We start from the raw sequence: 56490 nt of genomic DNA, 5'->3' as shown, positions 1-56490 counted from the left end.
GAAGCCGCGCCGGCCCCGGCGAGCGCTGGCGCGGTCCCCGGGATCGGCACGGTCCCCGCCGGCACAGTCCCCGCCGCCAGCGCAGTCCCCGCCGGCACATTCCCCGCCGCCAGCGCAGTCCCCGCCGGCACAGTCCCCGCCGTCGACCTGGAGGCGCACCACACCACCGCCCCGCCGGTCCTGGACCCGAACGCGGTCGCCCCCGACTACCCGCCGGCGCAGGAGCTGTTGCCGCCGGCCCCGACGTCCCCGAACGTCGACACGATCCCCTTCGCTCCACTCTCCGGCGCACCCGTTCTCGGCGCGTCCGCGGTCGGCGTCGGCGGCAGTGGTGTGACCGTCACCACCGCCGCCGCGGGCAGCCCGGCCGTCGGCCGCCACGGTGCCGGCCAGCGCGCCTCCTCCGGACGCCGCGACGCCGCTGCGGCCGCGGGGATGGCGTTGCCCGTGCCTCCCGTCGCCGGGACCCACGCCGGCGGGAGCCGGCCCGCCGGTGCTCCCCCCGTCGCCCCGGAGGTCCAGCACCCGCCGCTCGGTCCCGTCGTCGCCGACCCACCCCGTGATCCCGCCAACTGGTACACGCCGCAGGTGGGCACGCTCGCCGCCCCCGAGGCGCTCTCGCCGTCCGCTGGGGTCGACCTCGCCACGCTCGGTGCGCCGGGCCCGCACGCCGACACCACTGCCTGGTCCGCGTCGGCGCCGACCACGCCGCCAGCGCCGACGGTCCCCGTCGTGCCCGCAGCGGGCCAACCGCGGTTCTCGGTGCCCGGCCTCGAGCACGTCGTCGTCGAGGGCGGAGAACCCGAGCCCGTCGGCCCGATCGGGTACCGCACCCCCGCACGCTTCGCACGACAGCAGGCCCGGGTCGTCCCGCCCGCCGCGACGGCTCCCCCGACGTTCGACGCCCTCATCGGCGCTCCGGCACCGACCACGGCCGTCCTCGGCGGCCCGTCTGCGGTCGTCGGTGCGGCGGCCGTCCCGCCGCTCGGCCCGGTCCTGCCGTCGGTCACCCCGACCGAGGCCCAGGCCGCGGTCAGCAGCGCTGAGGACCCCGCTCCCGACGACACCGCTCCGCCCGTCGAGCCGACTCCGGCCCGGGAACACCGGAACGCTCGCGGGCGCGGCACCACCGGTCGCCGGCCCTTCCACCCCCGCCGGACCGTCGAGGAGCCGCCGAAGCGTCGCTCGACCGCGGTCCCGCTCCCCGCGCCCGCCGAGGTCGGGACCGTCGCGACGGCCACGCCGGAGGGTGCGGCGAGCCTCCCGTCCGTCGCCCAGCCGGCCATGGCACGTGCCGGACTGTCTCTCGGACCGACCGCGGGTGCCGTCCTCGGCGCCGTGGCCGGCCTCGGGACGATCGGGCTCGCGGCGTGGTGGTTCACCGCTCCGGCGACCGTGCACGCCGTCGGTCTGGTCCTCGGCCTGCTCGCGGTCCTGGTCTCCGTCGTGACGATGCGGAACCCGCTGACCACGTGGCAGCGGCCGGTCGCCCTGCTGGGCGCGGTGCTCGGCACGGTCGGCACCCTCGTGCTGCTGTGGGCTGTGGCCTCGGCGCTCGGCGCACCGCTACCGGACATCACCGGCACCGGGACCGTCCCGGCGATCGCGCCCTGACCTCGGCCGTTCGTCAGACAGCGCGGACGACCCCGCGCGAGAGGATCGCGTTGGTCAGGGCCTCGATCGGCTCGCGCTGGACGGTCGGGTTGGCGATGAGGACGTAGTCGACCGCCGGCAGGTCGGGCAACGACAGCCGCTGCGACACCTTCACCAGGTCGGCGGGGATCAACGAGTGCGGGAACACCGCGACGCCGATCCCGGCACGGACGGCTGCCAGGACCCCGTTCACGTCGCGGGTGTTGCAGGTGATCCGCCAGGTGCGGCCCGCCGCCTCGAGCGCGTCGATCGCCATCTGCCGACTGATGCTCGGCGCCTGGTAGGCGATCAGCGGGACCGGGTCGTCGGTTTCGAGTGAAATGCCGTCCTGCGCCATCCAGACCATCTGGTCCGAGGCGACGCGGGTGCCCTCAGCGGACTCCCCCGCGGTCCGCTTGATGAACACGAGGTCGAGCTGGCCGGCGTGCACCCGCCGGAGCAGCGGTGCCGACTGGTTCACCGTCAGCTCGAGGTCCACCTGGGGATGCAGCTTCCGGAAGTCGCGGAGGATGCGCGGCAGCTGCGTGATCGCCAGGTCGTCGGCCGCACCGAAACGGAGGCGGCCACGGGCGGCGACGCCGGAGAAGTAGGCGTCGGCGGTGGCGTGCGCCGCGAGGATCGTGCGGGCGAACCCGGCCATCGCGTCCCCGTTGTCGGTCAGGCGGACGCCGCGGGTGTCCCGGGCGACGAGCGTCCGCCCCACGGTGGACTCGAGTCGGCGCACGTGCTGGGACACCGTCGGCTGGCTCACGCCGAGCTGCACGCCGGCCTGCGTGAAGCTGCCGGTCTCGGCGACGGCCAGGAAGGTCTGGAGCAGGACAGGGTCAAGCACAGGAGGCTCCTCATTCGACATCGCAATGGAGTGATGCCGATCATAGGAGGATCGAATGGAACGCCATCGATTAGTTTCGTCTGGGTACCGTTCCCACCCTCGACAGCCGGAGTCCCCCGCACCGTGCGATCGTCATCGACGACCATCCACCCACCCACCGAGCCGCTCCCGATCAGCACCGTCCGCCCACCGTGGCGCCGGTCCTTCATCGCCCTGTCCGTTCCGAACTTCCGGCTGTTCACCGCCACGAACCTCGTCGCGATGACCGCCGGGTGGATGCAGCGCATCGCCCAGGACTGGCTCGTGCTGCAGCTCACCGGGTCGGTCGCGCAGGTGGGCATCACGGTCGCGTGCCAGTTCGCGCCGATGCTGCTGTTCGGGCTCCTCGGCGGGGTGTTCGTCGACCGCTACTCGAAGCGCGCGCTGATGATGATCACGCAGGGCGCGTTCGCGGTGCTGTCCCTGCTGCTCGCGGTCCTGACCCTGGCCGGGGTGGTGCAGGCGTGGCACATCTGGGTGATCGCGTTCCTGGTCGGCATGGTCACGGTCATCGACAACCCGGCGCGCCAGGTGTTCGTCACCGAGATCGTCGGACACCAGCACCTGCGGAACGCCATCAGCGTCAACTCGTCGGTGTTCCAGCTCGGCGGCATGATCGGCCCGGCGCTGTCCGGGATCCTGCTCGTCGCCGTGGGAGCCGGGTGGTCGTTCGGCATCAACGCGGTGGCATGCGTCGCGGTGGTCGTGACGCTCGGGTTCCTCCGCGTGTCCGAACTGCACCGCACCCCGTCGGCTCCGCGGTCGAAGGGGCAGCTCGTCGAGGGGCTCCGCTACGCCGCCGCGAAGCCGACGATCATCGTGCCGGTGATCCTGGTGGCCTTCTTCTCGGTGTTCGCGTTGACGATGCCGGTGCTGCTCTCCGCCTTCGCGTCGAAGGTCTACGACGTCGGCGCCGGCGGCTACGGCCTGTTCAACTCCGCCGTCGCGGTCGGTGCGCTGACCGGCGCCGTCCTCTCCACCCGGCGCGCCGTGGTGCGGCTCCGCACGATCGTCGGCGGGGTGTTCTGGACCGGGGTGCTGCTCGTCGTCGCGGGGTCGACGCCGAGCATCGCGCCGTTCACCGTGCTGCTCGTCGTCGTCGGCTTGTCGCAGCTGCTCTTCCAGACGGCGTCGAACTCGCTGGTCCAGCTGTCCTCGAACGTCGCGATCCGCGGGCGCGTGATGTCGCTCTACGTCCTCGTGCTGCTCGGCGGCCAGGCCATCGGCGGCCCGCTGATGGGCCAGGTCGTCGACCACTTCGGCGCACACGTCGGGATGATGGTCGCCGGCGGCGTGCCGGCCGCGGCGGCGGCCGTCATCGCACTCGTCCTGGCGCGGCGTGGCGGGCTGCACCTCGAGGTGCGGATGCGCCACCACCTGCCGCTGCCGGCCATCGTCGGGAACCGGTGACGCGCCTCCCGTCCGTCGGGTCGTCAACGCCGAACACCGGTGTTCGTCCGTCGCATCGCGCTTCCGCGCGGCGTGACCGACGAACACCGGTGTTCCGCAGAGCCCGCGGGGCCGCCAGAGCCGGTCGGCTCAGTAGGCGACGCCGAACCGCGCCTGGTGGTGCTTCGGCTGCTCGATCTCGTCGACGACCGCGATCGCGTAGTCGGCGCCGGAGATGTCCGAGTTGCCCTCGGCGTCGGTGAGGAGCACGTCGTCCGACGTGCGGTACGCGCCCCGACGCTCGCCGGGGTTGTGGCCGCCGAAGGCCGCGGCGGGGCTGACGTAGAACCAGTCGACCGAGGTGTCGCCGGCGCGCAGGGCCTCGAGGATCTGGCCGTGGCTCTTCGCCTCGCCCGTGAACGCGTCCGGGAAGTCCGGGGTGTCGTACAGGGCCGGGCCGCCCTCGGCGACGAGCATCGATCCGGCACCGCCGACGATGCCGAGCCGTGCACCCGCGGCGGCGGCTGCGTCGACGAAGTGCTGGAACTGGTCCTTGAGCTCACTGCCGTCGGACTGGACCGCGTGCAGGGAGACGATGAGGACGTCCGCGCCCTTCGTCACGTCGGACACGAAGGCGGCGTCGAACGCGTCACCCTGCGCGAGAGTGAGGTGCTCGGCGGCATCGAGCTTGGAGGTGTCGCGCGCGACGGCGACGACCTCGTGGCCGCGGGAGAGGGCTTCACGGACGATGGCGGAGCCGGCGTAGCCGGTGCCTCCGAAGACGACGATGGTGGACATACGAGCTCCTTCGTGGTGGTGGTGCCGACGCGGTGACGCGCGTGCCACTCACTGTACGGGTGTTACTCTCTTTCGGTGAGTAGGCACCTCACGGTGCGTGCCCTGCCCGGGCGCGTCGTGCACCGTGCCCCACGGAAGGTCACCATGAGTGCGCTCGAGTACAGCCCCTACGCGGCGGACTGCCCCTCTCGACAGCTGCTCGACCGGATCGGGGACCGGTGGAGCGTCCTGACGATCGGCGCCCTGGCCGACGGCCCGCGTCGGTACTCCGCCATCGCCACCCGGGTGCAGGGCGTCTCGCAGAAGATGCTCACGCAGACCCTCCGCGCCCTCGAACGGGACGGCCTGGTGACCCGGACGGTGTTCCCCGAGATCCCGCCGCACGTGGAGTACGAACTGACCGACACCGGGCGTTCCCTCCGCACGGTGCTCGTGCCGCTCGAACAGTGGGCGATCGACCACATGGACGGCGTCACCGAAGCGCGCTCGGGGTACGACGCGCGGGCCTGAGCCCGTCGCTCCTGGAATCGCGTCGGCTCGCCGGTGGTTGCGTGGAGGCATGCGATCGATCGTCTACTCCCAGCCCGGCACGTCCTCCGTCCTCTCGCTTGCCGACCGACCGGTCCCCGAGCCCGGCGACGGTGAGGTCCGCGTCCGCGTGGTCGTCTCCGGGGTGAACCCCACCGACTGGAAGGCGCGGCAGGGCGGTACCTACGGCGACGGCCTGCCGTTCCCCGAGATCACCCCGAACCAGGACGGCGCGGGCATCGTCGACGCGGTCGGAACCGGCGTCGAAGGAGTCTCCGTCGGCGACCGCGTCTGGGTGTTCCTGGCCGCCGCCTCCCGCCCGACCGGCACCGCGCAGGAGTACACCGTCGTGCCGGCCACCCGCTTCGCACCCCTACCCGAGGGCGTCTCGTTCGACGTCGGCGCCTCGCTCGGGGTCCCGGCGATGACCGCCCACCGCGCCCTGACCGTGCACGAGGACGGCCCCACCCGACTCTCCCCCGGCGCCCTGTCCGGTCGCACCGTCCTCGTCGCCGGAGGCGCGGGTGCCGTCGGGCACGCCGCCATCCAGTTGGCGCGGTGGGCCGGAGCGACCGTGATCGCGACGACCAGCTCCGACGACAAGGCGGCCCTGGCCACCTCGGCCGGGGCGCACCACACCGTGAACTACCGCGACGACGACGCCGCCGACCAGATCCGCGCGATCGCCCCGGACGGCGTGCACATCGTCGTCGAGGTGTCGATCCCCGCGAACGCCGACCTCGACGCGGCCGTCCTGGCGAACCATGGCGTCGTCTCGATGTACGCCGACAACGGTGGGGACGCAGCATCCATCCCGGTGCGGCCGAACATGGGCATCAACGCCCGGTACCAGTTCCTGCTGCTCTACACGATCGGTGACGTGGCCCTCGCGGCCGCTGCCGAGGACGTCGCCGCAGCCCTCCGCGACGGCGTCCTGCCGGTCGGCGAGGAAGCGGGTCTGCCGCTGCTGCGTTTCCCGCTCGAGGAGACCGCTGCGGCGCACGACGCCGTGCAGGGCGACGCGGTGGGCAAGGTGCTCATCGACGTCCAGGCGGAGTAGCGCCGGCGCCGGCGCGGCGCCACGCTGCCACTGCGCCGTCGCACTGCGGCACCTGGTGCGCTTCGGCGCCGCACAACCGAGACCGGTTCGAACCACGGAGGTCCGTGGTTCGGACCGGTTTCCGTCGTGCCCGTCCGGTCCGCGCCGTGGTGCGGGCGAGGTCAGTCCCGCCGGCGCCTGCCGGTCGCCCGCGCCAGCTGCGCCCGCGCCGCGGCCGTCGCCCGCTGCAGGTTCGCCGCGACGACGCGCGGGTCGTCGTAGTCCTGGTCGTCGCCGCCGGCAGACCGCGGGGGCACCACCCGCGCGCGGCCGAACCGGGCCGCGCCGGACGGACTGAACGTCGTCATGGCGTCAGGGTACGTCGAGGGCCCGACAGCGGCTCGGCACCCGCCTCGGGCACCGGCGGGAAGGCCAGCACACAGGCCGTCGCCACGTACTCGGCGATGACGGCGACGTTCCGCACGTCGAGGTCGGTGAACGCACCCGGCGCGGGACTGTCGACCGTGAGCATGCCGAACGAGTAGTCCTCGGACCGGACGACGACCGCCACGTAGGACCGCCAGCGGGGTGCGAACTCGGGGTCGTCGTCCTCGGCGTCGACGTCGGACTCCCGGTCCGGGACGACCCGCGGCGGACCACCCTGCAGCACCCACTCCAGGTTCCGGTCGCCGTACGGGGTGCCGGCGCGGAAGGTACCCGCGGTGTCGCCCGCTCCGCCGTGCCCGATCGGTTCGAGGGCGTCGAGCGCCGTCGACAGCAGGTACACGTTCGCCCGGACGTCGGGCACGTGCGGCAGCAGGTAGAACGCCAGTGCGGCCGCGGCCCGGTCGGCGAACCCGCCGAGTTCGATGCGCCGGGTCACCGGGTCGTGCGTCGCGAACCGGGTCAGCCGGGTCGCGATCTGCCCGAACCCGTACTGCACCGCCACCTCGTACGCCGCGAGCGCCGCAGCACCCGTGTCCTCCGCCGAGGCCCGTGCACGCGCGCCGCGACGCGCCCGCAGCACCTGCCAGACGACGACGGCGACGAACACCACCAGCGCCGACACGACGAGCCACGCCCGCTCGACCGGGACACCGACGAGGTTGGGCACCTGGAACACCGCCGTCGGCAACGCCGCCGCCACGATCGGCAGCACCACGTCACCGGCGCGCCCGCGCCGTCCGTTCCCCTGTCCCACACGAGCACGGTAGGGCCGACCACCGACGGACGGGAGGCGCGGGGCGGGGGCGATCCGTGCCTCCCGTCCGGGTCGTGGTCGGCTCCGCCGAGCGGACGTGGTGCGCGTTCATCGCCGGACTTGGTATGCAGGAGGCATGACCGATGTTGCACAGCCCACGCCCACGCCCGGAACACGCGCCATCGTCCTCGGAGGCGGTGGGGTCGCCGGCATCGCCTGGGAGCTCGGCGTCCTGTCCGCGCTCGAGGACGCCGGGGTCGACCTCGGTGCCGCGGACCTGGTGGTCGGGACGAGTGCGGGGAGTGTCGTGGGGACGTTCCTCCGCGCCGGCGCGGTGCAGACGGCCTACGAGCAGCAGTCGAGCCCCCTGCCGACGACGTACGAGGAGCCGGCGGCCGTGGACGTGACCGCGGTCGAGCAGCGGTTCGCCGCCGCGATGCAGGACGCCACGTCCGAGCAGGACGCCCGTGCGCGGGTCGGTGCCGCGGCGCAGGAGGTCACCACCGGCCAGAGCGACGACGAGCGCGTCGCCACCTTCCGGCAGACGCTGCCCGGTGCCGAGTGGCCGGAGAAGCCCTACGCGGTGACCACGGTCGACGCGGTGGACGGGTCCTTCCGGGTGTTCCGGGCCGAGGACGGCGTGCCGCTGGAGCGTGCGGTCGCCGCGAGCTGCTCGGTGCCGATCGTCTGGTCACCCGTGCGCATCGACGGGCACCCGTACATCGACGGTGGGGTGCGGTCGGCGACGAACGCCGACGTGGCCGCCGGGTACGAGCGGGTCCTGGTGATCGCGTGCAGCCCGGAGGGGCCGTCACCGCTCGGACCGTGGCTCGACCGGTCCGTCGCAGCCCTCCGCGACGCCGGGTCGCAGGTGGAGGTCCTGGTCGCCGACGAGGCGTCGCAGCGGGCCTTCGGGACCAACTCGTTGGCGCTGTCGACGCAGCGGCCCTCCGCGGAGGCCGGGCGGGCCCAGGCGGAGCAGGTCGCGGAGCGGGTCGCGTCGTTCTGGGCGTGAGGCGGTGACGGGTCAGACGAACGCGGCCTGACCCGTCACGGCGCGACCGACGATGAGCGTGTTGACCTCACGCGTGCCCTCGTACGAGTAGATGGCCTCGGCGTCGGCGAAGAACCGGGCGACGCCCTTCTCGAGGACGATGCCGTTGCCGCCCTGCACCTCGCGGCACCAGCCGACCGTCTCGCGCATCCGGGCGGTGGCGAAGGCCTTCGCCATCGCGGAGTGCTCGTCCCCGCCCAGTCCCTGGTCCTGCAGGGCCGACGCCTGCGCGCAGAGGGCGATCGACGCGGTGATGTTGGCGAGGGACTTCACGAGCAGGTCCTGGATGAGCTGGTGCGAGGCGATCGGCTTGCCGAACTGCACACGCTCGCGGGCGTAGCGCAATGCCGCCTCGTAGGCACCGACCGAGATGCCGACGGCCTGCCACGCCACCTCGGTGCGGGTCAGGCGGAGCACCGTCGCTGTCGACCGGAACGAGTCGGCGTGCTGCAGTCGGCGGGCTTCGGGGACGCGGACGTCCTCGAGTGCGATGTCGGCGTTCTGCACCGAGCGGAGGGCGATCTTGTCCTCGATCTTCGTCGCGGTGAACCCCGGGGTGTCCGAGGTCACGAGGAAGCCCTTCACCTGACCGTCCGCGACGTCCTTCGCCCAGATCACGACGACGTCGGCGAACGTGGCGTTGCCGATCCACCGCTTCGCGCCGTTGAGCACCCAGGTGTCGCCCTCGCGACGGGCGGTGGTGCGCAGGCCGCGGGCGGAATCACTGCCGGACAGCGGCTCGGTCAGGCCGAAGGCGCCGACGATCTCGCCGGAGGCCATCCGGGGCAGCCATTCGCGCTGCTGCTCGTCGCTGCCCGCAACCGCGATGGAGTTCATGGCCAGGCCGGACTGCACCCCGATGAAGGTCGCGACGCCGGCGTCGACACGGCCGAGTTCGAGTGCCGCCCAGCCGCGGTAGACGGCGGAGTTCTCGAACTGGCGGACCAGCGGGACCCCGGGGCCGTACATGCCGAGCTCGGCGAGCGGTGCGATGACCTGCTTCGGGAACTCGGCGCGGGCCCAGTACTCGTCGGCGATGGGTGCGACGTCGCGCTCGAGGTACTCGCGGAGCTTCCCGAGGGAGGCGCGTTCCTGGTCGGTCAGCTGCTCCTGGAACCGGTAGAAGTCGGATTCCAGCAGGGGCGTCTGCGCAGCCGTCGTTGACATGACCCCAACGATGCATCATTCTCGAAAACGTTGCAAGACGGGTACGACGACTCTGGGGGAACCGTGAGCAGGCAGGCACTCGGCGCGCTCGGCTCGGCACTCGTCCCGAGCGCCCTCGCCGCCCGACTGGAGGCCCACCCCGACTCCCAGCGTGCGTTCCGTGCCGCGCGCCACAGCTTCATCGACGGCGGCCGCGTCGACATGGGGGCGCTCGCGTCGTCGCTCGGGGTCGACCGCACCTCGCTGTTCCGCTGGGTCGGGAACCGAGACCAGCTGCTCTCGGAGATCCTCTGGTCGCTCGCCGTCCCCACGCTCGACGCCGCCGGCCGTGCCGCAGCCGCGTCGGGAGCAGCGCGGATCGTCGACGTCCTCGACCGGTTCACGGCGGACCTGATCCGGGCGCCGTACTTCCGGGCGTTCCTGACCCGGGAGCCCGCTCGTGCGCTGCGCCTGCTCACGACGACGGACAGTGACGTCCAGCGGCGGTTCGTGGCGGTCGTCGCCTCCCTGATCGCCACGGAGCAGCACGCCGGCGCGTTCGACCCGGCGCCGCTCTCCCCCGAGGAACTCGGACGGCTGCTCGTGCGTGTCTCGGAGTCGTTCACCTACGCGGACCTGATCTCCGGCGAGACCCCGGACCCCGAGCGGGCACGCACGACGTTCGAGTACATCCTGCGTCCCACCCGGTGAGCGGGCGGAGCGACCGGACAGCCGACCGCCCGCTACCGGAAGCCGTTCTCCTCGAGGAGGTACCGCGGCAATCCGTGACCGGTGCAGCGGTCACGACGGCGGACGCCCCGGAGGACCTCACGCACGTGCTCGCCACACCCGGTCCAGGTGGACTTCCCGCACACCGGGCACTGCGCTGACTCACACATGCACCCGTTGTAGCGACACCGACCCCGGAGCGCTCCGAGGCCGGCGTCGATCGGCTACCCGCGCTGCCGTCGGCGACAGTAGTCGTCAGATGAGGTCGTCGGACAGGTGGTTCGGCGTGCCGAACGGTGCATCGTGCGCCGGGGACCTCAGCTGCGAGGCATACGGGGCCAGGTCTGAACGGCGAGCTCCGCAAGCTCGGCCTGCCGATCGTCAATCACGCTCTTTGTCCAGTCAGCCTTCTCGCTCGCAGCTTTGGTTATAACGAGCTTCGAATCGGACAGGACTGGCTTCTTTACGCTCCAGGACTTGTTGCCGATGCGACCGTTGGGGCCCTTCTGCAGAAGCGCCATATTCCCGAGACGGTGAACATAAGAACGTTGCTCATCCTCAGTGAATTGAGGCCAGTCGGCTTCTCTCGCGTTCTTCGGCAGGATGTGTTCGAGGTTCACTGCATCGACGTCTTCGTTGACTACCAGCTCCGGCTCGGAATCACCGCGCTCGTTCAACTCAAGAGCACGCAGGATATACCGAGCCAGAGAACCGCGCATCACGCGCCACCCGGCAAACGCCGACTTGAACTCGGAATCAATCGGAACGAGATTGCCCACTCGAGTCTGCAGGATGCCAGCCGTCTCAGTGATCTTCCCGCTTCGAATGTCCCTCGCAGCCTCACTGAAAGCCGACTCAGCAACGCCAGCACCAAGCGAACCAACAGCTAGCCCGCGGACTACCCACGAGACGAGCGTCGGCACAAAACGTTCGATTTCGGCTTTTTCGAACTTTGTCAGCACAGCGAGCATGAGCGGGCGGTACTGCTCGAGGTTGAGCTCAACTAGCACCTCTGCCGCACCAGAAACGGATGCAGCGTAATCACCCCAGTATTCACTATCGGACGATAGGATAGCAAAATAAAGCCGCGAGCTGTCCTTCAGATCCTGCGAGAAGCTGACAGCGGAGGCAGTTCCGTCAACTTCACCTTTGATCCGCTGATAGACGTCTCGTTCTCGCGTCGGCCCAACGCGCGAGCTCAAAAGGTGTCGAGCGAAATCAGTAAATCGCTGATTGCCCACCTTTTCGATATTCAGGTTCGTTAGGGTCGAGATCCAGTTATCTCGTACCTCATCCAGCCGCGCTCCTGACTGACTGAAGAGAAAATTCTTCAGAAGGTCAGCAATTGTCAGATCTGCGCCTCTGTCATTCAAGGTCTCAAAAATGAGGAACGCGTCGGCCTCTGAAGCAACCTCGATCGCAACTACCTGGACATCCTCCTCAAGCCAGCCGATCAGATCATTTAAGCGGTCGCGCCACCCAGTACCGGCCTGCTCAGCGAAACCATTTACCCGCTCTCGAAGGTAGGCAAATGCCAATTCGATCAATGCTTGACTTGAGTTTACTGATTTGACCGAAGCATCGCGCTGTACTATACGGCGCTCATAATAGTCTCGGTCGTCGGAGTTCAAGATGAGCTTGGGGCGATCCGCACGCGCTCTTCTATCGAACTTCCCTAGGAAGTCCTGCTGCGTGGAATCGCCAAATTCTTTTTCGTCACGCTCGTAAAACTCATCCCGAATAGCAGCGATCAGAAGCGAAGTGGTGGCAAGTCGCTGCTGGCCGTCAATGACAAGCTGCCGCCCTTCCTCGCCATCGCGAGCCAGGACTGTCGTACCAAGGAAATAGGAGTCACGATTGGTGAAGCTGGCCTGCAAGTCCGACCAGTACTCGACCACCTGGAGCTTCTCGCTACCTTGTTCGCTCGCCCCACCATCGGCCGAAGACTGCCACGAATACGACCGCTGATAAAACGGTACGGCGAGTGATCGAGTGCGTATCAGTTTAGCGATTCCAACGGCTTCGTACGCCAAAAACTTCTCGGACAAAGGTCCCCCTCGCGGTCGACAGTGTCCTCATCTTAGGAGAGGAACCACGACCCTCTGCACGTCGGCGTGATCACTCAGATCAGATCAACGGTTAGGGCACTCGGCGTGCCGAAGCGGTGGGCCGTGATGGACACCGCCTGCTCGCGGAGGAACGGCAGCATCTCGATGCGTCCGGCCTCGGTCACCGGCTCGGCGTACACGGCGAGGTCCGGTCGGCCGTTCGTTCCGACGGCGAGCGCAGCGGCGTCCCCGGCGATGAGTCGGACACGCGTGGACGGGCCGGCAGCGATCCGGGCGGCGAACGTCTCGTCCGACTCGGTCTGCCGCACGGACTCGACGAGCGGGAGCCCGCGGAGCGCGGTGGCCACCGCTTCCGGGAGCGCGGCGGCCGTGGAGACCTGGACGGAGGTGCCCGCACGGAGCGCCGCGGCGACGACCCGTACGAGGCCGTCGACGTCCGACTCACCCTCGGCAGGCGAGGCCAGGCGGACGTGGACGCCCGGGAACGGCAGGTACCGGAAGACGTTGCGCTCGGCGGAGAGTGCGGACACGTCGGCTGCGGTCCCGAATTCCGAGGTCCACGCGAGTTCGTCGGACGCGATCGCACGGTCGACGGACTCGGACGCCACACCCGTCGCCCGGACGAAGGCCGACACGTCCGACGACGGCGTCGAGCCAGCGCGGGCGACGGCGGGCTCCCACGAGCCGAGGCCGACCAGGTAGTTCACGCCGCCGGCCTTCGTGCCCGCGCCGACCGCCGACTTCTTCCACCCGCCGAACGGCTGGCGGCGGACGATGGCGCCGGTGATGCTCCGGTTGACGTAGAGGTTGCCCGCCTGGATGCGACGGAGCCACGTGCCGATCTCGCCCGGGTCGAGCGAGTGCAGGCCGGAGGTCAGGCCGTAGTCGACCTCGTTGACGATGTCGATCGCCTCGTCGAGGGTCTCGGCGGTCATGACCCCGAGGATCGGGCCGAAGTACTCGGTGCGGTGGTAGTCCGAGCCCCGCCGGACGCCCTGGCGGACACCCGGGCTCCAGAGCTTGCCAGAGTCATCGAGCTGCTTCGGCTCGACCGCCCACGACTCCCCCGCGCCGAGCGTCGTGAGACCGTCGAGCAGCTTGCCGGACGCGGGTTCGATGATCGGCCCCATCTGCGTCGTCGGGTCGCTCGGGTACCCGACGGTCAGCGACGACACCGCGTCGAGCAGCTGGTTGCGGAAGCGCTTGGACTTGGCGACCGACCCGACCATGACGACGAGCGACGCGGCCGAGCACTTCTGACCCGCGTGTCCGAAGGCCGAGGCGACGACGTCCTTGACGGCCAGGTCGAGGTCCGCCGAGGGCGTGACGATGACGGCGTTCTTCCCCGAGGTCTCGGCGAGCAGCGGCAGGTCCTGACGGAACGACCGGAACAGCTCGGCGGTCTCGTACGCACCCGTCAGGATCACCCGGTCGACGAGCGGCGACGCGATGAGGTCCTTCCCGAGCGAGGACTCTTCGACGTCGAGGAACGCCAGCACGTCGGCGGGGGCGCCGTGCGCGTCGAGGGCGGTCTCGATCACCGACGCCAGCACGGCACCGCTGCGGGCGGCCGGCGGTGCCGGCTTCAGGACGACCGCAGACCCGGCTGCCAGCGCAGCCAGCGTCGACCCGGCCGGGATCGCCACGGGGAAGTTCCACGGCGGGGTGACGAGCGTCAGCGCAGACGGGGTGAACGACGCGCCGTCGACGGAGTCGAGGGACGCCGCGAGTTCGCCGTAGAAGTGCGCGAAGTCGATCGCCTCGGACACCTCCGGGTCGGCCTGGTCGATGGTCTTGCCGGTCTCCGACGCCATCACCTCGATGAGGGCGGCGCGGTTCGCCTCCAGGGCGTCACCGACGGCGTGCAGGACGGCACCGCGGGCTGCGCCGGACCAGGTGCCCCAGGTGGTGCCGGCGGCACGGACGCGCCGCAGGGCGGACTCGAGGGTCGTGGCGGAGGTGATCCGGGCCTCCCGGACGGCCGAGACCCCGAGCGTCGACGAGGCGATGCGGGCGGTGATGCCGGCGCCCCACTCGCGGACCGATCCGACGGACGGGTCGCTGTCGGGCGTGTTCTCGAAGTGGCCGGGCGCCGGGCGGTCGACGGCGGCGTACCGGTCCGCGACACGGTGCGGCGCCGGCGCGTCGAGCCCGCCGGGCAGGGCGAGCGGTGCCAGCGAGTCACGGAAGCGGGCTTCCTCGCGGGCGAAGAGCGTCGGGGAGGACGCGAGCGAGAACACCGCGGACATGAAGTTGTCCTGCGACGCGCCCTCTTCGAGACGGCGGATCAGGTAGGCGATCGCGACGTCGAACTCCCCCGGGTGCACGACCGGCGTGTAGAGCAGGAGCGAGCCGACGGTCTTCTTCACCGCGGCGGCCTGCCCCTGGGCCATGCCGAGCAGCATCTCGAACTCGATGCCGTCGCGAACGCCACGCTCGCCGGCCAGGAGCCAGGCGTGCGCGACGTCGAACAGGTTGTGCCCGGCGACGCCGACCCGGACGTTCGCGATCCGCTCCGGCGTCAGCGCCCAGTCGAGGACGCGCTTGTAGTTCGTGTCCGAGTCCTGCTTGGTGTGCCAGGTGGCGAGCGGCCAGCCGTGCACGGACGCCTCGACCTGCTCCATCGGCAGGTTCGCGCCCTTGACGAGCCGGACCTTGATGTCGGCACCGCCGCGTGCCCGGCGGGCGGCCGACCACTCCTGCAGGTGCTCCATCGCGGCGAGCGCGTCGGGCAGGTAGGCCTGCAGCACGATCCCCGCTTCGAGGTCGGCGAACTGCGGCTCGTCGAGGAGCTTCGTGAAGACCGCGATGGTGAGGTCGAGGTCCTTGTACTCCTCCATGTCGAGGTTGATGAACTTCTTCGGCGATGCCGCTGCGGCCCGCTCGAACAGCGGGCGGAGCTGCTCGACGATGTCGTCGACGGCGTGGTCGAACGCCCACGGCGAGTGCGGGTGGACCGTCGAGGAGACCTTGATCGAGACGTAGTCGACGTCGTCACGGCTGAGGAGCGCGTGGGTGCCGGCGAGACGCCTGGCGGCTTCGCGTTCGCCGAGCACGGCTTCGCCGAGCAGGTTCACGTTGAGGCGGACGCCGTCCTGCTTGATCCCCGCGATCGCGGGGCCGAGCTTCGCGTCGGTCGCGTCGACGATGAGGTGGCCGACCATGTTCCGCAGCACCCGTCGGGCGATCGGCACGACGACGGTCGGGAGGCTCGGTGCCAGTCCGCCACCGAGGCGCACCAGTCCGCGGAGCGCGGCGGGCAGGAACCCGGGTGCGTCCGGCGCGATGGCGCGGAGCTTGCGGGCCGCGACGGCGAGGTCCTCGGGGCGGACGACGCCGTCCACGAACCCGACGGCGAAGGCGAGGCCCTTCGGGTCGGCGAGGACGCCGGCGAGCTGCTTCGCGGAGCCGTCGACGGGGTACGTCTCGGCCTCGGCGAGCCACTGTCGGACGAGCGCGACGGACGCGTCGGCGAGGTCGTCGTGGACGGTCGGGGCGGCAGCGTCGGAGCGCGGCTGGACGTCGGTCATGGGGACAGTGTGACGGGCGCTCTTTCGGTAGCGGAAGCAACCGTTCCTGATGCATTCCGTTCAGCTCAGCTACGCTTTCGACATGCTCGACGTCCGCCGCCTGGTGCTCCTCCGTGAGCTGTCGATCCGGGGCACGGTCGCAGCCGTCGCCGAGGCGATGAACTTCACCCCGTCGGCGGTGTCGCAGCAGCTCGCCGTGCTCGAGCGCGAGGCCGGCGTCCAGCTGCTCCGCCGTGCCGGGAGACGCCTGCAACTCACGCCGCAGGCCGAGGTGCTGGTCGCGGCAGCGGGCGAGGTGCTCGACACCCTGGAGCGTGCGCAGGCCTCGGTCGAGTCGACGTTGACGAGCGTGCAGGGGCGCATCCGGGTCGCGGTGTTCCAGTCGGCCGCGCTCGCGCTGATGCCGTCCGCGCTCCGCACGATGGCGCTCGAGCACCCCGACGTCCGGGTCGAGATGGTGCAGCGCGAACCGGAGACGGCGCTCAACGAGACCTGGGCCCGGGACTTCGACATGGTGATCGCCGAGCAGTACCCGGCGCACGCGGCACCGCGGTTCCCGGGGCTCGACCGGCGCGACCTGACGACGGACCCGGTGCGGTTGGCGCTGCCGCCGGTGGCGACGGCGCTCTGGCCGGTGGCCTCGCTCGAGGAGGCCGCGACGCTGCCGTGGGTGATGGAACCACGTGGTGCAGCCTCCCGGCACTTCGCCGAGCAGACCTGCCGACGTGCCGGCTTCGAACCCGACGTCCGGTACGAGACCGCCGACCTGCAGGCGCAGATCCGGCTCATCGAGTCCGGCAACGCGGTGGCGCTGATGCCGGACCTGGTCTGGGCCGGTCGGTCGACGAGCTGCCGACTGCTCGAGCTGCCGGAACCGGGGCGCCGGACGCTCTTCACGGCGCAGCGCATCGCGAGCGCCGAGTCCCCGGCGGTGTCGGCGTTCCGGACGGCGCTCGAGCGGGCGGCCGGCGCTCCCCGATCCTGAGGGCACCATGTCGGGAAATCCCCGATCATGACGGGTTTCCCAGCACTTTTTCCGTGACGGTTTCGTGACCATCCCGGACGGTTCCGCGACACTTTCGCGCCGTACGCTCTGGCCACGGGCCAGCCACTGGGCGGCCCGCTCGCACGTCATCCCAGGGGGGAACCCAATGCACAAGACCTGCCTGCCGCCGATCCACCGGATCGCGGCCATCGGCTCCGCCGTCGCTATCGTCGCGGCGTCCTCAGCGTTCGGCATCGGCGTCAGCGTCAGCAGCGCCTCCGCTGACGAGTCGGTGCCGGACACGAGTGTCGCGACGTCCACGGGCGCCGACGCGTCCACCGGGGTCGGCGCGACCACCGGGGTCGGCGCGCCAGCGACCGGTCCGACCGATCCGGCGGTCGGCTCGACCTCGGGTGCCGACGCTGCGCCGGGAGAGACCGGCCGCGATCACGGTGTACCCACTCCGGCAGCCACGCCCGCACCGACAACGACACCGACTGCACCGGCTGCACCGGCGGCACCGACCGTCCCTCGCGCACCAGCGACGACCACGACCGTCACGCCGGTGGCCGTCACGCCAGTGGCCGTGACGCCGACCGCAGCCGCCGCCCCGTCCGCGACCGCAGCCGGCACCGTCGCGATCACCGGGACGACCACGACCTGGCACACGCTCCGCGCCGTGACCGACGGCTGGCCTGCCGGCACGACCTTCACCTACCAGTGGACCCTGTCGGGGCCGGTCGTCGGGACGCGCGTCATCGCCGGCGCCACGAGCGACACCTACGTGCTCGGCCACCCGGACGCGACGAGCGACCTGACCGTCGCGGTCACCGGCACCGCACCGGGCGAGGACCCGACGACCGTCACCAGCGCCCCGGTCCACGCGGACTTCAACGACGAGACGACGTTCACCGGCGCAGGTGTCCGCGAGCTCACGGCTCGTGCCGGCGAGACGATCTCGGTGCCGATCCAGGCACTGACCGGCGACCAGGGAAGCCTCCGGTACGGCGTGAGCTCGTCGGCCGACGGTCCGATCGACGCCGCAGCCCTCCCCGCGGGGCTGACACTGTCCAGCGACGGCGTGCTCTCCGGATCCACCACGACGGCACAGGTCGTCGACTTCTGGGTCCTGGCCCGGACCTCCCAGGAACCCGCGGGAGCGCCCGGGCAGCACGTGCAGCTGACGGTGGGCCTGGCGGCGGACACGCAACTGCGAGCCTTCGTGACGGACTACGACCCGCCGCACTCCCGCTCCTGGACGGTGTCGGCCGACGGGACGACGGAGTACCTCGACGCGCTCTCGGACGACCAGGCGCCGGCGTCCACGCCCATCACGTCGACGGTGGGCTCGACCATCACCGTGAACACCGGCTTGGTCGACCGCTACGGCAACCGCCAGCCGATCCCGGTCATCGACGACGAGTGGGCTTCCTCGGTCGCCGGTGACACGCTCGGCAAGTACGACCCGGGCACGGCGGTCACGTTCTCCTCGCCCGGCGTCCGGACGCTCACGGGGACCGCCCCCGACGGCCGGACGATCAGCTTCACGGTCCGCGTGGCTGCGACGGCAACGACTGCCACCCCGACGACCCCCGCGGCCGCCGGTGGCACCGCGTCCGGAACGGGCAGCCCCAGCAGTGGCTCGGCGCCGTCCGGCCACCTCGCCTTCACGGGTGCCGACGAGACCGGGCCGATCGCCTGGGCCCTCGGTCTGCTGGCGGCCGGAGCGGCGCTCCTCGTGGCACGGGTGCGTCGACGTCGAGCCTGAACGAGCAGCTGGAGGGGCGTGTCCGAGCCGGGCACGCCCCTCCAGTGCGCCCCGGGGCACCCGTCGGAACACCGGAGCCAGCCCCATCCGACCGAGCGGCGCGATCCTGAGGGCACCATGTCGGGAAATCCCCGATCATGACGGGTTTCTCGGCACTTTTTCCGTGACGTGTTCGTGACCATGTCGACCGGTTCTGCGGCCTCTGATGACCCTACGATCTGGCTACGGGCACGCCATCGGGAAGCCCGGCCACACGTCATCCCAGGGGGGAACCCAATGCACAAGAACTGCCTGCCGCCGATCCACCGGATCGCGGCCATCGGCTCCGCCGTCGCCATCGTCGCGGCGTCCTCAGCGTTCGGCATCGGGGCGGTCAGCGCCTCGGCCGACGAGCTCGCACCGAACGCTGCCGTCGGGACGTCCACCAGCGTCGACGCACCGGCCGACGGCCCGACCGCCGACTCGGCTGCGGACACGGCAAGCGCTGCTGCGGGCACCCCGGCCGCGACGACCCCGCCGGCCCCGACGGCCACGCCCGCAGCGCCGACGCTCCCGGAGGCTGCTGTCCCGGCCACCGTCGCCCCCGCTGCGGCGACGCCCACGCCGAGCGCGGACGCCCCGACGGCGACCCCTGCCGGCACGGTCGCGATCGCCGGCACGACCCGCGCCTGGCAGACCATCTCCGCGGACACGGCCGGCTGGCCGGCGGGCACGACCTTCACGTACCGGTGGGACTTCCACCACCCGGTCCTCGCGAACCGCGACCAGGGCACCCAGCGGACCTACGTCGTGGACCCGGAGCAGGCTGACGGCACCTTCACGGTCACCGTCACCGGCACGGCTCCCGGCATGACGCCGACGTCGGTCACCAGTGCACCGAGCAGCACGGTCGTCGTCGAGGACTCCGACCGGCAGTTCATCTACGGCCAGCGCGTCGTCCCGGTGACCAGCGGTGAGCCCTTCTCCGTCGACCTCGCTCCCGCCGACAACCCCGACCTGTCCTTCTTCGTGAACGGCTCCATCAGCGGCACCGCGGACCCGAGCGTGCTGCCCGCTGGCGTGACCCTCTCGGAGGACGGGGTGCTCTCCGGGACCCTCGAATCCTCGACGCCGCTCCGCGACCAGATCTGGGTCCACGTCACGACGCCGTACCACCCGGGCGGTGGGCTGTCGGAGCGGATCCTGCTGTCCGTCGCCCCGGCGGAGGACGACGGCGGGCTGTCCTTCACCGGCGGCACGACCGAGGACCACGCCGTCCAGCTCCTCGCGCAGGCCGGCAAGGCGTTCTCGCACACGTTCCAGGCCTCCGGAGGGCCCGTGGACGAGCCGGTGCGCTACTCGATCGTGCGGCCGGACGGGCAGCCGTTCCCGGCCTCGGACATCGGCGCCTCGTTCCCCGCCGGCATCACGCTCGACCCGACCACCGGTGTCCTCAGCGGCACGGACACGCAGGCGGCCCACTACTCGTTCGCCGTCGTCGCGACCTCCGGCGGACAGACCGCCACGCAGTACGTCGAGCTCCGCACGGCCCCCGCTCCGGCGGTCGGTGCCCTCGTGACGGTGACCCGCCCCGGGGACCTGCGGGAGCAGCGCACCTGGACGATCCAGCCCGACGGCTCGGTGGAGACCACCTGGTTCCCGAACGGACCGCAGCACGACATCGAGCGGACGACCGGTGGCCGCCCGACCGTCCCCCAGGGCGGCACGCTGCGGATCGCAGCGGCGCCGGTCGACGCCTTCGGCAACATCACGGTCCCGCTGGACGGCGACTGGGACGGCAGGACGCCCGACACCGTGACGAGTGACGTCGCTTCGGACGTGGTCGAGCGGGCCGGGTGGAACGCGGACGTCACGTTCCCGCACGCGTCGACCCACACGTTGACCGTCACGAGCCAGGGTGTCTCGACCACGTTCCCCGTCACCGTCGTCCCGTCCGCCGGCACCACCGGCAGCGGCACCACCGGCAGCCTCGCCTTCACCGGCGCCGACACGACGGGTCCGATCGCCTGGGGCCTCGGCCTGCTCGCGTCCGGTGTGGCGCTGCTCACACTGCGCGCACGGCGTCGTCGAGCCTGAGCTACGAACGACGAGGGGCGTGTCCGATCCGGACGCGCCCCTCGTCCGTGTGCGCCGCGTTCCGTGTGCGCCGAGCTCGGTGTGCGCCGAACTCCGTGTGCGCCGAGCGCCTTGCGGGAAACCGCACACTCCCCCCAACTCGGGTCACATTCGGGTATCCGGACCCGATCGGTTCACCCATTACCAATACGATCCGACCACGTCGGGGATTCTCGGCTGATTCATACGTTCCGGCATCTGACCGGACATGGACCCTGGGGGAACCCGTGCACCGCAGCACCGCCTTCGTCCGACGCGCTTGCGCCGTCGGCACCGCAACTGCTCTGATCGGCCTGACGACCGGTTTCGGCGTCATGACCGCTGCCACCGCCTACGCCGCTGACGCACCGGCCGGCACCACCGCGACCGGGCCGGCAGTCCCGGGTGGCGACACGACCACGCCGACGGCTCCGGGCCTCCCGGCCGACGCGGGGACCGCCGCCGGCACGCCCACCGGCACCGCTCCGACCGCTCCGACGGTCACGGACCCGACGCGCCCCGCACCCACGGCGACGCCGGCCCCGACCGCCGGTGGTGCGCCCACCGGCACCACGCCGACGACCACTGCGCCCACGGCTGCAGCCCCAGTCGCCGCTCCGACTGCCAGCGCAACGCCGACCGTGACCATCGTTGGCAAGGCTCAGGTCGGACAACGGCTCGAAGCCGACCCCGCCGGGTTCACCGAGGACAACAACCTGAGCTACCGCTGGACCGTGGACGGCGTCACCAAGGCGCAGGGTCCGGCGTACTCGGTCACTGCCGAGGATGCAGGGAAGATCGTGTCCGTCACTGTGCGGAACACGCTCCCCGGGCACACGGACGAGACCGCGACCGCGACGACCGCAGCCGTGACCGAGCTCCCGGTGTTCGTGGACGCCGCAGGCAAGCCCGTCGTCGGCGGCACCGTCGCAGACGAGGACAGCCTGCCCCTCCAGGCGACCGCTGGCGAGGCGTTCTCCTACACCTTCCGCGCCGCCGGTAGCCCGGCACCGAAGCTCGCGCTCGCCTGGTACTACGGCGACGACGAAGGCGACTCCGGTGACCCCGAGTACACGCCCGCGTCGCAGCTGCCCGAGGGCGTCGACTTCAACGCGGAGACCGGTCTCCTCTCCGTCACCACGGACGAGGCGAACCCGTACATCGACTTCGCGGTCACCGCGACCAACGCCGCTGGATCCACGACGCAGTACGTCGAACTGTCCGTCGTCGCCGGCGCACCCGTGGGTGTGGAGGTCTTCGCAGCGGATCGTCAGCAGTTCACGGACTTCCTCGAGGCCGGTTCGGGCAGCGACTTCGGTGTCGGTGTGCAGTTCAGTTCCTCTGCCATGAAGGCCGCCGACGCATCCAAGCGTGACGCAGCACCGCGTGACGGCAAGGTCCGCAGCTGGATCATCGACCGCCGCGGTGCGATCACGACCGTCGACACGACGTACTCCGTCGACGAGGAGGGGGGCGACTTCTCCGACGTCGAGACTCCCGGCGGAACTCCGACGGTCCAGCAGGGCGGGATGCTGATCACCAGCGGTGGCCTCGTCGACGAGTTCGGCAACGAGGTGACCGACGAGGACGCGATGCCGGCACCGGTGGCATTCACCTCGAACGTCGCCTCTGACGTCATCGCCGCCGACCCGTTGTTCGGCGGCTTTGGGAACTTCACGGACGTCACCTTCACCGAAGCCTCGACGCACACCCTGACCGCAACGGGCGACGCGTTCTCGACGGCGTTCCCGGTCCGCGTCCTCCCCACCGCGACCGCCCCGGTCTCGACTCCCCCGGTGGTCACGCCCCCGGTGGCAGCCGCGCCGATCGGCACCGTCCCGGCCCGCACCGCCGCGCACGCGCACGCGCATGGCCGCCTGGCCTACACCGGCTCCGACGCGACAGACTCCCTGCCCTGGGCGCTCGGCATGCTCGCCGCCGGTGCGGCACTGGTGGGCCTCCGGACTGTCCGCCGACGCGCCCAGCGCTGATCCGGACGGGAGGCTCCTCCCGCGGCCCCGTCGATCCCTCCACGGATCGACGGGGCCGTTCCGTCGTCCACAGGTCGGTGACGCGCATCTCCCGGACCGGACGGCGCGGCTAGCGTTGGAGCCATGCCGAGCCTGCTGCACATCGATTCCTCCGCCGACCTGTCCCACTCCCGCTCCCGCGCCCTGACCGCTGCCTTCGCGGATGCATGGCGAGCCCGCGGCCCGGAGTACACGGTCGTCCGCCGCGACCTGCACGTGGACCCGCTGCCGCACCTCGAGACGTCGGCGCTGCACTGGGCTGCAGCTGACCGCACGGCAGAGGAGTCCGTGCCCGACGCAGCCGAGCAGCTGCGCCAGGACGTCATCGACGAACTGCTGGCCGCCGACGTCGTGGTGATGGGTTCACCGCTGTACAACTACACGGTGCCGTCCAGCCTCAAGGCCTGGCTCGACCGCGTGCACATCCCGGGCGTGCTCGTCCCCGGCCCGGACGGCACGCCGCAGCCCCTCGCCGGCCGTCCTGTCGTGACCGTCGTCAGTCGCGGTGGCACCTACGACGCGGGGACGCCGACGGAGCACTGGGACCATGCTTCGCCGGTGCTCGACATCATCCTCGGCACGGCGCTCGGCATGAAGGTGCACCCGGTCGTGGTCAGTGCGACCCTCGCCGACCGGCTACCCGGACTCGCACCGTTGGCCGACCACGCCGCTGCCGAGTTCGCGGATGCAACGGTGGTCATGGAACGCCTGGCGACGACGCTCGGCTGACTCCCGAGCAGCCGACGGGTGCTCAGACTCGCCGGATCTCCCCGGAGCGTCCGAGCAGGTCGGCGTGGAACACCGTCTGGCTCAGGGCGCTCGCGAGCAGGTAGCCGGACATGGACTCGATGCCGCCGCTGAACGGCACGCGTGACGCCACCTCGAACACCGTCGGGCGGTCCAGGGTGTCCAGCGCGTCGGCGACGTGGCGGGTCCGCTCGTCGCGGTGCGCGGCCAGCACCCGAGCTCGGGCGACCACGTCGTGGAACCGGTACTCGTGGCCCGGGCAGACCTCGAGCCCGGCGTACGGCTCGAGGGCGGCCAAGGAGTCCAGCGAGTCCCGCAGCGGGTTCGAGTCGGTCCGCCCACCCAGGCCGATGCCGGAGTTGATCCGCGGCAGGACGTGGTCGCCCGTGAACAGCAGGCCGTCCCGCTCGTCGACGAAGCAGACGTGGCCACCGGTGTGGCCCGGGGTCCACAGCACACGGAGGTCCCGGCCCGGGATCGGCAGTCGGTCGCCGTCCTCGAGCAGCAGGTCGGCGAACGGCGCCTCGACGGTCCCCTGCCCGAGTTGCCGACCGGAGCCCCACACCGCCAGGACACCGTCCAGCCGGTCGTCGGGGACACCCCAGGTCCGGGCGTCCCGCTCGTTCTGCTCGGCATCGGCACGGGCGTGCTCGAGGGCGCGGACCTCGGCCGCGTGCATCGCGATCGGGGCTCCTGAACGGCGACGGAGCGCAGCGGCCGCCCCGAGGTGGTCGGCGTGCAGGTGGGTGACCGCGATCAGGGTGACGTCCTCCACCCCGCGTCCGATCGTTCGGAGGCCCTCGGTCAGGACATCGAGTTCGCCGCCGTCGCTCCAGCCGGGGTCGATCACCGCGAGCGCCCCGTCGTCCCCGGCGACGACGTAGACCAGCGTGGCGTCGGGCACACCACCGCGGAACGGGACCGCGAGCGTCCAGATGCCGGGGCGGACCTCCTCGACGGGTGGCATCTCACGTGCGGCGAGCGCCGCGGCCTGCACGGGGCTGACGGGCGACGGGTTCGACACGCGACCAGCGTAGTGAGCACGGGCCGAGTGGGCGGGGCGGCCGCGCACCGTGCCTCCAGGCCGTCGTCGGCGACGAGCGCGTAGACAAGCGGAATGGAGACCATCGCGCCCATGCTCGCCAAGGCCGTCGCCGCCGTCCCGGACCCGGACAGCGTCACCGGCGGCCTGCGGTACGAGCCGAAGTGGGACGGCTTCCGCGGCATCGTGACGATCGACGGCGACGACGTCGAGATCGGCAGTCGCGGGGCGAAGCCGCTCACCCGCTACTTCCCCGAACTGGTCGAGGCGTTCCGCGAGCAGTTCGGCGGCCGCCCGGGCCCGGTCGTCCTGGACGGCGAGGTGATCGTGCGTTCCGGGGAGCCCGGGCACGAGAAGCTCGACTGGGAAGCGCTGTCCCAACGGATCCACCCGGCGGCTTCACGCATCGCGAAGCTCTCGGTCGAGACGCCGGCGCAGTTCGTGGCGTTCGACCTGCTGCACGTGGACGGGGAGGACCTGACCTCCCGCCCGTTCGACGACCGGCGGGCGGCCCTCGAGTCCCTCGGCGCCGACCTGACCGATCCCCTCTTCGTGACCCGGACCACGCTCGACGTCGAGACGGCCCGTCGGTGGCTCACGTCGTTCGAGGGCGCCGGCCTGGACGGGGTCGTCGCGAAGCCGCGGCAGCGTCCGTACGAGCCGAACAAGCGCAGCATGCTCAAGGTCAAGCACCACCGCGAGGCCGACGTCGTCGCGGTCGGCTACCGGGTGCACAAGAGCGGGACGGGCGTCGGCTCGCTGCTGCTCGGGCTGTACGACGAGGACGGTGAACTGCGGATGGTCGGCGGCGCCTCGGCGTTCTCCGACAAGCGTCGGCGAGAACTGGTGGACGAACTCGAACCGCTCGTCGAGCGGGACGCGGACGGGAGGCCCGTCACCGGTGACGGCGAACGGTCACGGTTCTCGTCGGGTCGCGACACGTCGTTCGTCCGGCTCGTGCCGGAACGGGTGCTCGAGGTCCGGTACGACCAGATGGAGGGTGACCGCTTCCGGCACACGGTGCAGTTCGCCCGGTGGCGGCCCGATCGGCAGGCTCGCTCGTGCGGGTTCGACCAGCTCGAGGTGCCGGCGGCGTACGACCTCGACGACGTCCTGAGCTGACACTCCCCGCCCCCCGCAAGCGGGGGCGGAGTTGTCCATTTGGCGCTCGCTCGTCATCAGTAGTTAGCCGAACTAGTGATTGTGTGGAAGCATTCGAGACATCAGGGAAACGGTGGTTCTCCACCCCCTCGAGATCATGGATCGGAGTGGACATGAGCAACGAGATCCTCGTTCGCCGAGCACAGCGCAACCCTCTCAGCGAGGTCCGCGAAGCACGTCACCAGCGTGCCCTGCAGACCAGCGCGATCATCAGCGGGATCGCGGGCGTCACCGCCGCCGCGCTCGCCTTCGTCACGATCGGCCTGGGCGCATGATCGTCCTCGACGGCGTCACGCAGGGCAACCGCCGGACCTGGTCCCGCCTGAGCCGCCTGCACACGGCGACGGTCGGGTTGCCGCTGCAGACCTCCCGCGTCGATGACGACGAACTGCGCCGCGAGGACTCCTCCTCGCTCATCTGAGCGGGGTCCCCCGGACGAGCGGGTGCGCTCAGGCCTTCTTGGCCCGCGACGGCTGCACGCGCGGCGGCTCGCCCGGCATCTTCGGGAAGTCGGGCGGGAACGGCAGTTCGCCGAGCCCGTCCTCCAGGTCACGCCGCCACCACTCGAGCAGTGGGTCGATGCTCCGGGGCTCGGCCGACATCGACTCCCACGGGTCCCCGGTCGTGTCGAGCCTCGTGGGCACGGTCAGGATCGTGAACGCCGCGGGGTCGGCGTCATCGAGTTCGTCCCAGGCCAGCGGCGTCGACACCGCCGCGTTCGGCAGCGCCCGCGGGCTGTAGGCGCCGGCCATCGTCCGGTCGCGGTTCGCCTGGTTGAAGTCGACGAAGATCCGCGAGCCGCGCTCCTCCTTCCACCAGGCGGTCGTGACCTGCTCGGGCATCCGCCGTTCGAGTTCGCGGGCGGCGGCGATCACCGCGTGTCGGACGTCCAGGAACTCGTACGCGGGTTCGATCGGGGCGAAGACGTGCAGTCCACGGTTGCCGCTGGTCTTCACCCATGCCTCCAGTCCGACCTCGGCCAGGACCTTCCGCAGCTCGTGGGCGGCGGGGACGGCGTCGTGGAAGTCGGTGCCCGGCTGCGGGTCCAGGTCGATGCGGAGCTGGTCCGGGTGGTCGCTGTCCTCCGCTCGGGAGGCCCAGGGGTGGAACACGACGGTGTTCATCTGCGCTGCCCACACCGCGACGGCCGGTTCGTCGATCACGAGCTGCGGGTGGCTCCGAGCGCTCGGGTAGGTGACCGGCACCGCCCGCACGTACTCGGGAGCGCCCTTCGGCGGGTTCTTCGAGAAGAACTGCTCGCCGTCGACGCCGTCCGGGAACCGCTGCAGTGAGATCGGTCGGTCGCCGTTGGCACGGACGAAGCCGTCCCCCACGGCCACCAGGTACCGGGCCAGATCGAGCTTGGTGATGCCGAGGTCCGGCCACAGCACGCGGGACGGACTGGAGATCCGGACCTCCCGCTCGCCGTCGGGTCCGGGCACGGTGAGCGTCGTCGCCGGTGTCGCCATGCAGCGGAACCTACTCCGACGGCGGGAGCACGGGACGGACCGGGACCGGACCCGGCAGGATGGACCGGTGACCGCGTACCTCGGGGTGGACCTGGCCTGGGGTCTCGGCACCGAACGACGTGCTCCGAACGAGACCGGTCTGGCCGCGCTCGACGGGGACGGCCGGGTGACGGACGCCGGTTGGGCCCGAGGCGTCGACGACGTCACCGCCTGGATCGCCGGACGGCTCGGCCCCCGGACCCTGATCGCGGTCGACGCGTCGCTCGTCGTCACGAACCCGACGGGCATCCGTGCGTCCGAACGCCAGGTCGGGCAGCGGTACGGCCGGTGGAAGGTCGCCGCGAACCCGACCAACCTGGCCTCGGCCGCGAGCGCCGGGGCGCGGCTGCTCGACCGGCTGACTGCCCTGGGCGTGACGTACGTCAGCGACACCGCTGCCATGCACGCCCGGACCGCCCCGGCGGTGTTCGAGTGCTACCCGTACACGACGCTGGTCGGGGTGGAGGAGTTCGGCTACGACGACGAACGGCCCCGCTACAAGCGGCTCGACACGTCCGTACCCCCGACCGTCGCACGGCAGCGCCGAGCGGAGGCGTTCGACGAACTCGTCCGACGCATGCGCACCACGGCGTTCGACCCGCCGCTCGACCTCGACGCGCACCCGCTCACCCGCGACCTCCGCGACCCGTCCGTGCTGCACGGGCCGACGCACAAGCACCGCGAGGACCTGCTCGACGGCGTCCTCTGCGCCTGGACGGCGTCCTTCTGGGAGCGACATGGTGACGAACGGGTGCAGGTGCTGGGTGGCGATCCGGGCCTCCCGTCCGACCCGCTCGACGCGCAGGGCCGGTTGCCGGCCCTCGTCGCCCCCGCGCGCCGGTCGCAGCGTCCCGCTCGCTAGGCTGGGCCGGTGAGCACCACGACCGAACCGTTGCGCATCGGGCTGGTCTCGTTGCACACCTCCCCCGGCGACGAACCCGGGTCCGGTGAGGTCGGCGGCATGAACGTCGTGGTCCGGCACCAGGCCGAAGCCCTGGCAGACCGCGGTCACCAGGTCGACATCATCACCCGCCGCTCGGCGCCGACGCAGCCGGAATCCGTCGCCCTCGTGCCCGGCGTGTGCCTGCGGTTCCTGTCGGCCGGTCCCGCCGAGCCGGTCCCCAAGGGCGAGCACGACGCCTTCATCGAACCGTTCCGCCGGGGCCTGACAGCGCTCGGGCCGTTCGACGTCCTGCACTCGCACCACTGGTTCTCCGGCGCCGCGGCCCTGCCCGTCGCCCGCGACCGCGGCGTCCCGCACGTCCAGTCGTTCCACTCGATCGCCGCTGACAGCGCGACACCGCTCTCCGAGGGTGAGCGCCCGGAGTCCGCTGGTCGGATGGCCGGCGAAGAACGCCTCGCGCGCGAGTCCGACGCCGTGGTCGTCGTCAGCGAAGCCGAGGCCCACACGGTCCGCGCCCGACTCGGTGGCGACCCCGCGCGAGTCTGGATCGTGCCGCCGGGGGTCGACGGATCGGTGTTCCGACCGGCCAGCGTCGGCGCACGCCGAGCGACCGCCCCCTACGTGGTCGCCGCGGCCCGCGTGCAGCCACTCAAGGGCCTCGACCTGGCGATCGAGGCCATCGCCGGGATCGACCAGGAGGCCCGCCCCACCCTCGTCATCGCCGGGGACGCCTCGAGCGAAGCGGGCGACCACGTGAGCGAACTGCGTCGGCTCGCCGAGTCGCGGGGCATCGCCGACCGCGTCACCTTCATCGGACCCCAATCGCGTGCCGACCTGGCGTTCCTGTTCCGCGGAGCAGCGGCCGTGCTGGTGCCGTCGCACTCCGAGACGTACGGCCTGGTGGCGCTCGAGGGCTCGGCATCCGGGGTGCCCGTCGTGGCCGCCGCCGCCGGAGGCCTCCGCGAAGCCGTGGTCGACGGCGAGACCGGGGTGGTCCTCGAGTCCCGCGACCCCGCGGTCTGGGCGTCGCAGATCCAGCGCATCCTGACCGAGCCGGAGTACGCCGCTGCCCTGGCCTCGGCCGGGCGGGAGCACGCCGAACGTCTCAGCTGGGAGCGGTCGGCGGCCGGACTCGAGCAGGTCTACCTGCGGGTCCTCGGGCGCTGACGGAGCTGCTCGTGTCGGACCCGGTGCTCGACCCCGCGCTCGACCTCACCGCGTTCTGGGACGCCCTCGACGGTGTGCCGACCGCTGCCGATGCCGAGGCGCTGTTCGTCGCGGGCGGTTCCGATCCGGGCTCGCGCGCGGCCGGTGCGCTGCGGCGGGCGAACCTCGACCGCTACCTGCAGCGCTTCGGACCCGCGGCCGAAACGATCCTGGTCGCCGAGGCACCCGGCTGGCGCGGCATGACGAACACCGGCATCCCGTTCACGAGCATGCGGGAGTTGCAGGACCCCGACGGGCTGTTCGCCGACGTGCCCTTCGCGCTGCCGCCCGAGCCGACGGCCCCGTGGGAGGCGTCCTCCCGGGTCGTGCACGCTGCGCTGCGCGGCTGGCACGGCCCCCTGCCGGTGCTCTGGGCGGTGTTCCCGCACCACCCGTTCGTCGCCCCGGACCGGCTGACGAACCGGACGCCGCGTCCGGCCGAGGTCCGCGACGGTGCCCCGGTCGCGCTCGCGCTGGCCGAGGCGGTGGGCGCCCGGCGGTTCGTCGCGGTCGGACGGAAGGCACAGGGAGCACTCGCGAGCGCCGGCATCGACGCGATCGCGGTCCGGCACCCGGCACAGGGCGGTGCGACGCAGTTCACACAGCAGTTGGCGGCACTGCGCTGACGCAGACGGTTGCCCGTGCCGGTCAGTGCCGGTTGCCGTGCCGGTCAGTGGCGGTTGCCGTGCCGCTCAGTGCCGGTTGCCGTGCCGGTCGGTGCCGGTTGCCGTGCCGGTCAGGCCGACCGGACCTCGACGCCCTTCGCGGCGAGCGCGTCCGACACGTGCGCCGGCAGCGGAGCCGCCGCGTAGACGACCTTGAGCGACGGCAGGTCGACGAGGTCGTCCCAGTTCTGCGGGTCGTAGCGGTCGTCGGAGCCGTCCCAGCCCGGGTGCAGGTCCTGCAGGATCTCGAGGTCCGAGTCCACCGTCAGTTCGGTGACCAGGTCGAGCTGCGACGGCAGCAGGTCGAGGTCGTCGTAGTACTCACGGGCCCGGTCGTCCTGGCCGTCCACGTCCTCGTCGTCCACCACCGCGTCCTCGTCGTCGTCGTCCCCGTCGTAGGGCTCGATGACGTCCAGGTCGTAGCAGAGCACGTCGAGGACGAGCAGCTTCGCGTTGAAGTCCGCGAACTCGATCGGTTCTTCGGTGGTCGTCGACGCCTCGTCCATGCAGGGCAGCGTATCGACCGGCCGCTGGCCCTGTCCGCCCCGACCGATTTTGCTGTGGGACTGGACAGGAACGGTTCAGCAGGAACAGGGTGATGCATGGCGACCACGACGAAGACCGAGCGCGACCCGGGGCAGCAGACCGAGCTCCGCCGTGTGATCGGTCCGAAACTCCTGCTCCTGTTCATCGTCGGGGACATCCTCGGCACCGGCGTGTACGCCCTCACCGGGCAGGTCGCGGCCGAGGTCGGCGGGGCCGCGTGGCTGCCGTTCCTCATCGCGTTCTCGGTGGCGCTGCTCACGGCGTTCTCGTACCTCGAGCTCGTGACGAAGTACCCGCAGACGGCGGGTGCGGCGCTCTACGTGCACAAGGCGTTCGGCGTCCACTTCGTCACGTTCATCGTGACGTTCATCGTGATGTGTTCCGGCATCACCTCGGCGTCGACGGCGTCCCGGGCGTTCGCCGCGAACCTGGGCGTCGGGTTCGGCCTGGAGCTGCCGAACACCGTCGTGATGCTCATCGCGATGGGCTTCATGCTCGCCGTGATGGCGGTGAACTTCCGTGGCGTCAGCGAGAGCGTGAAGACGAACGTGGTGCTGACCCTCGTCGAGCTCTCGGGTCTGGTGCTCGTGATCCTGGTCGGTTTCACCGCGATCGCCGGTGGCAACGCGGACTTCTCCCGCGTGGTGATGTTCGAGACGCCCGAGGACAAGAGCCTGCTGCTGAGCATCTCGACCGCGACGTCCCTGGCGTTCTTCGCGATGGTCGGTTTCGAGGACTCGGTGAACATGGCCGAGGAGACCAAGGACCCGTCGCGGATCTTCCCCCGCGTCATGCTGACGGGCCTCGGCATCACCGCCGTGATCTACGTCCTGGTGTCGATCTGCGCCGTGGCCGTCGTGCCGATCGGTGAGCTGGCCGGCAACGAGACGCCGCTGGTCACCGTCGTGCAGACCGCCGCGCCGGACTTCCCGATCGGTGCCGTCCTGCCGTTCATCTCGATGTTCGCCGTCGCCAACACCGCGCTGATCAACATGATGATGGCGTCCCGGCTGCTGTACGGCATGAGCAAGCAGGGCGTGCTGCCGGGCTTCCTCGGCCGGGTCTCCCCCGCGCGCCGCACCCCGTCGAACGCGATCGTCTTCACGACCCTGATCTCGCTGGCCCTGATCGGCTGGGTGTCGCTCGACCCGGAGTCACCGATCGTGGTGATCCTCGGCGGGACGACCTCGCTGCTGCTGCTCGCGGTGTTCGCGGTGGTGAACACCTCGGTGCTGGTGCTCCGCCGCGACCGGGTCGGCCACCGGCACTTCAAGGCCGGGGTCGTGATCCCGGTGATCGGCATCGTCGCCTGCCTGTGGCTCGTACTGCCGTTCTCGTCCGGCCGCGCGTGGGAGCAGTACCAGATCGCCGGTGCGCTGCTGGCGCTCGGCATCGTGCTCTGGCTCGTGACGTGGTTCACCCACGGTCGGAAGACCGCCGAGAAGGCGCCGACCGGAGTCGTGACGGAACCGACTGCCGTGCAGCGGAACGCCCGGGAGGACCACGATCGCTGACACCGGCCACTGACACCGGCCGCTGACCCGCTCCACCGTGGCGACGCAGGAGGCCCGGCACCCGCACGGGTGCCGGGCCTCTCTGGCTACCGGACGTCAGCTCCGGCGGGCCGGCATCCCGAGGGGACCGGGCGTGCGCTCGACGGCACGGACGGCGAGCGCACGCATCCAGTCGAGTCGCTTGCCCGGCCACCCGTGCACCAGGACCGTCCACTGCTCCGGCAGCGCCGACGCCCCGGCGAGCGCCCCGGCCAGTCCGCCGGTGATCGCGGCGACGGTGTCGGTGTCCCCGCCGCCGCGGACCGCACGTTCGAGGGTGTCCACGACGCCGTCGCCGAGGGTGATCGCGGCGACCGCGGCCTGCAGCGACGCGACGACCCATCCGTTGCGGGCGGTGTGGTCCTCGGGTGTCGAGGACTCGGCCTCGGCGATCCGGTCGAGCCACAGGGTCCGGCGCTCCCGCGGCAGCATCGGCACACCGCGTCGGACGTCGAGCCGGCCCCGGCGGATCGCGTGCCGGATCGCCACGGTCCAGAGGACGCAGGCGTCCCCGGCGTCGTCCTCGTGGTGGGTGAGGTCGCTGACCCGTCGGGCGGCGACGGCGAGGGGCTTCTTCGCGCCGTCACCGAGGAACCCGAGCACGAGCGGCGTCGTCCGCATCAGCGACCCGTTGCCCGCCGACTGCCCGTTCTGCTCGTGCACGGCGCGGGCGGCGGCCTTCGCGGCGTCCTCGGTGTTGGCCGACATCCGCCCGAGCACCGCCCGGGTCTGCGCACCGACGTCCGGCGCGTCCTGCGCCCAGTCGGACCAGGCCGCGAGCAGCCGCCCGTGGGTGCGGGGTTCGTTCCACCGGGCGCCGTTCGCGACCGCTTCCAGCACCGGGATCGCCATGCTGGTGTCGTCGGTCCACTCCCCGGGTTCCCACCCGAAGGGGCCGCCGCCGCGCATCTCGACGGGGCGGTCGGCGGCCCGTGCCGGGCCGAACTCGTACGGTGCCCCCAGGGCGTCCCCGCACGCACTCGCCAACACGGCGCCGAGCGCCCGGTCCTGCATCGCTGTGTCCATGGTTCCCTCCGCGCTCCACGCTAGTGCCGCGAACCGGGGGCATGTCGGCACGTGTGTCGTCCAGTCGGAACGCCTAGCCTCGTCGTACCGGACTCCGGTCCGGCCCGCTCCAGCCCGCCGAGGCCCCAACCCCGCTCCAGCGCGGACCGCTCCGGCCCGCCGAGGCGCCCCACCCCGCTCCACCTGACGAAGGACCGCACCATGCGCCGTGCCGGCATCGCACTCGCGTCGGTCTTCGGCGTCGGTGTGGTCGCCGCGGTCATCGGGGTCATCGTCCTGATCGTCGTCGCGGTGAACTCGTTGAGCGGGCTGGCGTCGTCCTCGGCGACACCCCGGGCGCTCACCTGCCCGGCCGCGGCTGCGCAGACCGTCGGTGGCGTCGTGGTGCCGGCAGGGCCGGTCGGTGGCTTCTGCCAGGACCGTCTGGTGAACGCCGCGCAGGTGATCCGGGCCGCTCGTGACCTGGGCATCGGCCCGCACACCCAGGCGGTCGGCGTGATGACCGCGATCGGCGAGTCCGGGCTCGTGAACCTGGACCGTGGCGACGCCGTCGGTCCGGACAGCCGCGGGATCTTCCAGCAGCGGGACAACGGCGCCTGGGGCACGTACGAGCAGCGGATGGACCCGTACACCGCGGCGTCGATGTTCTACGCGAAGCTCGTCAAGGTGCCCGGGTGGAAGACCATGACGCCGACGCAGATGGCGCACGCGGTGCAGGTGAACGCCGACCCCGACCACTACGCGAAGTACTGGCCGACGGCGAAGCGCGTGGTCGAGGGCCTGACCGGCGAGACCGTCCCGGACGCGGCGCCCCAGAACTGACCGGCACAGGGCTGACGAGCACGGGGCTGAGCCCGGGCCGTTCACGCCGCTGCCGAAGCGACCGGCTTGTCGTCGTCGAGCTCCACCATGGACGCCCCGTCGTCGTGCACCACGACCTGCCCGCGCAGTCGTACATCGTGTTCGTCGAGGGTGCAGGCCATCGCGTCGACCCATTCCCAGTCGACCGGGAACAACCCCGTGGCACCCGGCCGTTCCCAGGCGAGGACGACCTCCGCCGCGCCGACCTGTCGGACGACGTCCTCGACCAGGGCGCCGAAGTCCTCGACCTGGTCGTCGGGTTGGTACGGCAGGTCGGCGACGGGCAGCACGAGCTGCACCGGGATGCCGCGGGCGCTGAGGAACAGCACCCAGCACTGTCGTCGGACAGGGGTCTCGAGGAGCGCGACGACGAGGTCGACCACGTCGTCGTCGGTACGGACTGCGGTTCGCTCGAGTCGCTCGAGCACATCGGTGTCTGGCATGCCCCGAGCCTGGCCGTCCACCCTGCTCCCGCGGAGGCCGGAGCACCTCGCTGTGGACAACGACCACCAAGCCCAGGGATGTGCAGGACCGATCAGATCCCGATCGAGACCGCCCCGCCGGCCAGCAGCCGTGCCACGACGAAGACCACCACGAGCACCCCGAGCCCGAGGAGCGCCACCGGCCAGGTCAGGCGCCGGCGCACCAGCCGGAGCACGCACAGCACGAGGGTGACGAGGAACACCAGGGCGACGACCACCGGGCCGAGCGTCACGACCGTGCCGCCGAGCCCTTCGTCGCACCGGTTGCCGGGCGCGTCGCACGACCCGAACGAGAGCGCCATGAACTGGATCCCGCGACTCGCGACGACGGTCGCGACCGCACCGAGCAGCAGTAGGACGACGGTCGCGACCACGTCGGCGACGCGACGGCCACCGCGCAGGCCGGGACGGGCCTCCCGGCCGCCGGCAGGACCCGAACCGGACCGCCCGTCGTCGCCCGCGCGTGTCACGACCGATCCCCGATCACGGTGCCGGCCAGGACGGGGACGGTGCCGGCCAGGACGCCGAGGAGGGAACGCATGGTCCCCATCGTGCCTCCTCCTGAGCGCACGCGTTCGACGGTACGGTCGGGACATGGCCCGCGCACGCGACCACGAACCCCCGGCCGCCCCCGCCACCGCAGCCGTGCTGCTGGGCGGCTTCGCGTTCCTGCAGGGGTTGATCCTGCCCGCCGAGGCCGTCGGCCGGAACCTCGCGATCGGCTTCCTCTTCGGCGGTCTGGGACTCCTCTCGGCTTGGCGAGCAGTCACCATCGGCCGCGGCCGCCGACACCGTGGGGCCCGACGGTGGGCATGGGCCGCAGCCGTCCTCGGCCTGCTCGGCGTCGGCATGCTCGGTTACCAGGGTCTGGTCATCCTGACCGGCGGGGCGCTCCCGCCGCCGTTCTGGTGGCCGTACGCGCAACGCTGACGGTCCGTCACGCGGGCAGGTCGGCCGACCGGGAGGCCCGTGCTCCGCCCGTTTCGATGCGCCTGGAACGACCGGTACCGTCCCGCCGGAACGGGTGCAGGATGGCCGCATGGCAACGACGCCGAACCCCTCGACCCTGTTCCGACGGAAGCCGATCGACACCATCGACGACGACTCCGGGAGCGAGGGCGGCCTGAAGCGGCACCTCGGCCTCTGGCAGCTCACCGCGATCGGCATCGGCGGCATCATCGGCGCCGGGATCTTCACCCTCGCCGGTACGGTCGCGAATGGTGTCGCCGGACCCGCCGTCCTCATCTCGTTCCTCGTCGCCGGCGTCGCGAGTGCTGCGGCAGCGCTGTCGTACGCGGAGTTCGCGGGGCTCATCCCGAAGGCCGGCAGTGCGTACACGTACGGGTACGCGGTGCTCGGCGAGATCGTCGGCTGGTTCATCGGCTGGGACCTGCTGCTCGAGTACACGGCGATCGTGGCGGTGGTCGCGATCGGCATCTCCGGCTACGTCGGGTTCCTGGTCGGCCAGTTCGGCATCGACCTGCCCGCCTGGATGCTCGGCGCGCCCGGCACCGGCGACGGCCACGTCGTCGACGTCTTCGCGATCGCGCTCTGCCTGCTCACCGCGTTCGTCCTCACCCGGGGCATCCGGAGCGCCGCACGCTTCGAGTTCGTCGCGGTCGGGATCAAGGTCGCGCTCGTCGTCCTGATCGTCGTGCTCGGGGTGTTCCACATCGACAGCGCGAACTACTCTCCGTACTTCCCGTTCGGGTTCGGCGGTGTGATGACCGGCGCCGCGACCGTGTTCTTCGCCGTGTTCGGGTACGACGCGATGTCGACCGCTGCCGAGGAGTCCACGGACGCCCGCAAGCACATGCCGAAGGCGATCCTGCTGTCCCTCGGCATCTCGATGGTGCTCTACGTCCTCGCCACGATCGTGCTGACCGGGATGCAGGACTACGAGGACATCGACCCGGCGTCCGGGTTCTCGTCGGCGTTCGCGTCGGTCGGGCTCGGAGGCGTCGCGAACGTCATCGCGATCGGTGCCATCGTCGGCATCGTCACCGTCCTGGTGACGTTCATGCTCGGCGCCTCGCGCGTCTGGTTCTCGATGAGCCGCGACGGGCTGATGCCGAAGTGGTTCGCGAAGACGGATCCGAAGCGGCACGTGCCGACCCGGGTCACCTGGATCCTCGGCATCGCGTCGGCCGTCCTGGCCGGGGTGCTGCCGATCGGGGTCGTCGCCGAACTGACCAACATCGGCATCCTGCTCGCGTTCGTCGTGGTCTGCACCGCGGTCATCGTGCTCCGCTACCGGCAGCCGGACCTCGACCGGCAGTTCCGGGTGCCCTTCATGCCGGTCGTGCCCGCCATCGGCGTGCTGGCGTCACTGTGGCTCGTCTCGTTCCTGCAGTGGGAGACGTGGGTGCGGTTCGCGGTGTGGTTCGCGATCGGGCTCGGCGTGTACTTCGGGTACTCGCGGAAGCACAGCACGCTCGCCCAGCCCGCGGACCACTGACCGCAGACGTCTGCCCCCAGACCACAGCGACCCGACCATCCAGGGGGTGGTCGGGTCGCTGCGTGCGGCGGTGCGCGGTGTCAGTCGCGTCGGTGCTTGCCGAGCGAGGCCGTCGGCGCTGCCATCGGGTGGTTGCGGAACCAGCGCAGCAGTTCCCGCGCTCGGCTCGCATCGGCGCTGGCGTCGCCGGAGGTCAGGAACTCGTCGAACCCCTCGGGCGGCTCGACCTGCTCGTCGCGGTCGAACGCCATCGTCCACTCCGGGAACCGACGGGTGTGGATCGACTCCTCCACCAGCAGTCGGACCTCGTCGTGCCGCGGATCGGCGATGATGCGTCCGTAGGTGGCGATGACGGCGTCGTGCGGACCCTCCAGCAGCTGCATGAACCGACCGGAGCGGTGCACGAGCATGCCGGTGAGACCGTCGGCGGTGTTCCGCTCGCGCGAGCGGGCCAGGACCTCATCGAGGGCGGGGTCGTCGAACGGCTGGGTGGCCGAGCTCATGTAGACGAGTGACTGCAGCATGATGCTCCCGATGATGTCTCACCAACGCGCATGCGAACCAGCCCCCGAACGGGCCTGACCCGATCCGGACGACGGCCCGGACAGCGCGGTGACCGCCTGCTACCGGGCCGCCAGCGCCGTGTACGGCACGACCTGGCCGTCCTCGGTGCACACGTGACGCTGCACCCCGGAATCCGTGATCGTCGTGTACTCGGGCGACCACCACGAGGCGGGGCCGTCCGCGACCTTCGGGAACGTGCCGCGCACGACGTCACCGGTCTCCTCGGGTTCCCCGTCGACCTCGACCTCGTCGGCTTCCGGGTCGTCCGTCGTGCCGTAGTTCCGCAGCACGTCCCGGTCCCAGCTCATGAGCATGCCGGCGTAGGCCTGCCGGTCGTCGTCGTCGACCTGCACGCTGTAGGACGTCCGGTCGTCGGAAGCGTCCCGCGGGACACCCCGGAACTCGATCGTGTACGAGTCGGCGGTCTCGGTCATCGAGACCGTTCCGCCGTCGGTCCCGAGCAGTTCGCAGGTCGCCTTGCCCGGCGTCCCGGCCGCGCGCGTCGGCGTCGGCGTGCCCTCGGCGGTCTCCGTGTCCCCGCCGCCCGCGCAGCCGGTCAGTGCGACCGCGGCGAGCAGCGCCACGACGACCCCGGTCGCGCCCTGCTGGATGCTCTTCATCGACATGTGTTCCCCCTCGTCTCCTGCGCCCCTCCGGCGCTCGTCCGACCGTACCAACGCCACCCGGACGACGAGCGTCGGCGGGGCCTGGCACGATGTCCCTGTGCCAGCAGCCCCGATGATCGACGCCGTCGACGTCATCCGCTTCGTCGGGCCGCAGACCTTCGGCCGCGCCCGTGACGTCGTGCGCGCCGGCCTGGTCGAGGAAGCCACCTGGCACGAGGACGGCACGATCACCGCGACGGTCAGCGGGAGCGCCGCCGACCCGTACGACGTGCAGGTCGAGACGACCATCGCCCGTGGCGAGTTCGTCCGTCCGGTCCGCAGCCGCTGCACCTGCCCGCTCGGCGGCGAGTGCAAGCACGTCGCCGCCGCACTCCTCACCATCAACGCCCGTGCCCTCGCCGCGCAGGCCGGGCCCCGCGCGCAGCCGCCCACCCCGCCGACCCCGGACTGGAGGCGCGACCTCGCCCGCCTCGCCGGTGACGACGACGGGACCACCCGCTCCGGCACCGTGCCTGCGAGTGGCGGGATGGGCCTCCAGTTCGAACTCCGCGACGCGGTGCCGGCCCGACTCGCCGGACGTGCCCGTGCTGCGGGCCGGACGATGCCCGTCGCCAGTCGGGCGGTGCGCCTCGGCGTGCGACCGGTCAGCCGGAGTGCGGCGGGCAACTGGGTGCGCGGGCAGCTCACCTGGGGCGCGCTGCCCTACTCGATGAACCGGCTGGGACTCGAGCCGGACCAGCACGCGTGGTTCATGCAGTTCCAGGCGCTGCACCGGGCGGGTGTGCTCGCGGGGCTGCCCGGGGAGAGCGACTGGATCCACCTCGACGACTTCCGCAGTCCGCTCCTCTGGCCGCTGCTGCGACAGGCCGAGCCGCTCGGCATCGCGTTCGTCACCGGCAAGCGGGAGGGCGGGGTCGACCTCGGCCTCGACGCCCGGGTCCTGCTCGACGCGGCCCGGACCGCCGAGGGGCTGCTGATCGGCGCGAGCGCGGTGATCGACGGGCGTCCGCTCGCCGAGGGCACCGCGCGGGTCGTCGGCGACCACGGCGTGTACGCGTTCCGTGAGTCGCCCGAGTTCCGCGTGACGCTCGCCCCGACCGCTGCACCCGTGCCGGAGGACCAGCGGAAGATGCTCGTCGAGGCATCACGCATCACCGTCCCCGCGGACGAGGTCGACGAGTTCCTGGCCGACTGGTCGCCGAAGCTCCGCGGATCCCTCGGACTCGTCAGCTCCGACGGGTCACTCGAGCTGCCGGAACGGACGCCACCGGAACTCGTGCTCACCGTGACGTTCGAACCGGCCCGGGCGCCGCGGACCGACGACCGGGCGCACCTGCAGTGGCGCTGGAGCGTCGACGGCCGGAAGGACCCGGTGTCCCTGCACGGGCCGCTGCCGGAACTCGGCAGCGTGCTCGCGGCGGACGACGAGACGCAGGCGTCCGAGCCTCCCGGGCCCGGTGGCGGACTCGAGTGGTTCCAGGACGGGACCATCGACGGGGCCGACGTCGCCGTGCTCGCCAACGAGCTGCTGCCCGCACTGCCCGCACTCGGCGTCCGCGTCCTGGTGCAGGGCGAGCGTGTCGACTACGAGCGCCTGACCGGGCGGCCGCACATCCGCGTCACGACGATGCCGTCGGACAAGCACGACTGGTTCGACCTCGGCATCTTCGTCAGCGTGAACGGCAAGGAGATCCCGTTCACGCCCCTGCTCCGGGCACTCGCCAAGCGCGACCGGCGGATGAAGCTGGTCGACAACTCGTACCTGTCGCTCGCCGACCCCGCGTTCGACCGTCTCAAGGAGGTCATCGAGGAAGCCCGCGAGCTCGACGAGTGGGAACCCGAGCAGCCGCTCACCGTGACGCCGTACCGGGCGGCGCTCTGGTCGGAGTTCGACCAGCTCGCCGACGAGACCGAGCACGACGAGCGGTGGAAGGAGATCGCCGGGCGCCTGCTCGACGCGACCGCCCCGGCCGACGCCGTCGTGCCGGCGACCGTGCACGCCGACCTCCGGCCGTACCAGCGCGACGGGTACGCGTGGCTGACGTTCCTGGTCGAACACGGCGTCGGCGGGGTGCTCGCCGACGACATGGGCCTGGGCAAGACGCTGCAGGCGCTCGCGATGATCGCCGACCGGCGGGCCGCCGACCCGGAGGCACCACCCTTCCTCGTCGTCGCGCCCACCTCGGTCGTCGGCAACTGGGCGGACGAAGCGGCGAAGTTCGTCCCGTCGCTGCGCGTCACCACGATCGCTGGCACCTCGCTGAAGGACCCCGCGCGGGTCGCCCGGACCGCCGCCGTGTCGGACGTCGTCGTCACCTCCTACGCCCTGCTCCGGCTCGACGCACCCGCCTACCTCGACCTCAGCTGGTCGGCGCTGCTCCTCGACGAGGCGCAGTTCGTGAAGAACCCGCAGTCGCAGACCCACCGCGTGGCCGCCGAACTCCGCGCCCCCGTGAAGATCGCGATCACCGGCACGCCGCTCGAGAACGGGCTCGCCGACCTGTGGGCACTGTTCGCGGTCGTCGCTCCCGGGCTGCTGTCGTCGTGGACGCGGTTCGGCGACGACTACGTCAAGCCGCTGGCCTCGACCGAGCTCCGCGGAGCGGCCCGCAAGGAGCTGACCGACCGACTCCGGCGACGCATCCGACCGCTCATGCTCCGGCGGACGAAGGAGAGCGTCGCCGCGGACCTGCCCGAGAAGGTCGAACAGGTCGTCCGGGTCACCCTCGACCCGGCACACCGCGACCTCTACGAGAAGACGCTGAACCGGGAGCGGCTCAAGGTCCTGGACCTCGTCGACGACCTGGACCGCAACCGGATGATCGTCTTCCGCTCGCTGACCCTGCTGCGGATGCTCGCCCTCTCCCCCGCACTCGTGTCGGACGACCACGGCGACGTGCCCAGCGCGAAGCTCGACCTGCTCCTCGACGAACTCGAGCAGCTCGCGGCCGAGGGGCGGCGTGCACTCGTGTTCAGCCAGTTCACCTCGTTCCTCAAGATGGTCTCCGCCGCCCTCGACGAACGCGGGGTCGCGTACGAGTACCTCGACGGCTCCACCCGGCGCCGAGGAGTCGTCATCGACCGCTTCCGGGACGGCACCGCCCCGGCGTTCCTCATCTCGCTCAAGGCCGGCGGGTTCGGGCTCACCCTGACCGAGGCCGACACCGTGTTCGTGCTCGATCCGTGGTGGAACCCGGCCGCCGAGAACCAGGCCGTCGACCGGACGCACCGCATCGGGCAGACCCGGTCCGTGACCGTCGAGCGGCTCATCGCGGAGGACACCATCGAGGAGAAGGTCCTGGCGCTCGCGCAGCGGAAGGCGCAGTTGTTCGCCACGATGATCGACGACGACGCGCCGTTCGCCGAGGGGTTGAGCGCCGAGGACATCCGATCACTGCTGGCCTGACCGGGCGGCGAGACGCCCCCGTCAGCGCGGGACGCCGCCGAACGCTCGAGACGCCGCGGAGTTCGGCGGCGTCTCGGGGGTTCGGCGGCGTCTCGGCCGTTCGGCGTGGGTCAGGCGGCCAGGCCGTCGATCCGGGCGATCTCGTCGGCACTGAGCTCGAGCGTCGCGCCGGCGGCATTCGACCGGATGCGATCCGGGTTCGACGACTTCGGGATGACGACGAACTGGTGGGCGACGTGCCAGGCGACGATGACCTGCGCGGCATCGGCGTCGTGGGCCTCGGCGATCTCGACGAGCGTCGCGTCCTGCAGGTTGCTCGCCTTGAACGGGCTGTAGCCCTCGAGCACCACAGCGCGGTCCCGCAGCCCGTCCGCGACCGTGCGGTCGAACTCGACCGGGCTCCAGCGAATCTGGTTCACGGCCGGCGTCGCACCCGTACCCTGGATCAGCTCGTCGATCTGGTCGATCGAGTAGTTGCTCACACCGATCGCCTTCGTCAGCCCCGCTTGTTGTGCCTCGACGAGCTGCTGCCACACGTCGGGACGTGCCTCGCCGTTCGGCGGCCAGTGGATGAGCCACAGGTCCAGGTGGTCGAGGCCGAGCTGGTCCAGGCTCTCCTCGATGGTCTCGCGGACGCGGTCGGCGTTGTCCGGCGGCAGCTTCGTCGTGATGAACAGGTCCTCGCGGGGAAGGCCCGAGTCGGCGATGGCCTTGCCGACGCCGCGCTGGTTGCCGTAGCCGGTGGCGGTGTCGATGTGGCGGTAGCCGGCCTCGAGGGCGGCGGCCACTGCGGCGGGAGCGTCAGGCTCCTCGATCTGCCAGGTGCCGAAGCCGAGGAGCGGCATCGAGCCTCCAGTGACGGGCACGGACGGTTGTGCGTAGTCGGTCATGGCTCCTGCCTACGCGGACTGCGGCGCGTGCGTCCCAGGGTGTCGGCGGCCTCCGCCAGGATCGAAGGGTCCCCCGAGCACCACCAGGAGCACCACCGAACATGACGTCCCGCCGACGCCGCACCCGCGCCACCATCAAGTCCTCGATCGTCACGCTCGTCCTCGCGATGGGCGTGTGGGCGCTGTTCTCGTCAGGAGTGCTCTCCACCGGAGCGGACGCGACGACGAGCGCCGGCAGCGCCACCACCGACACGGGCGCCCCCGGCACCACCCCACGTCCCAACGTGACCACATCGGCACAGACGCCCGCGACGACGGGGCCGAGCCGGGCCTCCAGTCCGACGGCCGACACTGCCCGCACGATGCTCGCCGCCCTGCCGGTGAAGGGGAAGGCGCCCGCGACCGGCTACGACCGAGAAGCCGACTTCGGCACCCCCTGGCTGGACCTCGACCACAACGGCTGCGACACCCGGAACGACGTCCTGGCCCGCGACCTGACCGACATCGTCCGCCAGGGGCCCTGCAAGGTGCTGTCCGGCGACCTCGTCTCGCCGTACACCGGCGGCGAGATCGCGTTCGTGCGGGGCAACACGACCTCGACCCTCGTGCAGATCGACCACGTCGTCGCCCTCGAGAACGCCTGGCGCACCGGGGCCCAGCAGCTCACCCAGGCCGATCGGCAGGCGCTGGCCAACGACCCCGAGAACCTGTTCGCGGTCGACGGGCACTCGAACTCCCAGAAGCGCTCCTTCGACGCCGCGACCTGGCTGCCCGCGGCGAAGGACTTCCGCTGCGAGTACGTCGAGCACCAGGTCGCGGTGAAGGCGAAGTACCGGCTCTGGGTCGTGCCGGCCGAGCGGGACGCGATGGAGCGAGTCCTCACCACCTGCTGAGCCACCGAGCACACCGCTCGCAGTCAGACAACACCTGTAGCGTAACTCTCGTCCGGCGGACGCCGCCGGACCGGACTCGCCGCTCAGCGCCGCGCACCGACACGGACGCTCCCCGGACCCCGAGCCCTTCATCGTCGAAGACCGCAGGAGGCCTCCACCACATGACCGACACCAGCACCAGCTCCAACTCCAGCTCCAGCTCCAGCACCCGCTTCACCGACCGCGTCGTCCTCATCACCGGCGGCGGCTCCGGCCTCGGCCGTGCGACCGCCGTCCGCCTGGCCACCGAGGGCGCGAAGCTCGCGCTCGTCGACGTCTCCGAGCAGGGCCTCGAGGCCACGAAGTCCGCCGTCCTCGAGGTCACGCCCGACGCCGAGGTCCTCACCACCGTCGCCGACGTCTCCGACGAAGCGCAGGTCGACGCCTACGTCGCCGCCACCGTCGAGCGCTTCGGCCGCATCGACGGCTTCTTCAACAACGCCGGCATCGAGGGCAAGCAGAACGTCACCGAGTCGTTCACCGCCGCCGAGTTCGACAAGGTCGTCTCGATCAACCTTCGGGGAGTATTCCTGGGCCTCGAGAAGGTCCTCGCCGTGATGCGCGAGCAGGGCTCCGGCATGGTCGTCAACACCGCCAGCGTCGGCGGCATCCGCGGCGTCGGCAACCAGTCCGGCTACGCGGCCGCCAAGCACGGCGTCGTCGGCCTGACCCGCAACTCCGCCGTCGAGTACGGCGAGTTCGGCATCCGCATCAACGCGATCGCACCGGGCGCCATCTGGACGCCGATGGTCGAGAACTCGATGAAGCAGATCGACCCGGAGAACCCCCGCAAGGCCGCGGAGGAGTTCATCCAGGTCAACCCCACCAAGCGCTACGGCGAGGCACCCGAGATCGCCGCGGTCGTCGCCTTCCTGCTCTCGGACGACGCGTCGTACATCAACGCCGCGGTCGTCCCGATCGACGGCGGGCAGTCCGCCAAGTACTGACCTCCCGCGGTCCGTGTCACCGGGGCGCGCCTTCCTGACGGGAGGCGCGCCCCACCTGTTCCGCCCGTCCTGCGTGGCAGCATGGCCGGTGACACGACCGTGGAGGGGAACGCGATGAGCGCCAACGGAACGACAGGGTCCAGCTTCGGGCCCGGAGCCGAGAACACCGGACCCGACGCCGCCGGCGACCTGCGGCGACGCATGGGCGAATCGGCGGAGGGATTCCTCGGCAGCGCTGCCTGGGTTCCGTGGAAGGCCGCCGGCACCAGCGGTGAGCCCGAGGAGGGCAGCGTGGCGCACGTCGTCCTGCGCGACCGTCCGTTCGTGCCGGTCTTCACCGATCCTGCCCAGCTGGCCACGAGCCTCCCGGGCTTGGAAGCACGCGCGATGCCGATGGCCGAACTCGTCACCGCGCTGCCCGAGGAGTTCGGGATCGTCGTCGACCCGACCAGCGCCGAAGCGGCGAACTTCCTGCAGGCCGACGTCGTCGCCGGACTGCGCGCGGGCATCGGCGGCGTGCCGACCGAGGCCGACGAGGCCTGACGATGTCCGCCCAGCTGACGCTGCCGCAGGGGTACGCGCTGCTGCTCCTGCGTCCGGATGGCAAGCTCGCCGTCTCGTCGCAGACGTTCGACCCCGGTGCCGCCGGAGCCGTCCTCGGTGACCTGGCGCTCCGCGGAGTGCTGCAGTTCGACGGACGCAAGGTGATCCCGGCGAAGTCCGCTCCCGTCGGTGACCCGGTGATCGACGGGATGAAGGAGCAGATCGACCTCTCGCCGGCGCCGCGACGACCGTCGTCCTGGGTCTCGCGGAACGCGAACGGTGCGCTGCGGGAGGCCGTGCTCGCCGGGCTCGTCGACCGCGGACTCGTGACGCGGCAGGAGCACCGGGTCCTCGGGATCTTCCCTTCGGCCCGCTGGCCGGAGCGGGACGGTGGGCCGACGAAGCTCCTGCGTGGGGAGATCGGTGACGTCCTGCACCTCGGCGTCGCACCCTCGCCGTTCGCGGTCGCGCTCATCGGGCTACTCAACGCCACGGGGACGCTGCGTGGGCAGTTCGGCAAGGTCGACCGACAGCGTGTCAAGGCGCTGACGGACGGGGACTGGGTCGCGGGCGCGGTGAAGTCCGTGGTGCAGAGCCGGCAGACCGCGGCGACGGCCGGCGGCGGTGCAGCCGGGGGCTGAGCGGCATCTCGAGCTGACCCGCCCGCCGACCGCGTCACGCCGACGGCATCACTCCCGCGGCGCCACCAACTCGATGAACCGCGACAACAGCGCCAGCCCCGGGATCGACGGCGGCAGCGCTGTCGTCAACGCCGGCGAGTGCACGAGGTACGCCGCCCACTTCGCCCGCGACAGCGCCACGTTCAGCCGGTTCGGCATGAGCAGGAAGTCGAGCCCGCGTGGGATGTCCGCCGCGGAGGACGCGGCCAGCGAGGTGATCGAGACCACGGCCTCCCGGCCCTGGAACAGGTCGACGGTGCCGACCTGCGTGCCGGTGTGGCCGGCCCGGTCGAGAGCGTCCCGGATGACCGCACCCTGCGCGTTGTAGGGCGCGACGACGATGACGTCCTCGTCGTTCAGCTGGCGCGTGCCGCGGTCATCAGTCCAGGTGCGCCCGACGATGTCGGCGACGAGCGCGACGACCTGCGCCGCTTCCTCCGGCGACGAGGTCGTGTTCCCCGCGTGCACGACGGGCACCGGGTGCACACCGGGCTCGATCCCGTCGAGGGACCGCCCGGACACCATCGACGCGAGCTGCCCGTCGTAGGACAACCCCGACACCGCCGCGGTCAGGGCCGGTTCCATCCGCCGGGTCTGCGCCAGGAAGTACCCGAACTCCGGCGGCAGCACGTGCTCGCCGTCGGCCAGCCAGCCGAGCGCGGACTCGTCGACCGGCTCGGGGTGCGAGCCCTGCGACACCTGCGGCAGCTGCTGCGGATCGCCGAGGAGCAACAGGCGTGTGGCCGCGATGGCGGAGGCGATGGTCGGCGCGAGCGAGAACTGCCCCGCCTCGTCGACGACGAGCAGGTCCAGGGAGTGCCGCGCGATGGTCGACTCGTTCGCGAAGGTCCACGCCGTCCCGCCGACGACTCCCCCGGTGCCGGTGTCCGAGCAAGACTGCAGGAACGCCGCGATCGCCGCGCCGTTCTTCACCGGCGTCCACTCGGCGGCCTCGATGTCTTCGGGGTCAGCGCCGCTCTTCGGCTGCTTCACCACCCGGTCGGCGGGGACCCCGGCGGCGATGACCGCGTCCAGGAAGTTCTCGCTGGTCGCGTGCGACTGTCCGACGACGCCGACCCGCCACCCGTGCTCCCGCACGAGCCGTGCGACGACGTTCGACCCGACGTACGTCTTGCCCGTGCCAGGAGGCCCCTGGATCGCCAGGTACGACCGGTCCAGCCCGAGCAGGGTCGCTACCACGGCGCCCACTGTGTCGTCCCCCGCGACCGGTACGAGGGGCCCGCGAGGCGGCACGCGCCGGAGGAGGTCGAGCGCCGGATCGGGCAGCATCTCCGGCAGTGCGTCGAGCACCTCGGCGCCCCATTCGGCGATCGCCTCGGGCTGCGGCTTCGCCCGCGGGGGCGACGACGGCGCGAGGGCGACCGGGAACCCGGTGTGCGGCTCGCCACCGCCGACGGGAAGTCGTTCGAGGACGAGCACCTCGGTGGCGTCGCCGTTGTCCCACACCTCCAGGATGGTGGCGCGGTCGGTCGCGCCCTTCGAGCCGGGGCCCGGTGCCGGGATCGACGCCGGGAGTGGGTCGTCGTACACGAGGTGGGGCGAGCCTCCCGCCCGGAGCCTGGAGCCGGGCGCGAGCGTCCCCGACAACCGGATCTCCCGCGACTGTGAGCGGGCGCGCGGCAATGTCGCCCAGTCCCGCTCGACAGAGGCGCGTTCGACGACGAGCACGTCGCGGGTGTCGGCCCACTCGTCGACCGGGTTGCGCAGGCGATCGAAGTGGTCCTGCCAGAACGTCTTCGCCTCGCGGCGGTGGTAGTCGATCGCGGCCGCGGCGAGCGCCAGCGCGGTCTGGTCCGGTGTGCGGTCGAGGGCGTCGACGTCCGCCGTCTCGGCGGCCAGGGCGACGTACACCGGGTTCGGCTCGCGCTCGACGGGGATGGGCGGGAGGCCCTCCAGCTCGGTCCTCGTCGTGGCGTCGGGCGCGTGCTCAGCGCGCAGGCCCAGCAACCAGTCGCGGAGGCGCAGCGTCGACCGGCAGTCGTAGGCGTTGTAGTCGGCGACCTGGTCGAGCTGCCGCTGGCCCTCGACGGCGTCTCCGGTGCGGAGTTCGGTGATCGCGTCGACGTAGGCGGTGATGCTGTCGGCCGCGTTCGTCACGTCGCTGAGCCGCAGGTCGTCGCCCATGTACAGCGGCTCGAGCTTCTTGATCGAGTAGCTGCGACTGCCGACCACCAGCGCCTTCCGCACGATCGGGTACAGGTCGACGAGGACACCGGCGCGCAGCAGGTCGTCGACCGCGTCCTCCCCCACCCCGTGCCGCGCGGCGAGGGACAGCAGGTGCGTCCGCTCGTACGCGGCGTAGTGGTAGATGTGCATGTCCGGGTACTGCTGACGGCGGTCGGCGATGTACGCGAGGAAGTCCACGAGCGCCTGGCGCTCGTCGCGGATCGTGTGCGCCCAGAACGCGCGGAACTCGGCCTGGTCGTCGACCAGTCCGAACAGGTAGTCGAGGCCCCAGTGCACGCCGTCCTCGGTGTGCAGCGGGTCGCCTTCGAAGTCGAAGAAGACGTCGCCGGGGTCCGGTGCTGGGATCGCGTCGAGGGCGCGTGGGTCGAGGACGTCGAAGGCGGGCCCTGCTTGTCCGGCTTGTCCGGCTTGTCCGGCTTGTCGCTCCGTCTCGATCTGGAGGCTCGCCTGCCGCACCAGACGATTCAGCGTCGTCTTCGACATGGTCGCCACCGGCGCGGTCCGGACCGCCAGGTCGTCGATCGACCGCACACCCTGCCGGATGAGCTTCGTCCGCTGGTCCAGGCGCATGCCGGCGACGAGGACCAGGTCGCGGTGTCGCTGCACCTCCTGCTGGCAGGCGGAGCACCGCCCACAGCTGGAGTAGCGGGGGTCGCCCCACTGCATCGGCTCGTCGGCGGCCAGCCGCTCGGCGATCACCCGGATCAACTCCGCCCGCTGCGTGCGGTACACCGGCACGATGTCGGCCAGCTCGTGCGTGGTCGTCGTGCGGTCGCCGAGGACCAGGTGCACCTGCTGCCCGGTCGGGATGCCGTGCGCGCGCATCTGCTCGGCGTAGGCGGCGAGCTGCAGCAGGGCACTGATCTTGGCGTGGCGGGCGAGCTTGGTGTCGTAGACCTCGTACTCACCGCGGTCGTTGCGGATGATGAAGTCTGCGAAGCCGATGAAGCCCGACCCGTCTGCGGACGCAGGGGCGTGGAACGTCGGTTGGTACAGGACGTCCGCGCCGTCCCGCATGGCCTGGAGCGCTGCGGCTGCGGCCTCTCGGTACTGCGGCGGGGCTGGACGGTCGAACTCCACGACGTCATGGGACTGCTTGAGGATCTCGAGGTAGTCGAGCTCGTGCTGGTCCCCCAGGCGGGCCGTCCGGTCGAGCATGTCGTCGTGCTCGTCGGGCAGGGGTTCGCCGCGGCCGAGCTTGGCGTCGAGGCGGCGGAGGAACGCCCACTCGCAGGTCGCCCACGTGGTGAGGTCGCTCGGGCTGAGCAGGGCTCGGCCGTCCTCGGTGATCTGCACTGCGCTCCTCGCTGGTCGTGAGACTCCAGGGTAGGGGCGGGCACCGACGTCACTGGCGCGTGCAGCAGCCTCCCGTACGGTTGCCGCATGGAACCCGGGGACTCCAGCACCGAGCTGCTGCGGAAGAACGCCAACCTGCTCATCGACCACGGTGCGAAGGACCAGTCCGTCGCGGCAGAGCTGCGCCTGCTCGTGCCCGGGCGGAAGGGCACGGAGGGCATCGGCGGCAGGCTCGTCCTCACCTCGACCGCGCTGTTCTTCGAGGGCCACGCGGTGAACCGCGTCCGCCCGCAGTTCGGCTTCCCCTTGGGCGAGATCGCTTCGCTCAGCGACGTGTCACGAGGCCTGTCGCGGCAGCTCCGGGTCGAACTCCGAAGCGGTGTGCACGGGCGCTTCGTGGTGTGGGGCGTCCCGCGGCTCATCGCGGCGATCGAGGACGCCCGCGCCGCGCTCTGAGCCGAGGTCGCGGCCGCGCCGTCACGACTACGACTCCAGGCGCACGAACCTCGGTCCGTCGTACCCGTCACGCGACACATGCGCGGTGAAGTCCGCGAGGCCTCGCACCCAGTGCCCGTGCTCGCCGTACAGCGCCTGGTACACGACGACGGGCTCCTCGGTCTCGACGTCCTGTGCCAGGAGCACCACCTGGTACTCCCCGCCCTTGAAGTGCCGGTACCGCCCTGGGGTCACGTCATCGCTCATCCTCCCGATGCTACGGAGACGACAGCCGACCGTGCGCCGCCGTTCCCGGTACGGTGTCCGTCGGAGGGGGAACGATGAGCGACAGCATCAACCAGTGGGGCGGAAGCGCGACCAAGGCGGAGGTGGCGCCGCAGATCGTCGTGCGCCGGCCGCTGTTCCCCGGGGTGATCTTCCTGGCCCTCGGCTTGATCGGTTTGGTGATCGGTGTTCCGGGGCTCGTCTTCCAGCTCATCGCGGGCTCGGACGACAGCCCCGCGTTCGGCATCTTCATCGTCCTCGGAGCGGGGTCCTTGCTGCTTGGCCTGGCTCTCGCCGCCGGCCGCATCAACGTCTACGACCGGCACTACGACGTGAAGTCCGGCTTCGGGAAGTTCCGCCGCCGCGAAGTCGAGGACATCCACACGCTCCGTCTCGGCAAGCAGTCGAACGGCAGTGTGACGTTCATCAGCCTCACCGCCTGGAACGAGCAGCGGAAGAAGCAGTTCATGGTCTTCACGAACTACCGCGGCTACCGCGAGTTCACCGCGTGGCTCGACAAGCGGCGCCCCGAGCAGTGGGCCGAGTGCGAGCGGCTCGGCCTGCCGGACTAGTACTGGTCAGTCGCTGACGTCGCCCGAAGAGGTCACTGGTGCGCCGCGACGGCGTCCATCAAACTGATGTGCGGGCGCGACGGCAGGGGGACCGCCGCGAAGTCGATGGTGGATCCTCCGTTCTGGAGGCGACTGTATGAGCATGGCGGGCGCGTCAGCGGGCAAACGTGCTCGTCACCTCAGCCGCGCAGCTGAGGCTGACCCAGCCAACGCAGCCGCGTTGCTCGCCGCTTCCAGCCGGTTCTCGGTTGCGGAGAAGACCGAAGCGCAGACCATGCAACTGGTCTCCGAGCTCGCGACCGACGGTTTCCAGCTCCTTCCGGACCGACGATGGCCTGGATCTCGAACAGCCCAGGTGGACCTGGTCGTGGTCGGGCGGTCCGGAGTCTTCATCGTCGACACGAAGGCATGGCGGGACTTCTCGGTACAGGGAGGTCGGCCGCACCGGGGACAGGACGACGTCACGGACGAGTTCGACTCTCTCTCGACGTTGCTCGCTGACACGCAGGAGGCCTTCGCCGAGGTCGGTCTGCCACCGAGCGAGGTGCACTGCATCGCCGTGATGTCGCTGCAGCCCCGGATCGCGACCGCTGTCGGGACCGTCGAGGTCGTGGGCACCGAGAAGCTCGTCGAGCGACTCCGACGTCCCGGTGCGCGGCTGAACGTCGCCGACGTGGAGAAGCTCGCTGCGGTCGCCCGCGACTACTTCGCGGTCATCGTCGACCCAGAGGACGGGCCCTCCGCCCTGCACATCGACGTCGATGAGGACGAGGTCGTCTTCGACTTGGAAGAGTTCCACCGGGGGCTCCTCCACCTGGACGAAGCGCCGATCGAGACGTGGATGTCCTTCCTCGATCCGGCGCAGGCAAAGATCGCACGGAGGAGCTTCAACGGGCCCGCCCGTATCCGCGGCGCGGCGGGTACCGGGAAGACCGTCGTCGGCCTCCACAGAACAGCGCACCTCGCCCGAGCCGCCACCGACAAGGTGCTCGTGACGACGTTCGTGAAGAGTTTCCCGGCGGTCTTGAAGTCGCTGCTCGAGCGCTTGGAACCAGCGCACGCCGCGAAGGTCGAGTTCGCAGGCGTTCATGCTTTCGCCCGCTCGCTCCTCAAGGAACGCCGCGTCCCGTTCGAGATCGACCCGGACGCCGCGAACACCGCCTGGTGGCGCGCTTGGAACGCCCTCGACCCGAAAGACCCGCTCAGGTCCCCACGGTTCGGCTCTGATTACTGGCGGGACGAGGTCACACACGTGATCAAGGGTCGAGGCTTGACCGAGTTCGAGCGGTACGCAGCCGTGTCCCGCGTCGGACGAAAGTACGCCCTCCCCGTCGAGCTCCGGGAGCGAGCATGGGCACTGACCGAGACCTACAACCGCAATCTCAGTTCCGCTGGCGTCGTCGACTGGGCTGACCTGGCCCGGATGGCTCGCGACGAGCTCCGGGAGCGTCCACTCCACCGGTACGAGGCAGTCGTGATCGACGAAGCACAGGACCTCAGCTGCGTGACGGTCGGCATGCTGCACGCTCTCGTCGGTGACCAGCGAGACGGCTTGACGCTGATCGGCGACGGTCAGCAGTCCATCTACCCTGGCGGCTACACGCTCGGAGAGATCGGGATCAGCCTCGCCGGCCGCGGCGTCATCCTCGACGTCAACCACCGCAACACCCGTCAGATCGCCGACTTCGCGCGCCGTCTCGTCGAAGAGGACATCGTCACTGACATCGAGGGCACGGACGCTGCCGGTGACACGGTCGCCGCGATCACCCGGACCGGACCGGAGCCGGTGCTCCGACGTTTCACCCAGTCGAGGGACCTTCACCGGGCACTGGTGGCTGCTGTTCGGTCTGCTGTCCGCGGCGGGACGAGAACTGGCGACATCGGCATCCTGGCTCCGACCAATGCGGCAGCCAACCGTGTGATCGGCATCCTGCGTGAGGAGCGCCTACCGGTCGTCTCGATCGAGCGGTACACGGGGCAGACGACGAGCAACATCAAGGTCGGCACGATCAAGCGCGCCAAGGGCCTCGAGTTCAAGCACGTCTTCCTGGCGGACGTCCCAGCGCGGCTCCTGGACCAGGAGCCCGCGGCCGAGAACGAGAGCGCCCTCGAACGACGCCGACTCGATCTCCGCGAGCTCTACGTCGGCATGACCAGAGCTCGCGACCAGCTCTGGGTCGGAGTTTCGAACTGATCTGCCACCCGGACTACATGATCCGACGAGGGATGGTGAAGCAGCCGGAGCTCAGTCCTCGTCGGGTGGGAAGGCGGTGAACGAGGCCCCGACCGCTGGGAAGGCATCGACAAGCTTCTGCAAGGTGGGCTCGGTGTTCGTTCCCCACATCCTGAACATGACGTGCGTTTCGTTCCCCTGATGAATCGGCGACTCGGTGAAGTAGCGCTTGACATCGAGTTGCGGCTCATGGTTGAGGAGAGCCCGGACACAGGGATCACCGGCGGCGATCAGTCCGGGCACGGACCGGAAGATTCGCTCGCGGAACAGGGGCTTTATGTCGTAGATCGACACACCGGCGTTGGTCAGAACGTTGACCATGTGCCGTACAGCGTTCCGCTTGTTCAACACGTCCGAGTCTCGTCCGCCAGCGGAGACGACGTACTTTGTGAAGTCTCGGCCGTCGGAGGAGGAACGCCGTGCCCGGGCGGCGTCCTTCTTCCCGATCTTGACTTGGTAGGCGGCGGCCTCGGGCAGCGGTAGCACTTGGTCGATGTCGAGAAGGATGCGACCGTCCACTTCGTACGGCTTCAGTCGGACGCAGCGGATGTCCATGCCCTCGAAGCGGTTCAACCACAAAACGGCGGTTGTTATCTCACGCCCGAAATCTGCCGAGACCAGAACGATGCGCACGTCCGTCGAGAGTGCAATGCCCTCTCCCTCCGTTCCCAGGAAGTCCGCGATGACGCCGCGCGCTTCGTCCAGAGAACCGTCGCCCTCGGAAAGTCGAGCACGGTGCGCTGCTAGCGCTTGAACGACCTCGTCGAAGGTCATCGAGGAGACCATTGCGGCGTAACGGATTGCCTGTAGCTCCATGTGACCGCCGTCTTCCGTCCGCTTCAACTCGATCACGACGAGGTTGCCAGCCTCATCGAGGGCGAGCAGGTCGATTCGACGGCGCGAGTCTTCCCAGTCGCCGAACTCCTCGCTGATGATCAGGAGCGATTCACCGAGTGCGCCTGGTTGAGCACGGAGGAGCCGTTGGATGTCGCCGCGTTCGTACAGGTGCAGGTCTCGGAAGGTGGCCGGACGCTGCTCCACGAGCGCGTCAGCTTCGAGTCGGAACAAGGGCATGGCCTGATTCAAACACTTCAGAGTCGAGTTCCGGCGTTCTCGCCATAGGACGAGACACCCTTGGTCCAGCGGGCCCCGCCACGTAGGGTCCAGACATGACCGTCGCCCTCTCGCTCGCGATCGTCGCCGGCGTCCTCGCCATCGCGACGGCCCTCGGTCTGCTGCTCCGCAGCCGCACCGGCCGAGCACGCGTGGTCACGTCCCGAGGCAGCGATGCGACAACGGTGACCGACCTCGCCGACCGGGAGGCGTTCGGCACCGCCGCCACGCTCCTCCAGTTCTCGACTCCCACGTGCGCACGCTGCCCCGCCACGGCGAGGCAACTCGACGCCGTCGCCGCGTCGAAGTCGACGACGGCCGGCGGCCCGGCTCGAGTCCGCCGACTCGAGATCGACCTCGCCGAACGCCCGGAGCTCGCCCGGCGCTTCGACGTGATGCAGACCCCGACCGTGCTCCTCGTGGACGGAACGCAGACCGTCCGTGCCCGCTTCGGTGGACCGCCCCGCCAGTCCGAACTCATCGCCGCGCTCGACGCCGTCCTCACCGAGGAGCACCCATGACCACCAGCCCTGCACCCTCCCGAGGGATCGACCCGCGCTCGCCCCGCTTCGGCGCCGCGATCACGACGGTCCTGCTCGCGCTTGACATCGTCCTCACCCTCAACGACAGCACGCGGACGATCGGCATCGTCCTGCTCGCCGTCATCGCCGCGCTCTTCGCCTGGGGAGGTCTCGCCGGCATCGCCCGCCACCCGTACGGCGCAGTGTTCCGCCGCCTGGTGCGGCCGCGACTCGGCCCGCCCGCCGAACTCGAGGCACCCGAGCCCCCGACATTCGCCCAGCGCGTCGGACTCGTCGTGACCGGTGTCGCCCTCGTCCTGGCGCTCCTCGGCGTCCCCTACGCCGCACCGGTCGGCGCTGCCGTCGCCCTGGTCGCCGCGTTCCTCAACGCGGCGTTCGACGTCTGCATCGGGTGCCTGATGTACGTCTGGCTCGTGCGCGTCGGCGTCTTCCGCGGCCGCAGCAGCATCGCGTAGCACCGGGTCCGGCGTCGGAAACTCCCCCCACGGCAGCTTCCGACGCCGGCTCCAGTGCCACCGGTCAGCGCACGCCGACCGCCCGCTCCGACATCGCCACGAGGTCGTCCGCCCGCAGCTCCGGCCACCCGTGCAGCACGGCTCGCCACTCTTCAGGCAGCGCCGCCGCCCCGTACAGCGCTCCGGCGAGGCCGCCCGCGATCGCCGCGACCGTGTCGGTGTCGTTGCCCGACCGGACCGCGCGGACGAGGGCGTCCTCGAGCGAGGTCGACGACCGCACCGCCGCGTAGGCCGCCTGCAGCGCCGACACGACCCACCCGTTCGTCGCGGTGAAGGCCACCGGCTCCGCGTGTTCGGCTGCGACGAGTCGCTCCGTCCACGTCCGTCGAGCCGCCGGCGCGAGCAGGTCCAGCCCCCGCAGGACGTCGAGCTCGCCGTGCAGCACCGTGTGCCGGATCGCGACGCACCACAGCACGCACGCGTCCCCCGCGTCCGCTTCGTGGTGCGTCAGGTCGCTGACCGCGCGGGCCGCCGTGGCGAGCCGCGCCTCCTCGCCGTCGTCGCCGCGCAGGTACGCGAGGACGAGGGGCACGGTCCGCATCAGCGACCCGTTGCCGGCCGAGCGGCCGGTCGACTCGTGCACCCGCCGGGCAGCGAGCCGACTGGCGGCGGCGGTGTGGGCCTCCAGCCCGGAGAGCACCTGTCGGGTTTGAATGCCGACGTCGGGTGCGTCCAACGCCCACTTCGCCCAGGCGCCAACCAAGCCGTCGAAGGTGGCTTCCGCAGCCGGGTCGTCACCTCGGGCGACGGCCTGGAGGATCGGCACGGCCATGCTCGTGTCGTCCGTCCACTCCCCTGGTCGCCACCCGAACGACCCGCCACCCCGCATCAGGATCGGCGTCGGCTCCGGACCGGGCGGGCCGAACTCGTAGCCGGCGCCCAGGGCGTCGCCGGCAGCGGAGCCGAGGACGGCGCCGACGGCGCGGTCGAGGATCGTGGTGTGCTCGGTCATGGCGAGACCTCCCGATGCAGGTTAGCGCAGTTCCGCGCTAACTCGATTCTGCACCGCTCTGGCGATAAGCGCAAGTGCGCGTAAACTCCTGCTCGTGGCTGACACCGAGTACCGCGACCCGAACGGCAAGCGCCTGGCGGACTACCCGCACCCCTCCGTGGCGGTCGACACCGCGGTCATGACCGTCGTCGACGGCGAGCTGTCGGTGCTGCAGGTCCGTGATGCGGTCGATGGTGACTGGCGACTGCCGGGGACCTTCGTGCACGAGGGCGAGCGCCTCGCCGACTCAGTGCTGCGGTCCCTGCGCGAGAAGGCCGGCGTCGAGGGGCTCGCGCCGCGGCAGCTACACGTGTTCGACGATCCAGCGCGGGACTCCCGGGGGTGGGTGCTGTCGGTGGCGCACCTCGACGTCGTACCAGCCGCCGCCCTGACGATCGACTCCGTGCGGGCGCGCCTGGTGCCCGTCGCGGCAGCGGGGGCGATGGTGCACGCGCATGACGACATTCTCGAGTACGCCGTGGCCCAGCTGCGGGAGGACCATCGGGAGCGGCCGGACCCGCACGGGCTCCTCGCGGAGCCGTTCACGATGACCGAGCTGAGGCGGTTGCATGAAGCGGTGCTCGGGGTGGGGTTGCAGCCGGACACGTTCCGGAGGGCGATGGTGGGGCGGCTCGTGGTGGCCGAGGGGAAGCGGGCGGACGACCTCGT

The 56490-nt window shown here is 71.1% G+C and carries 52 protein-coding genes (1 of these 52 only partly in view); 32 read left to right on the top strand and 20 right to left on the bottom strand.

The genetic code is table 11. The annotated features are described in order from the left end of the window. Window positions 1-1614, top strand: the 3' portion of a protein-coding gene (locus DEI89_RS05580; protein ID WP_146236688.1) for a hypothetical protein. The gene continues 90 nt to the left of window position 1, outside the view; only the last 1614 of its 1704 coding nucleotides appear in the window; its start codon lies beyond the left edge, outside the window; it ends in the stop codon at window positions 1612-1614. Window positions 1615-1627: 13 nt separating this feature from the next. On the opposite strand, the gene DEI89_RS05575 is transcribed toward DEI89_RS05580, so the two are convergent. Continuing rightward, on the bottom strand, window positions 1628-2485 hold the full coding sequence (locus DEI89_RS05575; protein WP_110903060.1) for a LysR substrate-binding domain-containing protein: 858 nt from the start codon (window positions 2483-2485) through the stop codon (window positions 1628-1630). A gap of 123 nt (window positions 2486-2608) precedes the next feature. On the opposite strand from DEI89_RS05575, the gene DEI89_RS05570 reads away from it, so the two are divergent. Then, a complete protein-coding gene (locus DEI89_RS05570; RefSeq protein ID WP_110903059.1) occupies window positions 2609-3934 on the top strand; it encodes an MFS transporter in 1326 nt (441 codons plus the stop codon). Window positions 3935-4063: 129 nt separating this feature from the next. Here the strand turns inward: DEI89_RS05570 and DEI89_RS05565 are convergent, their stop codons facing one another. Continuing rightward, window positions 4064-4711: an NAD(P)-dependent oxidoreductase gene (locus DEI89_RS05565; RefSeq protein WP_110903058.1), complete on the bottom strand. Its 648-nt coding sequence runs from the start codon at window positions 4709-4711 to the stop codon at window positions 4064-4066. 144 nt (window positions 4712-4855) lie between these two features. Between DEI89_RS05565 and DEI89_RS05560 the strand changes: the two genes are divergently transcribed. Further along, window positions 4856-5221, top strand: coding sequence for a helix-turn-helix domain-containing protein (locus DEI89_RS05560; RefSeq protein ID WP_110903057.1), 366 nt, complete (start codon window positions 4856-4858; stop codon window positions 5219-5221). 49 nt (window positions 5222-5270) lie between these two features. Continuing rightward, window positions 5271-6299, top strand: a complete 1029-nt coding sequence (locus tag DEI89_RS05555; protein WP_110903056.1) for an NADPH:quinone reductase — start codon at window positions 5271-5273, stop codon at window positions 6297-6299. Between the two features lie 161 nt (window positions 6300-6460). On the opposite strand, the gene DEI89_RS05550 is transcribed toward DEI89_RS05555, so the two are convergent. Both DEI89_RS05550 and DEI89_RS05545 read right to left on the bottom strand, forming a co-directional pair. Continuing rightward, window positions 6461-6646, bottom strand: a complete 186-nt coding sequence (locus tag DEI89_RS05550) for a hypothetical protein (protein WP_110903055.1) — start codon at window positions 6644-6646, stop codon at window positions 6461-6463. Further along, the gene (locus DEI89_RS05545) at window positions 6643-7479 is read right to left on the bottom strand and encodes a GAF domain-containing protein (RefSeq protein ID WP_146236687.1); all 837 of its coding nucleotides are present in this window, start codon (window positions 7477-7479) and stop codon (window positions 6643-6645) included. Before DEI89_RS05545 ends, DEI89_RS05550 begins: the two co-directional genes overlap by 4 nt. Before the next feature lie 136 nt (window positions 7480-7615). Between DEI89_RS05545 and DEI89_RS05540 the strand changes: the two genes are divergently transcribed. Beyond that, window positions 7616-8494 carry a patatin-like phospholipase family protein gene (locus DEI89_RS05540; RefSeq protein WP_110903053.1) on the top strand — a complete coding sequence of 293 codons (879 nt, stop codon included), beginning with the start codon at window positions 7616-7618 and terminating at the stop codon, window positions 8492-8494. A 12-nt stretch (window positions 8495-8506) separates the two neighbouring features. On the opposite strand, the gene DEI89_RS05535 is transcribed toward DEI89_RS05540, so the two are convergent. Then, window positions 8507-9700, bottom strand: a complete 1194-nt coding sequence (locus tag DEI89_RS05535; RefSeq protein ID WP_110903052.1) for an acyl-CoA dehydrogenase family protein — start codon at window positions 9698-9700, stop codon at window positions 8507-8509. A 63-nt stretch (window positions 9701-9763) separates the two neighbouring features. Here DEI89_RS05535 and DEI89_RS05530 point away from each other — a divergent pair, with 63 nt between their 5' ends. Next, on the top strand, window positions 9764-10390 hold the full coding sequence (locus DEI89_RS05530) for a QsdR family transcriptional regulator (protein WP_181421514.1): 627 nt from the start codon (window positions 9764-9766) through the stop codon (window positions 10388-10390). A 335-nt stretch (window positions 10391-10725) separates the two neighbouring features. Here the strand turns inward: DEI89_RS05530 and DEI89_RS05525 are convergent, their stop codons facing one another. Beyond that, a complete protein-coding gene (locus tag DEI89_RS05525; RefSeq protein ID WP_110903051.1) occupies window positions 10726-12456 on the bottom strand; it encodes a DUF262 domain-containing protein in 1731 nt (576 codons plus the stop codon). 74 nt (window positions 12457-12530) lie between these two features. Continuing rightward, a complete protein-coding gene (locus tag DEI89_RS05520; protein WP_110903050.1) occupies window positions 12531-16007 on the bottom strand; it encodes a proline dehydrogenase family protein in 3477 nt (1158 codons plus the stop codon). 82 nt (window positions 16008-16089) lie between these two features. On the opposite strand from DEI89_RS05520, the gene DEI89_RS05515 reads away from it, so the two are divergent. From DEI89_RS05515 to DEI89_RS05490, 5 genes are all read left to right on the top strand, one after another. Then, window positions 16090-16992: a LysR substrate-binding domain-containing protein gene (locus DEI89_RS05515; RefSeq protein ID WP_110903049.1), complete on the top strand. Its 903-nt coding sequence runs from the start codon at window positions 16090-16092 to the stop codon at window positions 16990-16992. A gap of 166 nt (window positions 16993-17158) precedes the next feature. Continuing rightward, window positions 17159-18760 carry a hypothetical protein gene (locus tag DEI89_RS05510; RefSeq protein ID WP_110903048.1) on the top strand — a complete coding sequence of 534 codons (1602 nt, stop codon included), beginning with the start codon at window positions 17159-17161 and terminating at the stop codon, window positions 18758-18760. A gap of 276 nt (window positions 18761-19036) precedes the next feature. Beyond that, complete coding sequence (locus DEI89_RS05505; RefSeq protein ID WP_110903047.1) at window positions 19037-20836, top strand: putative Ig domain-containing protein; 1800 nt, start codon at window positions 19037-19039, stop codon at window positions 20834-20836. Window positions 20837-21102: 266 nt separating this feature from the next. After that, entirely contained in the window at window positions 21103-22845 is a 1743-nt protein-coding gene (locus DEI89_RS05495; protein ID WP_181421513.1) for a hypothetical protein, read from the top strand. Between the two features lie 123 nt (window positions 22846-22968). Continuing rightward, window positions 22969-23613 (top strand): FMN-dependent NADH-azoreductase, encoded by a 645-nt coding sequence (locus DEI89_RS05490; protein WP_110903045.1) that lies wholly within the window; start codon window positions 22969-22971, stop codon window positions 23611-23613. A 22-nt stretch (window positions 23614-23635) separates the two neighbouring features. On the opposite strand, the gene DEI89_RS05485 is transcribed toward DEI89_RS05490, so the two are convergent. Beyond that, window positions 23636-24655, bottom strand: coding sequence for an MBL fold metallo-hydrolase (locus DEI89_RS05485; RefSeq protein WP_110903044.1), 1020 nt, complete (start codon window positions 24653-24655; stop codon window positions 23636-23638). Window positions 24656-24748: 93 nt separating this feature from the next. Here DEI89_RS05485 and DEI89_RS05480 point away from each other — a divergent pair, with 93 nt between their 5' ends. The 3 genes from DEI89_RS05480 to DEI89_RS17580 all read left to right on the top strand — a co-directional run bounded on the left by DEI89_RS05480 (window position 24749) and on the right by DEI89_RS17580 (window position 26255). Then, window positions 24749-25795, top strand: coding sequence for an ATP-dependent DNA ligase (locus DEI89_RS05480; protein ID WP_110903043.1), 1047 nt, complete (start codon window positions 24749-24751; stop codon window positions 25793-25795). A 152-nt stretch (window positions 25796-25947) separates the two neighbouring features. Next, entirely contained in the window at window positions 25948-26109 is a 162-nt protein-coding gene (locus tag DEI89_RS17585; protein ID WP_166779260.1) for a hypothetical protein, read from the top strand. After that, window positions 26106-26255, top strand: coding sequence for a hypothetical protein (locus tag DEI89_RS17580; RefSeq protein ID WP_181421512.1), 150 nt, complete (start codon window positions 26106-26108; stop codon window positions 26253-26255). Before DEI89_RS17585 ends, DEI89_RS17580 begins: the two co-directional genes overlap by 4 nt. A 28-nt stretch (window positions 26256-26283) precedes the next feature. Here DEI89_RS17580 and ligD read toward each other — a convergent pair whose 3' ends face one another. Further along, window positions 26284-27303 (bottom strand): non-homologous end-joining DNA ligase, encoded by a 1020-nt coding sequence (gene ligD, locus DEI89_RS05475; RefSeq protein WP_110903042.1) that lies wholly within the window; start codon window positions 27301-27303, stop codon window positions 26284-26286. A gap of 67 nt (window positions 27304-27370) precedes the next feature. Between ligD and DEI89_RS05470 the strand changes: the two genes are divergently transcribed. From DEI89_RS05470 to DEI89_RS05460, 3 genes are read left to right on the top strand one after another with little or no spacing between them, the layout of a single operon-like run. After that, on the top strand, window positions 27371-28204 hold the full coding sequence (locus tag DEI89_RS05470) for a DUF429 domain-containing protein (RefSeq protein ID WP_181421511.1): 834 nt from the start codon (window positions 27371-27373) through the stop codon (window positions 28202-28204). Between the two features lie 9 nt (window positions 28205-28213). Next, entirely contained in the window at window positions 28214-29413 is a 1200-nt protein-coding gene (locus DEI89_RS05465) for a glycosyltransferase (RefSeq protein ID WP_110903041.1), read from the top strand. Between the two features lie 11 nt (window positions 29414-29424). Next, window positions 29425-30078: a uracil-DNA glycosylase gene (locus tag DEI89_RS05460; protein WP_258366239.1), complete on the top strand. Its 654-nt coding sequence runs from the start codon at window positions 29425-29427 to the stop codon at window positions 30076-30078. Window positions 30079-30188: 110 nt separating this feature from the next. Here the strand turns inward: DEI89_RS05460 and DEI89_RS05455 are convergent, their stop codons facing one another. Continuing rightward, window positions 30189-30623: a DUF6892 domain-containing protein gene (locus DEI89_RS05455; protein WP_110903040.1), complete on the bottom strand. Its 435-nt coding sequence runs from the start codon at window positions 30621-30623 to the stop codon at window positions 30189-30191. 96 nt (window positions 30624-30719) lie between these two features. Here DEI89_RS05455 and DEI89_RS05450 point away from each other — a divergent pair, with 96 nt between their 5' ends. Then, on the top strand, window positions 30720-32177 hold the full coding sequence (locus DEI89_RS05450) for an APC family permease (RefSeq protein WP_110903039.1): 1458 nt from the start codon (window positions 30720-30722) through the stop codon (window positions 32175-32177). A gap of 96 nt (window positions 32178-32273) precedes the next feature. Here the strand turns inward: DEI89_RS05450 and DEI89_RS05445 are convergent, their stop codons facing one another. Continuing rightward, window positions 32274-33242: an ADP-ribosylglycohydrolase family protein gene (locus DEI89_RS05445; RefSeq protein WP_110903038.1), complete on the bottom strand. Its 969-nt coding sequence runs from the start codon at window positions 33240-33242 to the stop codon at window positions 32274-32276. Between the two features lie 201 nt (window positions 33243-33443). Between DEI89_RS05445 and DEI89_RS05440 the strand changes: the two genes are divergently transcribed. Next, window positions 33444-34064, top strand: coding sequence for a hypothetical protein (locus tag DEI89_RS05440; protein ID WP_110903037.1), 621 nt, complete (start codon window positions 33444-33446; stop codon window positions 34062-34064). A gap of 41 nt (window positions 34065-34105) precedes the next feature. Here the strand turns inward: DEI89_RS05440 and DEI89_RS05435 are convergent, their stop codons facing one another. Together DEI89_RS05435 and DEI89_RS05430 are read right to left on the bottom strand one after the other, a co-directional pair. Then, entirely contained in the window at window positions 34106-34546 is a 441-nt protein-coding gene (locus tag DEI89_RS05435) for a hypothetical protein (protein WP_146236686.1), read from the bottom strand. A 92-nt stretch (window positions 34547-34638) separates the two neighbouring features. Beyond that, window positions 34639-35181: a DUF6264 family protein gene (locus DEI89_RS05430; RefSeq protein WP_220033241.1), complete on the bottom strand. Its 543-nt coding sequence runs from the start codon at window positions 35179-35181 to the stop codon at window positions 34639-34641. Here DEI89_RS05430 and DEI89_RS05425 point away from each other — a divergent pair. Together DEI89_RS05425 and DEI89_RS05420 are read left to right on the top strand one after the other, a co-directional pair. Then, window positions 35180-35515 (top strand): hypothetical protein, encoded by a 336-nt coding sequence (locus tag DEI89_RS05425; protein ID WP_110903034.1) that lies wholly within the window; start codon window positions 35180-35182, stop codon window positions 35513-35515. The genes DEI89_RS05430 and DEI89_RS05425 overlap by 2 nt on opposite strands. A gap of 109 nt (window positions 35516-35624) precedes the next feature. Beyond that, window positions 35625-37043, top strand: coding sequence for an amino acid permease (locus DEI89_RS05420; RefSeq protein WP_110903033.1), 1419 nt, complete (start codon window positions 35625-35627; stop codon window positions 37041-37043). A gap of 80 nt (window positions 37044-37123) precedes the next feature. Here the strand turns inward: DEI89_RS05420 and DEI89_RS05415 are convergent, their stop codons facing one another. Both DEI89_RS05415 and DEI89_RS05410 read right to left on the bottom strand, forming a co-directional pair. Beyond that, on the bottom strand, window positions 37124-37567 hold the full coding sequence (locus tag DEI89_RS05415; protein ID WP_110903032.1) for a BLUF domain-containing protein: 444 nt from the start codon (window positions 37565-37567) through the stop codon (window positions 37124-37126). A 99-nt stretch (window positions 37568-37666) separates the two neighbouring features. After that, window positions 37667-38233 (bottom strand): hypothetical protein, encoded by a 567-nt coding sequence (locus DEI89_RS05410; protein WP_146236685.1) that lies wholly within the window; start codon window positions 38231-38233, stop codon window positions 37667-37669. 97 nt (window positions 38234-38330) lie between these two features. Between DEI89_RS05410 and DEI89_RS05405 the strand changes: the two genes are divergently transcribed. Continuing rightward, complete coding sequence (locus DEI89_RS05405) at window positions 38331-41639, top strand: DEAD/DEAH box helicase (protein ID WP_181421510.1); 3309 nt, start codon at window positions 38331-38333, stop codon at window positions 41637-41639. 110 nt (window positions 41640-41749) lie between these two features. Here DEI89_RS05405 and DEI89_RS05400 read toward each other — a convergent pair whose 3' ends face one another. Beyond that, window positions 41750-42529, bottom strand: coding sequence for an aldo/keto reductase (locus DEI89_RS05400; RefSeq protein WP_220034516.1), 780 nt, complete (start codon window positions 42527-42529; stop codon window positions 41750-41752). 101 nt (window positions 42530-42630) lie between these two features. On the opposite strand from DEI89_RS05400, the gene DEI89_RS05395 reads away from it, so the two are divergent. From DEI89_RS05395 to DEI89_RS05380, 4 genes are all read left to right on the top strand, one after another. Next, complete coding sequence (locus DEI89_RS05395) at window positions 42631-43422, top strand: HNH endonuclease family protein (RefSeq protein WP_258368774.1); 792 nt, start codon at window positions 42631-42633, stop codon at window positions 43420-43422. Window positions 43423-43583: 161 nt separating this feature from the next. Beyond that, complete coding sequence (locus tag DEI89_RS05390) at window positions 43584-44408, top strand: SDR family oxidoreductase (RefSeq protein WP_110903029.1); 825 nt, start codon at window positions 43584-43586, stop codon at window positions 44406-44408. 114 nt (window positions 44409-44522) lie between these two features. Then, window positions 44523-44951, top strand: a complete 429-nt coding sequence (locus tag DEI89_RS05385; RefSeq protein WP_181421509.1) for an SseB family protein — start codon at window positions 44523-44525, stop codon at window positions 44949-44951. Between the two features lie 2 nt (window positions 44952-44953). Continuing rightward, window positions 44954-45592 (top strand): GPP34 family phosphoprotein, encoded by a 639-nt coding sequence (locus tag DEI89_RS05380; protein ID WP_110903027.1) that lies wholly within the window; start codon window positions 44954-44956, stop codon window positions 45590-45592. Between the two features lie 48 nt (window positions 45593-45640). Here the strand turns inward: DEI89_RS05380 and DEI89_RS05375 are convergent, their stop codons facing one another. Then, a complete protein-coding gene (locus DEI89_RS05375; RefSeq protein ID WP_220034515.1) occupies window positions 45641-49135 on the bottom strand; it encodes a bifunctional RecB family nuclease/DEAD/DEAH box helicase in 3495 nt (1164 codons plus the stop codon). A gap of 87 nt (window positions 49136-49222) precedes the next feature. Here DEI89_RS05375 and DEI89_RS05370 point away from each other — a divergent pair, with 87 nt between their 5' ends. After that, window positions 49223-49591, top strand: coding sequence for a hypothetical protein (locus tag DEI89_RS05370; protein WP_110903026.1), 369 nt, complete (start codon window positions 49223-49225; stop codon window positions 49589-49591). Between the two features lie 27 nt (window positions 49592-49618). Here DEI89_RS05370 and DEI89_RS05365 read toward each other — a convergent pair whose 3' ends face one another. Further along, on the bottom strand, window positions 49619-49837 hold the full coding sequence (locus DEI89_RS05365) for a DUF1653 domain-containing protein (RefSeq protein ID WP_110903025.1): 219 nt from the start codon (window positions 49835-49837) through the stop codon (window positions 49619-49621). Window positions 49838-49911: 74 nt separating this feature from the next. Between DEI89_RS05365 and DEI89_RS05360 the strand changes: the two genes are divergently transcribed. Continuing rightward, window positions 49912-50427, top strand: coding sequence for a hypothetical protein (locus DEI89_RS05360; RefSeq protein WP_110903024.1), 516 nt, complete (start codon window positions 49912-49914; stop codon window positions 50425-50427). 136 nt (window positions 50428-50563) lie between these two features. Continuing rightward, a complete protein-coding gene (locus DEI89_RS05355) occupies window positions 50564-52621 on the top strand; it encodes a nuclease-related domain-containing DEAD/DEAH box helicase (RefSeq protein WP_110903023.1) in 2058 nt (685 codons plus the stop codon). 51 nt (window positions 52622-52672) lie between these two features. On the opposite strand, the gene DEI89_RS05350 is transcribed toward DEI89_RS05355, so the two are convergent. Beyond that, complete coding sequence (locus DEI89_RS05350; protein WP_110903022.1) at window positions 52673-53734, bottom strand: hypothetical protein; 1062 nt, start codon at window positions 53732-53734, stop codon at window positions 52673-52675. Between the two features lie 95 nt (window positions 53735-53829). Between DEI89_RS05350 and DEI89_RS05345 the strand changes: the two genes are divergently transcribed. Both DEI89_RS05345 and DEI89_RS05340 read left to right on the top strand, forming a co-directional pair. Continuing rightward, a complete protein-coding gene (locus DEI89_RS05345) occupies window positions 53830-54294 on the top strand; it encodes a co-chaperone YbbN (protein ID WP_110903021.1) in 465 nt (154 codons plus the stop codon). Continuing rightward, entirely contained in the window at window positions 54291-54770 is a 480-nt protein-coding gene (locus DEI89_RS05340) for a DUF4395 domain-containing protein (RefSeq protein WP_110903020.1), read from the top strand. The genes DEI89_RS05345 and DEI89_RS05340 overlap by 4 nt, the downstream gene beginning before the upstream one ends. A 64-nt stretch (window positions 54771-54834) precedes the next feature. On the opposite strand, the gene DEI89_RS05335 is transcribed toward DEI89_RS05340, so the two are convergent. Continuing rightward, window positions 54835-55782, bottom strand: coding sequence for an ADP-ribosylglycohydrolase family protein (locus DEI89_RS05335; RefSeq protein ID WP_110903019.1), 948 nt, complete (start codon window positions 55780-55782; stop codon window positions 54835-54837). A 94-nt stretch (window positions 55783-55876) separates the two neighbouring features. Between DEI89_RS05335 and DEI89_RS05330 the strand changes: the two genes are divergently transcribed. Beyond that, window positions 55877-56490: NUDIX domain-containing protein (locus tag DEI89_RS05330; RefSeq protein ID WP_110903018.1), on the top strand; the 614-nt coding region annotated here is incomplete at its 3' end.

Source organism: Curtobacterium sp. MCBD17_030, assembly GCF_003224255.1.
In the GTDB taxonomy this organism is placed as follows: Bacteria; Actinomycetota; Actinomycetes; order Actinomycetales; family Microbacteriaceae; genus Curtobacterium.
This window is presented reverse-complemented; position numbering and strand designations above follow the sequence as displayed.

Coding starts and splice junctions, on each gene's coding strand:
- DEI89_RS05565 (WP_110903058.1), bottom strand. CDS start 4,711: ATGTCCACCATCGTCGTCTTCGGAGGCACCGGCTACGCCGGCTCCGCC.
- DEI89_RS05560 (WP_110903057.1), top strand. CDS start 4,856: ATGAGTGCGCTCGAGTACAGCCCCTACGCGGCGGACTGCCCCTCTCGA.
- DEI89_RS05555 (WP_110903056.1), top strand. CDS start 5,271: ATGCGATCGATCGTCTACTCCCAGCCCGGCACGTCCTCCGTCCTCTCG.
- DEI89_RS05550 (WP_110903055.1), bottom strand. CDS start 6,646: ATGACGACGTTCAGTCCGTCCGGCGCGGCCCGGTTCGGCCGCGCGCGG.
- DEI89_RS05540 (WP_110903053.1), top strand. CDS start 7,616: ATGACCGATGTTGCACAGCCCACGCCCACGCCCGGAACACGCGCCATC.
- DEI89_RS05535 (WP_110903052.1), bottom strand. CDS start 9,700: ATGTCAACGACGGCTGCGCAGACGCCCCTGCTGGAATCCGACTTCTAC.
- DEI89_RS05520 (WP_110903050.1), bottom strand. CDS start 16,007: ATGACCGACGTCCAGCCGCGCTCCGACGCTGCCGCCCCGACCGTCCAC.
- DEI89_RS05515 (WP_110903049.1), top strand. CDS start 16,090: ATGCTCGACGTCCGCCGCCTGGTGCTCCTCCGTGAGCTGTCGATCCGG.
- DEI89_RS05510 (WP_110903048.1), top strand. CDS start 17,159: ATGCACAAGACCTGCCTGCCGCCGATCCACCGGATCGCGGCCATCGGC.
- DEI89_RS05505 (WP_110903047.1), top strand. CDS start 19,037: ATGCACAAGAACTGCCTGCCGCCGATCCACCGGATCGCGGCCATCGGC.
- DEI89_RS05490 (WP_110903045.1), top strand. CDS start 22,969: ATGCCGAGCCTGCTGCACATCGATTCCTCCGCCGACCTGTCCCACTCC.
- DEI89_RS05480 (WP_110903043.1), top strand. CDS start 24,749: ATGGAGACCATCGCGCCCATGCTCGCCAAGGCCGTCGCCGCCGTCCCG.
- DEI89_RS17585 (WP_166779260.1), top strand. CDS start 25,948: ATGAGCAACGAGATCCTCGTTCGCCGAGCACAGCGCAACCCTCTCAGC.
- DEI89_RS17580 (WP_181421512.1), top strand. CDS start 26,106: ATGATCGTCCTCGACGGCGTCACGCAGGGCAACCGCCGGACCTGGTCC.
- ligD (WP_110903042.1), bottom strand. CDS start 27,303: ATGGCGACACCGGCGACGACGCTCACCGTGCCCGGACCCGACGGCGAG.
- DEI89_RS05455 (WP_110903040.1), bottom strand. CDS start 30,623: ATGGACGAGGCGTCGACGACCACCGAAGAACCGATCGAGTTCGCGGAC.
- DEI89_RS05450 (WP_110903039.1), top strand. CDS start 30,720: ATGGCGACCACGACGAAGACCGAGCGCGACCCGGGGCAGCAGACCGAG.
- DEI89_RS05445 (WP_110903038.1), bottom strand. CDS start 33,242: ATGGACACAGCGATGCAGGACCGGGCGCTCGGCGCCGTGTTGGCGAGT.
- DEI89_RS05440 (WP_110903037.1), top strand. CDS start 33,444: ATGCGCCGTGCCGGCATCGCACTCGCGTCGGTCTTCGGCGTCGGTGTG.
- DEI89_RS05435 (WP_146236686.1), bottom strand. CDS start 34,546: ATGCCAGACACCGATGTGCTCGAGCGACTCGAGCGAACCGCAGTCCGT.
- DEI89_RS05425 (WP_110903034.1), top strand. CDS start 35,180: ATGGCCCGCGCACGCGACCACGAACCCCCGGCCGCCCCCGCCACCGCA.
- DEI89_RS05430 (WP_220033241.1), bottom strand. CDS start 35,181: ATGTCCCGACCGTACCGTCGAACGCGTGCGCTCAGGAGGAGGCACGAT.
- DEI89_RS05420 (WP_110903033.1), top strand. CDS start 35,625: ATGGCAACGACGCCGAACCCCTCGACCCTGTTCCGACGGAAGCCGATC.
- DEI89_RS05415 (WP_110903032.1), bottom strand. CDS start 37,567: ATGCTGCAGTCACTCGTCTACATGAGCTCGGCCACCCAGCCGTTCGAC.
- DEI89_RS05410 (WP_146236685.1), bottom strand. CDS start 38,233: ATGTCGATGAAGAGCATCCAGCAGGGCGCGACCGGGGTCGTCGTGGCG.
- DEI89_RS05400 (WP_220034516.1), bottom strand. CDS start 42,529: ATGACCGACTACGCACAACCGTCCGTGCCCGTCACTGGAGGCTCGATG.
- DEI89_RS05395 (WP_258368774.1), top strand. CDS start 42,631: ATGACGTCCCGCCGACGCCGCACCCGCGCCACCATCAAGTCCTCGATC.
- DEI89_RS05390 (WP_110903029.1), top strand. CDS start 43,584: ATGACCGACACCAGCACCAGCTCCAACTCCAGCTCCAGCTCCAGCACC.
- DEI89_RS05385 (WP_181421509.1), top strand. CDS start 44,523: ATGAGCGCCAACGGAACGACAGGGTCCAGCTTCGGGCCCGGAGCCGAG.
- DEI89_RS05380 (WP_110903027.1), top strand. CDS start 44,954: ATGTCCGCCCAGCTGACGCTGCCGCAGGGGTACGCGCTGCTGCTCCTG.
- DEI89_RS05370 (WP_110903026.1), top strand. CDS start 49,223: ATGGAACCCGGGGACTCCAGCACCGAGCTGCTGCGGAAGAACGCCAAC.
- DEI89_RS05365 (WP_110903025.1), bottom strand. CDS start 49,837: ATGAGCGATGACGTGACCCCAGGGCGGTACCGGCACTTCAAGGGCGGG.
- DEI89_RS05360 (WP_110903024.1), top strand. CDS start 49,912: ATGAGCGACAGCATCAACCAGTGGGGCGGAAGCGCGACCAAGGCGGAG.
- DEI89_RS05355 (WP_110903023.1), top strand. CDS start 50,564: ATGAGCATGGCGGGCGCGTCAGCGGGCAAACGTGCTCGTCACCTCAGC.
- DEI89_RS05350 (WP_110903022.1), bottom strand. CDS start 53,734: ATGCCCTTGTTCCGACTCGAAGCTGACGCGCTCGTGGAGCAGCGTCCG.
- DEI89_RS05345 (WP_110903021.1), top strand. CDS start 53,830: ATGACCGTCGCCCTCTCGCTCGCGATCGTCGCCGGCGTCCTCGCCATC.
- DEI89_RS05340 (WP_110903020.1), top strand. CDS start 54,291: ATGACCACCAGCCCTGCACCCTCCCGAGGGATCGACCCGCGCTCGCCC.
- DEI89_RS05335 (WP_110903019.1), bottom strand. CDS start 55,782: ATGACCGAGCACACCACGATCCTCGACCGCGCCGTCGGCGCCGTCCTC.